The sequence below is a fragment of the Negativicutes bacterium genome (genome assembly GCA_021372785.1).
Lineage (GTDB): Bacteria > Bacillota > JAAYKD01 > JAAYKD01 > JAAYKD01 > JAJFTT01.
The window spans coordinates 1-57,671 of the sequence record JAJFTT010000032.1 but is presented as its reverse complement, the minus strand read 5'-3'; the positions used below and the strand labels follow the sequence as shown (position 1 = coordinate 57,671).

Below are 57,671 nucleotides of genomic sequence, written 5' to 3'. Positions count from 1 at the left end.
GTGCTGCGGGATGAATAAAGCCAATCGGAATCGCGCGGCAGCCTTAGTGAAATTGGCAGGCAAGAATATGCAGCGCTGGTGGGGCAGACTCGCTGTCATCGCGGTTTTAGTCTTGTTGACTACCACTCTGAACGTCTTATATCACAGTATGTTGATCAGCCAGCAGGCAAAATCCGGCGCGGAAGCAGAAAGACTGGAGTTGCCCTATGATTTACTGATTAAACTGCCAGAAAATATGGAACCGCTCGATCTGGCAGAATTACCGAATCCCCTGGATTCCAAGTTAATCGTCAAAACGTCTTATTCTTGGGAGCAAAACCGTTGGAAAGAATTTACTTATGAAATCCCCAGTGTACCAACCGCATTCCAGTACGCCGAATCGGCAGCCGGAGGGCTTGCCGATACCGCCTACAACCGTTGGGACATCCTGGGGGTGCGGCAGGATACGGCGATCTTTCAATTTTCTGCAGAGCAATTAACCGGCGCTTGGCTCAAGCAAACAGGAGATTTGTTGATACCCGCTCGGGAAGCAGCCGCGTATCAGCTTAGCGTTGGCGATCCGGTTCTGATGCGCGTGATCAATCCGTCCGGGATCCAAGTCGACAGCGAATTCCATATCTGTGGGATCTTTGATACGGAAGATGATTTAGCCCAGCCGTTGATGCTCTTTGAGGATGCTATGCGCCTTTTCTCACTCTCAGTGCCCAATCGGCAATTGTTATTTTGCAATGAATTGCTAACCCATGCCACCGGGTTGGAAGAAAATATGCAGCAGGTCTATCCCGGAGCGGTTTTTCTTTATGAATGGATCGCTCAAAATCGAACGCAGCAGTTAACAACAAAGGTGCAGGCGCCTTCAGTTTGGATTTTATTACTGATTTATTTGTTTATGGGCTTTGGTGTCTTGACGCTTTCCTTAATTACCTTTCTGGAGCGGCGCAAAGAGTTGGCTGTCCTAAAATCCATCGGCTTCAGCAATCGGCAGATCGTCCTTTTGCTGACAGCGGAGTATGGCTGTGCCGCGGCTGTGGGCTTGTTTGGCAGTTTGCTTGTCTTGCGGGTCGTGATCCCGCGTTTTAGCTGGTATCAGAGCCTGCCGCCGGGGACTCTGGAGAATTTAAGTATCCAGAATCTCTTCGTTACAGCCTTGGTCTTAACGCTCAGCTTATTGTATCCAATCTTACTGGCCAAACTAGCCTCAGTCAATCAATTGATTTATAAGCGAAAAATCCCGCTGATTGTGGAACGCTTGGATCATTTGGTCAAACCAACCGCCCAGCAACTGCGTTTGGAAAGAGAGCGCAAGGTGCGGCTGCTGCAGTTGGAAGTCGAAGAAGGCAAGTTATTCGGCAGCTTCTTAAGGCAACCGGGAGAACATGTCAAGCAGGGGGAGGTTCTCGTGATCCAGGAGAGTTTCTCCGGCTTCGTTTATAAAGAATGGATCGCGCCGTGTGATGGTTTTTTGGAGTTTGATCCTTTTTCCGGCATGCTGCTCGTTCTGCCGGATGCAGCGGATATTGCCAGACAGAGTGATCCGGCACACGGACTCTTTGAATAGGGATGTTGTCAGCAGTAGAGAGCGAAGAAAAAGTCGCAAAACTGCAGCCGAAACCGGAAATCGCTTGAAACAAATGAGAGGGATGAGCGTATGTTTCTCAAACTGGGTGTTACCAATGCCTGGAGGAATCTGGCCCGCAGCCTGTTGGCGATTTTGTCCATGGCGCTGGCAGCTTCCTTCCTGAGCTATTCGGTTAGCTTAGGAAAAGGCTATGCCGGCGGGGCAGGCCAGTTTGTCCGTCGGATGGATGGCGGAGAGATCATCGCTTATGCAGAGCGATTATCGCTCGAGATGCCAAAAGAAGGGGAAAGGTGGACCTTCACCGATCAGCCGCTGAGTGATTTCACGGATTACGGCTTGTATTACCCTGAATATACCAAGGCCGGTTACTTACGGCTTGCAGAACAGGCGAATTACTTTTCGGAAAACGACTTAGCCGCCATCAGTGCCGTCGCGGGTGTTGATGGAGTCAATCCAATCTATCAAATGCCCGCCTGGATCACCGACGCCGCCATAGCTTCTGCGCAGGAGGTCGAAAAAACAGCGGTTTTTCTGCAGGGAAAATCAGCAAGCGGCGCAGAATCGGCGGATCATTCCCTGGAAGAATATATCATTGACGGGCATTGGTTTACCGAAGCAGAAATGGACTCCAATTGTATCGTGGTACCGCAGTCGATCCCCGGTATCGAAAATCCGATCAAAGTCGGCGATTGGCTCCGCCTGGAGCTTCCCGCCGTCATACGAAGCGAGGATCGCTTGCTGACCCGCTGGTTTCTGCGGCAAACGATTGACCTGCAAGTGATTGGTATTGTCGCGATCCCCACACGCTATGTAACCTATCTGAATTCTGCCACCGGTTTGCCGGATGGCGCACAGATTTATGCCTACAGCAGCGAACTTTATTTGCCCCAAGGTTACTGGTGGAAGCTCTGGAATCAGGCCAGTCAATCGCTGCCTTATTATCCCGAACAAATCAGTATCCAGATCAACAGCTTAACTTACTTGGAAGATACGGTCTATGATCTCAGCAATCAGATGCCGCATTTTCAGTTTATCAGCGCGCCCAAAGCGGAAGAGCGATTGCTGCGCAATTTTTCTCTGGAACCGGCAGCGGCTTTTCAGGTCCTGCCCGCTAGTGTGAGCACAGAGCTGCGCAACCAGGCCATGCGAGAACAGCAAGCTGTGATCTCCGCGGATCTGCGTCTGCCGATTTTGCTGCTCATTCTGTTGAATGCGGCGCTTTTGGTGGCAGCCAATATTCTGATTATGGTGACCGAGCGCAAACGAGAGATGGCGATTCTGAAAGCAATTGGTTCTATGCGGAAAAATATTGTAGTGATGGTTTTAACAGAGGCTGTGATGGTCACCATTTTAGGAGGAAGCCTGGGGTTCCTCCTGGTCGAGATCCAATCGATATTGAATCAAATCACCAATCAGAATCCGTTTTTATCAATTCTTAGCAGCGTTTTGCAGAACTACGGTTTGGTCATTGGTTCTACTACCCTGATTGCTCTATTTTTCGGTTTGTTCCCGGCACTGAAATCCGCTTCCATGTCGGTCATGGGGGTATTGCGCGATGAATAAACTTAAATCAATGCTGGCAGTCTGGCCATTGGCTGGCAAGAATATCGTACGCTGGCGTTTTCGCTTATTAACAATTGGCGTTTTGGTGATGCTGACTGCCAATTTGAGCGTTCTCTACCAGAGTATGTTAATCAGTGAACGAAATACGGGCAGTTCACAGGCGGTGAAACTGCAATTGCCGTATGATTTGCTGGTCCGTCTACCGCAAGGGATGCTGCCAAAACCGCTGGAAGAACTGCCTGCTCCGCTCAATCCATATGATTATGGCAAAGGGAAAGCCAATATTACCAACATCCTCAGTGTACCCAGACCGTTCAGCCAAGCGGAGAACGTGAGTATGCATCTTTGTTACAGCCCATTTGCTGCCTGGGAAGTCTGGGGAATCAATAAAGAATCTTACTTCTTCCATTGGGATAACACGAATGGGGTTGAGGACAATCATTTGCAGTCCGCTCAGATCGTGCTGCCGGCGGCCTTAGCAGCACAGTGCGGTTACAGAATCGGTGATACCATACAATTGGCTTATTTTACCGATCAGGTCCCCTTTCGGAGCGCTGAATTTCGCTTAGTCGGTATTGTCAATGACGCCTATGATCTGCAGAAACCTCTGATTCTGGAAGACGATCTCTGGCGCTTAACCGGCAATTCGCAAGCGAATGGTCAAATTTTAGCCTGTTCGGAGATCCAGCTGCATACCAGCGGTCTGGAGCGAAATATGCAGCGGGTTTATCCAGGCTCGGAACTCATTTACCCCTCCATGCCAAGCGAGAGAGCGACAACAGTGATCGCCGATATTCAGGCGCCGGCCGGCTGGGTGCTCCGTCTGATTTATCTGTTTCTTGGGCTGGGGATCATGACCATTGCGCTGATGACTTTTTTGGAACGCCGTAAGGAACTAGCCATTCTCAAATCAATCGGGCTGCGTTTTTCCCAGATCGTCAGCCTTTATGCCGTTGAATATGGCTTGGTTTTTCTGGCGGGAATTTCTTTGGGTTACGGCATCCTCCGGCTGCTCTTGCCGCAATTCCAATGGTCGGCAGAATTGTCGCATAGCCAGCTCTTTGCTTTGATGGGACAGAATGCCGCCATCACCCTGCTGATTTTTCTATTGGCAGTGCTTTATCCCATTTTATTGAGCAAGGCCGCCAGCGTCAATCAATTGGTATTTGCCAGGCAGATTCCGCTGGTCAGCACAAAAATCAATCATCTTCTGCGTCCCAAGGCGGAGTTGCTTTACCGGGAACGGCAGGAAAATGTCCGACTGCTGCAGGCCGATGTGGTTGATCAGAAATTGGATGGGGCCTTTCTGCGCCATCCGGGGGAGCATGTTCGGCAAGGGGAAGGCGTGATCATCCAGGCCAGCTGGTTTGGCTTCCGCTACCGGGAATGGATCGCGCCTTGCGACGGCATCTTCACAGAATACGATCCTTTCACCGGGGTGCTGGTTTTCCGGCCGGATGATCCCGAGGCTGCCAGGTATGCTTATCCCACAGAAATTCTGGCAACCTACGACCGCAGGCGTCTCGCTTTTCAGAGCGGGCAAAACGAAAATACCGATTTGTCAGGAGGAAAACAATGAAGGAAGAGAGTCAAAACAGTCCGCAGATTATTCTGGAAACGATCAATCTCAACAAAGCGTTTTATTTAGGAGAAGCAGTTTATGCCGTCAACAATGTCAATCTGCAGGTGATGTCCGGTGAAATTGCCATGATTGTCGGTCCTTCCGGCAGTGGCAAGAGTACGTTATTAAGCTTAATCGGAGGACTCGATCGGCCAATCAGCGGAGATATCCGCATCAATGGACAATCCATCGTGTCGCTGTCCGAAGATCGTTTGGCCTTGATGCGCAGAAAAAGTATCGGCTATGTCTTTCAGTTTTTCAATCTAATTCCGCATCTTTCGGCTTTGGAAAACGTGGAGCTGCCGCTGAAAATCATGGGCGGCAGTAAAAAAGAGGCAAGAGAACGAGCTGCCTTCCTGTTGAATGAAGTTGGCTTAACGCCAAGAGCGCATCATCGACCGGATCAGCTCTCCGGCGGCGAGCAGCAACGAGTAGCCATCGCCAGATCTCTGATCAATAGACCGGCAGTTGTGCTTGCTGATGAACCAACCGGCAATCTCGACAGCCGAACCAGGGATATTGTGATTAGCTTGTTCCAAAAATTCCGGGAAATCGAAAAACAGACCTTTGTGATTATCACGCACGATACAGGCTTGACGCAGTACGCGCAGAGAGTAATCCGTTTAAGAGACGGTAAGATTGAAGCGGTGGAATTACAGCCGGATGCGCTGCCGGCTTCGTAAAAAACGTGTCCGCGACGAAACGGCAGTAATCCGAATCGCCGTCAAGAGTCTGGTTCGTGAAGAAACGATGCAGCTTCAGGGGTTTGCTGTCTGTTTAGAATAGACAACAAACCCTTTTAGTTACCTCTTGTGGCTCATGTTTTGAGCAAATCGTGAGCGGTTGCATAAAAAAGTAGCTACCTTTGCAAGACGGGCAGGTATTTTGCAGCCGGCAGCGAATTTCTTGTTGAATATGGTTTTTTCGTGAGGCTGTTGCCTCACACCGGCAGAAGGAGCTGCGGCTCTCCGGAGAATAACTGGGAGGAATTGCGATGAAAATGAAGTTATACATTGAAAAGAAACTGGATCAACCATACCTGGACCAACTGGAACCCTATTATGATATTGTTTGTCATGAAGTGCAGGAGACCGAAACGCCGCCGCAGGGAGATGCTTTTGTCGAATTGCTGGCGGGGATCGATGTTGTGATCAGCGGCACCGGCCGCTTTACGCGCACCGTCCTGGATCAACTGCCGATGCTGAAATATATTTCCAGCACCTCAGCCGGCTTCGATGGTTTTGATGTTGCCTATGCCAGAGAGCGCGGTGTCCGTTTTTCCAATAATGGCTGGGCAAAACGGGATGTCTGTGCCGAGCATGCCATTGCCCTGATACTGGCTGTGGCGAAGATGATTCCCGCGCGCAACAAGCGCGCCAAAAGCGGGCAATGGCAGCATGGAGACGGCGGCAGACTGGGGCTGGATTTGACCGGAAAAACTTTAGGGATCATTGGCGCAGGCAACATCGGTCAGGAGATTGCCCGCAAATTAAGCGGTTTTCAAATGACTGTTCTTTATCATAACCGGAAAAGAAATCCGGCGTTTGAAACGGAATGCGGCGCCGTCTATACCGATCTGGAAACCTTATTGCGGATGTCCGATGTGGTCACCACCAATATGCCACTGTCGGCGGAGACAACCGCTTATATGGATCTGGCTAAATTCAAAATGATGAAGCCAACTGCCATTTATATCAATATTTCCAGAGGGAAAGTGGCCCTGGATCAGGATTTGCTCACGGCTCTGAAAGAGGGGATGATTTGGGGTGCCGGCATTGATGTCCTGGAACATGAACTGGAAGTCAGGGCGACCGGCGGCCTGGATCAGGCGCTGCTCAAAGAATTGTTTGCCCTGGAAAATATTGTGATCACGCCGCACGCTGCCGATATGAGTGTGGAAGGGAAAAGAAAAGAACTGGTTGAAGTGGTGGAAAACGCCGTTCGCTTTGCCAAAGGAGAACCGCTTGTCGATGAGGTAGTCCCGGCTTAATCTGTTCGGTAGGTGCAATATTGAACTTTCAAAAGGAGCGGTGCGGCTTTGAAAACTCGTTTCGCCCTTGCTCCTTATGCTGAGCAAACAGAATGACCGCTTGACGCGCTGACCAAAGCGGAGATGCAGGAAACCACAAGTAAAAAAATAAGCGATTCTCCGTTCCATTCTGTTTGAGTCAATAAAACCAATTCTCTGCCGATGTTAGTTTATCCGGTACTTTTGAGGGAGACGGGCAAAGCGACCTTGAATGGAAGGCCGGGCAGCAGTTCATAGTTCATTGGAATTGTCTGAATAAGCCTGAATCAACAGAAAAAATTTGACAATCACATGGCATATGTTATAATTAAACAGTAAAAAGGAAGGGTCAGAAAAATTTTTGACAGTGAAAGCCGATTTTGCAGAGAAAGGAGTTTTTTCAATGCCGATCGCTATGCGCATGGATGCCTGTATTTCCGGGATTCCGGCTATCGTCGAATTTTTTACGAACTATCAGCAAACTGAGAAAGCAATGTATCTCAGAGTAGCCGCCGAATTGCATCAGCTGGAACTCGATTTGGTCAGCGGACAGAATGACTTCATGGGTGAAAACGATTTAAACCACCGGGACGCGGTCTATGCAGCTTATTGTCAAAAATACGCGAAAGACGAATTTGTGCTGGAATTGATCCAGACTCCCAATGCGGAGATTCCGGCTTTGATCGAAACGTACACCATGAAACGGTATCATGAACGCTACAACCAACTGCTGCAATACATCGAAGAAGCCGTTGGAACAGTCGACGGACTGCAAGGCTTGCAGTTATGCAAGGACGGCCTCCTAACGGGTATTGTGGAGGGCAGCAAAGGACGCTGCCTGATTACCACCAGTTTCAATCGCGATCAGCCGCATCCTTATAAAGTGGAGATCACTAAAATCTGAATCAAGAAAAAAAGCGAGGCTGACAGAGTCATTCTGCCAACCTCGCTTTTCCCATTTTGTTGAATCTTTTTTAGAGGGTTACGATGAATTCAACCCATTCGCCTGTTTTACCGTTGATCCGGATTCGGCCTTTGTGTCCGTCCGCAATGCTTTTTGCGATGGCCAAACCCAAGAGACTCTAACTGCCGGTGCCTCTGGCGCGGGACGTATCGGCTTGGTAAAAGCGTAGGAAAAAGGTGGTTCATCTTCCGCAATTAAAATTCTCATTTGCATCAGCTCTGTATTGATTGTACAATAAAAGCTTGAATAAGATTGAAAAAAATTCATCCGCAAGAGAGTATTTTTTTAAAAACAGACAGCGTTTTTCACTGCGGCGGCGGCAGGGCAGGAATACGATCAACCGAAATAGAATGGAATAGCAGAAAAAGCCGGAGTCTGGAAAGGGTGGTGAGCCGATTGTTATCCAGTGAACAGATCGATGCCATGACACCTGATTTAATTTGCGCTGAGATCGAGGGGATTGCCGTAATGGGCAGTTATGCCAGAGGAGATGCCACGCCATACAGCGATTTGGACGTGATCTGCCTGACAAAAGAACAAGCCGCAGCGATACCGGAGCCGCAAATTGATTTGTATCACGGTGTTTATCGGGTGATTCAGCACAGCGCTGAAAGAGATTTACGCCTCTGCTTTGCTGATCCGGTGCGAGCTGTCTATGATATGATCGGCTTACGGCAAATGCGGATTCTTTATGATCCAAGAGGAATCTTACGGCGGCTGCAGCAGGATGCGTATGCTTTTGTCTGGGATGAAACTATGCGGCAAAAAGCCGATGCGTACCTGAATCGTGAAATGCTGGTCTGGCAGGAAGAATGTTATAAAGCAATGGCGGGAGTGCGGGATAAACAGGATGGTAAAATGCTGCTGGGTCTCTATGGCTTGACTTACGGTCTGGTTAAATTGATGCTGGTAGCCAAAGGGGTTTTATTGCAAAGCGAAAATGATTTTTACGAGCAGTTGTGTCTGGCGTATTCGGCGGAAGCCAAAGGGAGAGACTTGGTGGAGATGATGGGGCTGGCCTTCGGTTTGGCCGATGGTTTTCCTTTGCTGCAGCGTGTGGAGACAGGTCTCTTGCTCTATCTGCAATTGGCTGAGTATCTGGCTGCCCGTCTGACACCAAATGTGCAGGCGCAATGCGAGAGGATCCAAATGAAGCTGCAGGAAATCATGCTGAATGAGAAAAAATCGATGAGAGTTCAATCAAAAATGGAAGCGGAGGGCAAGCTGAATGATGAAGCTCTATTATAACGGAAATATCATTACACTGAATGAGAAACGGGAAATCGTGCAGGCAATGCTGGTTGACGGCAATATAATCAGCATGACCGGCAGCAATCAGGAGTTGTTGGAAAATCTGGACGGTTCCATGGAAATCATCGATTTGCAGGGTCAAACGGTTATTCCCGGCATTATCGATTCCCATAACCATGTCGTGGAAGCCGGAATCAGCATGGCCGGCGTGTTGTTGTTCGATTGTAAAACGATTGCCGATCTGCTGGGGTTGGTCGCCGCTAAAGCGGCGGTCCTGCCTGCCGGCAGCTGGATCGAAGGCGCCGGTTGGATTGAGTCACAGTTTGAGGAAGATCGGCCGCCCACGTGCTGGGAATTGGATCAGGCGGCTCCGCATCATCCGGTCCTGCTGCATCGCCTTTTTGCCGGCAGCGTCGCCAATTCTTTGGCCCTTCAGGCGGCAGGGATAGAAAAAGGCAGCCCCCAACCCGAAAGAGGAACCATTGTCTGCCGGGAAGACGGTGAACCGAACGGTTATCTGATCAATGGCGCGCAAAACGCGGTGCGGGCCTGTATTCCCCGCAATGCCGGCACTGCCGACCAAGAAAGCGAGCTGATGGCGGCCATCGAGCGGGCCGGCCGGGAGTATCTGAAATACGGCATCACCTCCTTGCTGGATCCGGGTGTCGGTCCGCAGGAAATGAAGGCCTATCAAAAAACGCGCAATGCCGGAAAATTGGCGCAGCGTGTCGCCATGATGCCGGCCTGGTATGGATTGTATGCCGCTCAAGGTAAAGATCTGCAGAATCTGGTGCCGACCCTGGGCATATTTGAGGGATTTGGTGATGATTATCTGCGCCTGGCTGGCTTGAAAATGGCGATTGACGGTGGTGTCGGCTCCAAGACTGCTCTGATGAACGAGCCTTGGCTCGACGGCAGCGAGACAAAAATTCCGCTGCGCCTGGATATCAGCCGTTTAGAGGAATATTTCCGCATCGGTCACCGGGCAGGTTGGTCGATCGGCATTCATTGCTGCGGCGATTTGGCCCAGGACATTGCCTGCCGCAGTTTTGATCGCATCATGGCCGAGGATAGCAGAGTAGAAACTCGCCGCCACCATATCATTCATGGTTATCTGCCAACGCAAGAAGCCCTGGAAATCATGCGGCGCCGTGACATCGGCGTTTCTGTGCAGCCCGGCTTTATCTTTGCAGAGGGGGATATTTATTTTCATAATTTGGAAGTGGAGCGGGTCAATCGCTTTATTCCGCTGCGCACCTATCTGGCTAACGGCATTCGCGTTTTCGCTAATTCCGATATGACGTCCGCTCATTATAACCCGTTTCTGGGCATGCGGGCAGCAGTGACGCGCCGCACCTCCCGCGGGGTGCAGCTGGGCAGCGAAGAATGTATTGGTGTGATGGAAATGCTGGAACTGTTCATCAAGAATGGTGCTTACTATCTGGGCCTGGAGCACCAAATCGGCAGTTTGGAACCCGGTAAACTGGCGGATTTTGCAGTTTTGAGTGATGATATTTTGCGGATTGATCCGGAGAAAATTGCTGATTTAAAAGTCCTGCAGACGGTGATCGACGGGAAAGTGGTTTATAAATCGCCGTAGTTTTCCTGGGGTAAGGCTGAAAAATAGAAATCCTTCTTTGCGTATCAGGCCGGGATGGGTTCGATTCCGGCCTGATCTTCAGCTACCATAATCCAGACGGGGAGGCCTTTTTCATGAACAACTTAATCAAACCGCTGAATGAGCAATATGCGGAATATCTGCGGGACGAATCGCGGACAGTCGGTCAGGCGGACAGTATTTCTTTTCCGGTCAGCGAAGCGGAAATCCTTTCTATACTTGCGTACCTATATCAAAGCGCGACACCGCTGACCATTCAGGGAGCCCGTACGGGTCTGGCTGCCGCCGCTGTGCCCTTGCGGGGGCATGTGATGAATCTGAGCCGGATGAATCGGGTGATCGGCTGCCGCCGGGATGAATCGGGACGGTTTTATTTTACCGTCCAACCGGGTTTGGTTTTATCGGAGTTCAAAAAAATGATTAAAAAAAAGCAATTTGCCAGCTCCGGCTGGGATACGGCTGCTTTGCAGGCTTATGAGGACTTTGGCAAAGCCCCGCGGCAATTTTTTGCGCCGGATCCAACCGAAGCATCGGCTACGATTGGCGGTATGACAGCCTGCAATGCCTCCGGCGCTCGCACTTTCCTCTACGGTCCGATCCGTCATCACATCAGCGCGCTGCGCATGCTGCTGAGCGACGGCCGTATGATTGCCTTACGCCGCGGCGAGGTGTTTGCCCGTGGCCGCCGTTTATCTCTGCCGCTGACGAATCAGGAGACTCTGGAACTGAATCTGCCTACATACCGGATGCCGCAAACCAAGAGCGCCTCCGGTTATTATATTGAAGATAATATGGATGCGATCGATCTCCTGATTGGCTCAGACGGTACCCTGGGTGTGATCACGGCAATTGAGCTGGCGCTGATGGAACATCCCAGGCTGATTTGGGGGGTCAGCTGCTTTTTTGCCGATGAGGATCAGGCTGTTCAGTTTACCATGCGGCTGCGCAGCCAAGTACAGCATCTGGCAGCCCTGGAAGCCTTTGATGCGGATGCGCTGGAGCTGCTGCGCCAGCAAAAACGCCTGAGCAGCGCCTTCGCCCGCCTGCCGGAGGTGCCGGAATCCTATCGCTACTGTATTTACACCGAACTGCATTGTCAGGATGCAGCCGAAGCCTTAGCGCAGTTGCGGCAGATCGGGGCTGTTCTGCAGCAATCTGGCGGCAATAAAGCGGATACCTGGGTTGCCAGAACAGAAGCGGATCTGACCCAATTACAGTTCTTCCGCCATGCCGTTCCGGAAAGCGCCAATCTGCTGATTGATCGCCGCAAACAAAATTATCCGATGATCACAAAATTAGGCACGGATATGTCGGTACCGGATGATCAATTGGCTCAAGTTGTGGCGCTCTATCGCCGGGGTTTACGGGAAAATCAGCTGCAGTCGGCCATATGGGGTCATATCGGCAACAATCACCTGCATGTGAATATTCTGCCTCGCAATGAAGCGGATTTTTGGAAAGGCAAAGCCTTATATCAGCAATGGGCAGCCCAAATCTGCCAAATGGGCGGCGCGGTGGCGGCGGAGCACGGCGTAGGCAAACTGAAAACCAAGATGCTGCTGACCATGTACGGAGCAGAGCATATTGCCGAGATGGCAGCTTTAAAAAAGGTCTTTGACCCGCGGAATCTGTTGGGCAACGGTAATTTATTCGAGGCGGATGGAGGCGAAAAGGTATGAAAATCATCGTTTGTATCAAACAAGTGCCTTCTTCCAATGAAGTGCGACTCGATCCGGTCACGAAAACAATTTTGCGCGACGGCAATCAGTCGGTGATCAATCCCTTCGATACCTATGCGCTGGAACAGGCCATTGAAATCAAAGAACAACTGGGCGGCGAAATCAGCGTGATCAGCATGGGCATTCCGGCCACGGAACGCTTACTGCGGGATGCGCTGAGTCGCGGCGCCGATCGGGCCCTGCTGTTATCCGACCGTGCTTTTGCCGGTGCCGACACCTTGGCCACTTCTTATGTCTTGAGCCTGGGCGTCAGGCAATTGGGTGATTTTGATTTGATCCTCTGCGGACGCATGGCCATTGACGGCGATACGGCGCAGATCGGGCCGGAATTGGCGGAGCACCTGGAAATACCGCATCTGACCAATGTGGAGAAGATCCTCGAGATTAAGCCGCGGGAAATGACGGTGCGCCGCAGTCTGGACGGTCAGCGCCAATTGCTGCAGATCAGGCTGCCGGCTTTGCTGACCATTGCCAAAGATATCAATCAGCCGCGGCTGCCCAGTATCAGCGGGGTGGAGTTTGGCGAAACTGCGCCGTTCCAATTGCTGGATGCGGTGGCTCTGCAGGCGGATGTCAGCCGCTGCGGCTTAAGCGGCTCACCCACCCAGGTGGTGCGCACCGGCGTACCGCAGCGGAGCCATGCGTGCGTCTTCTTTGCGGGCAGCTTAACAGAACAGGTGCAGGCTTTGGCTGCGCGGATCAGGGAGGAACTGAAATAGATGACTGGATTGAGGATTGATCGGGATCTCTGTATTGGCTGTGGTTTCTGCTGCAAAAGTTGCCCAGCCGCGGCGCTGACACTGCAGAACCGCAAAGCTGTGTTGGGGGAAGGTTGTACTTTGTGCGGTATCTGTTTGCAGAGCTGCCCCCAAAACGCGCTCAGCATCGCAAAAGAAGACAGTCCTGCGCTTGATTTAACGGCATATCAAGATATCTGGGTAGTCTGCGAGCGCAGCCAATCAGGCGAATTGCTGCCGGTCAGTTTCGAATTGCTGGGCAAAGCCAGCGAACTTGCCAAACTGCGCGGCTGCCGTCTGGCAGCGGTTCTGCTGAGCCCGGCTGAGACAGCATTCCAGGCCAGGCAATTGATCGCGGCAGGCGCCGATCTGGTTTATGTCTGCCAGGATCCGCGATTCGCCGCACAATTGGAGCCTGCTTTTTATACGATGATTTGTCACTTGATAAAAGGATACCGTCCGGAAGTGGTCCTCTTTGGGGCAACTGATTTTGGCCGTTCGGTAGCTCCGCGCGTCGCCGCCAGGCAACGCACCGGTTTGACGGCCGACTGCACCGTCTTGGAAATCGACCCGCTCAGCGGCCTTCTGCAGCAAACCAGACCGGCCTTTGGCGGCAATTTACTGGCGACGATTATCTGTCCGAACCACAGACCGCAGATGGCAACGGTGCGTCCCGGTATTTTAGCGTTACCGGGTTTGGATTTTCAGCGCTCGGGAGAAGTGATTGTCTGTTCTGCCCCGCAAGCTTTGCCGCAAACGCTGCGGCTGCTGCAAACGGAGCCGGCCGCAGCGGCTGCTTCCATTGCCGAAGCGGAAATTTTGGTGGTGGCCGGCCGCGGAATCGGTAATGCGAAAAATATGAAATGGATCTACGAACTGGCAGAACTGCTGGGTGCGGCGGTCGGTGTTTCCCGTCCGCTGGTTGATGCGGGCTGGGCGGAGTATGCGCACCAGGTTGGGCAAACAGGTTTTACCGTGGCGCCCAGGCTGCTGCTGAGTTTTGGTGTTTCCGGTGCGATTCAGCATTTGGCTGGGATCAGTCGCAGCGAGTGCATCATTGCTGTGAACAACGATCCGCAGGCGCCGATTTTTGAAATCAGTCATTATGGTTTGATCGCGGACTGCACCGAAGTACTGCAGGAATTACTGACTGCTTTCAAAGGATGAAAGTTCAGTTTTGCCGATGACAATTTGATTTTTGCATGTTATCTTGGGCGTGCGACAGCAGAAAGCATCAAGGATTGATGGCAATCCGGCACACCTGATATTACAGAATCGGTAAGATGGGTGCGAACGTGGAACAGAGAATGAAAATCATAACTGCAGAAAGAGCATCGGCTGTTGCACGAAACGGTCTGCTTTTCTTCTGCTTAGTTTGGTTTTGATTTTGTTTTCCACAGGTAATCTTGGTAAATCAACGCAAGCTGTGGGAATTTTCTCACGGCTTTTTTATATTGTCACCCCGGAGCGGCTCATCGCGCTGAACAAGCAAAGAAAATCATCAAAATGCAGATCGTGTAATAAAGGAAAGGATTGTGTCAAAATAGAACTGAAATAAGGAATTGAAACGCGCAGACCGGCGCGTAAGTTTAAGGCGATATCGGTGGCAAATGGTTTATCCGCCTGATTGATCGGTTATTTGAAACAAAAAGCAGTGAAGCGCATCTTCAGTCTGCCAGCTGCGCTCAGCGGTTTGTTCCTGCTGCCGTTTGGTTATGCGGGTGAGCCGCCCAAAGCAAAACAGACCAAAGCACGCGCGGGAATTGGTTTTATGATCGCTGGAGAAAGTGCGGCGAAAACCTGACGGCGTCAGAAATAACAAACTACTGCCCTGGCAATTTGTCTGGACAAAGGGAGAGAGGAAGGAACGGGATGGAATTTAAAATCACTTTACTGGCTGTCCGGGATGTGGAAGTATCCAAGAGATTTTACGGCGAACTGTTTGAGCAGAAAGTGGTGCTGGACTTAGGGAAATACGTGACCTTCAGCGGCGGTTTTGGCATTCAGCAGGATTTTGCGGAATTGACCAATATTGCGGCGAGCTCTGTCATTCGGAAAAGTCATAACATGGAGCTCTGTTTTGAAGTGACCGATTTTGATGCTTTTCTGCGGCGCTTAAAATCATACGGAGAAATTGTTTCTGTGCATCCGGAAAAGAAATATCCCTGGCAGCAGCGCGTGGTGCGCATCTATGATCCCGATTTTCATATGATCGAAATCGGTGAATCCATGATGGTGATTGCCCAGCGTTATTTGGGGGAAGGTTTGAGCATCGAAAAAACAGCCGCCGCCATTCAGCATCCCATCGCTTTGGTCAAGCTTTGGGCTGACGCGATGCCGAAAAATAGCGGCGGCGGTGAGGCATCGCGGCCGCTATGCTGACGGTCCGCTGCGGAGCTGCGCGAACAGGCTTTGACGGTTTTCGCTTTTATGCTGACGCGGCGGGTGCTCCCTTTACAGGCAGCAGCCGAACACTCTGTGTGATTGCGGTAAAACCAGATTCAGCATCCATTGAAATACCGAATGCACTCAGGCGCATGGCGAGGTGAAAAGATGTTATATGATGCGATCGATTTGCAAGATCAGGAAATCTATTTGCAGCTGCAGGCAGCTGTCGAGGCAGAGGAATTAACCGGGAATCTGCCGACGTATTATTTTAAGATACGGCGACGCAGCGATGATGTGGAACTGGGACGCTGCGATCTGCGGATTGGTACAAACTGCAAGACCGCAATCGATGGAAACTTGAGTTTTACCATCTATCCGGCCTGGCGGGGACATCATTATGCCGCAAAAGCCTGTCGGCTGCTGCTGCAGTTGGCGCGCCGGCATCAGATGGAAAGCCTGATCATCACCTGTCGGCCGGAAAATACCGCCTCGCGGAAAACCTGCCTGCTGCTCGGCGCCCAATTGCAGGAGATTTTTACTTTGCCTGCCGGACACGATCTGTGCTGCAACGGCAGCCGGATGTGCCGTTATAAACTTTTGTTGTAGAGATGCAAGAGATCAGATCATCAGACGAAAGGGGATAGAGCAATGAGCGATATCGTGAAAAAAGTCCAACAATACTATGATGAACATGTTGAAGCGGAGTGGAACCGTCTGGAGAGGCATCCGTTCGAATTTGCGCTGACTATCCGAATGTTGGATCAATACATCAAGCCGGGTGAGCGTGTGCTGGATATCGGCGGCGGTCCCGGCCGTTATGCGCTTTACTATGCCAAAAAAGGCTGTCAGGTGACGCTGGTTGATCTTTCAGCGGAAAATGTGAAGTTCGCACAGCAAATGGCGGCGGCCCAAGACGTGAATCTTACTGCGCTGGCCGGTGATGCCAGATATGCCGACCGCTTGCTTCAGAGCAGTTTCGATCATGTCTTATTGATGGGGCCGCTTTATCACTTGACTCAGGAAGAGGATCGCAACCAGGCTATCGAGGCAGCGCTGCGCTGCCTGAAGCCTGGCGGCCTGCTCTATGTATCGTTTATCCAGCTTTATAGCGGAATCATCGATTTTCTGAAGTCTATGCCGGAGTCTGTCGTCAAAGCGGAAGAAGAGTATTATCTCGATTGTGTCAGACAAAATATTCCCTTTACAGGAAATGCCTTTACCGAAGCTTATTTTTACACGATTGCCGAAATTGCACCTTTTATGGCGCAGTTTCCGTTGCAGCAATTGCGCTTTTTTGCGCAGGAAGGGATTCTTGCCGCCAATGAGCTCACGTTAAAGGATTTACCGGAAGCAGTCATCCGCAAATGGCTGGAGCTGGCGCATCAGTTATGCGAGCGTGAGGAATTCCTGGGTATGGCGGAGCATCTGATGTATATCGGACGCAAGACAGAGTAAAGCGCTGCTGCCGAAAAAAGTCATGCCGCAACAAAAAAAGTCGAATCTACTTGACAAGATTCGGCTTACTTGTTAGAATAGTTTAACCGGACGGTTAACTAAATTGTCGTCTTCTTCGGTTCTCAGAAGAACGTGAAGCAAGAGGGGAAATGGCATGAACAGTAACAGTACAGCGAACCATCTTACATTCTATGAGGCAAAAGATCGTATTCTCCAGGCGACTCAGACACTTTTTGCGGAAAAAGGTTTTGATGCTACCAGCATCAGTGAAATCTCCAAAAAAGCGAGCGTCAATAAAGCTTTGATCTACTACTATTTTGCAAACAAAGAGGCAATTCTGGATATAATGCTGGAGCAGTTGTTTGAAGAATCGAAATCCCTGTCGATGAATTTCATCCAGGACCATATTCTCAGCATGATTTCCAATAACCTGCTCGACATCCTGCCGGATCGGTTTCATTTTGTCAACGAAGAAGCGGCGAAATACTTTCTGCAGCAGATGCTGCAGTTTTATGGGCGCACAATCGATTTTATCCTCGAGCGCAAGCAGTTAGTAAAAATTCTTTTTTTAGAATCGTTGAAAAGCGGCAAACACCACAATGATTTGTTCCGTTTTACGGAACTCATCAAAGGGAATGAAAGCAATCCGCTGTATCAAGAAATCAAAGCTGTGGATGCGGAATTTGCTTTTCCCGTGGAAATTACAGTTTTCAATTTCTTTTTCTTCTTACAGCCGCTGATCAGTTACGCTGTTTATGCGGATGATTTCTATAATGTTTTTGGTATCCCGGAAGAAGGCATCCGTGATCATTTTATGCGCTCAATACAGACGCTTCTGCCGTCGTTTATTGCCGGTCCGGATATTCTGTTATCCTTTACAGCCAAATTGGTCTAAAGAATCGTTTGCTTCCAGAAATAGGGAACGCCCGGAAGAGAAGTCATCGATGCAATTAACCGGACGTTTAATCAAGACAATGCTTGTCTTCGAGCCAAAGGGAAGGTCAGAAAGAGTCCTGGCTGACAGTTCAGGGAAGATTGCTTTATTCTAAAAAAATCGGGGGACGGAAAGCGCCGTTGCATCGGTTGACTGAGACAAGAGAAAGGTGATGTGCAGTGAAAGAATACCGTATTATCATCCATGTGAGGTCTGATTTGCCGTCGCATGGTTGGGAGAAGGGAAATATTCTTGTTCCTCTCATGCAATACAGGCTCGATGAGGTTCCTTATACCTGGGGTGCAAAGGATTTACAGCCGGCACCAGGTTGACTTTGCCCATCGCTGCAACAGGGGATCGGCCGGATAGCAAGCCGCGCTGAAAGTTGATTTGCAGGGAGAGCGTGTCTCCAATCGAAAGATACGGAGCGGTTAACCGGATTCCGGGGCTCTATTTCACTTGATACAGCTACCAGTGGCAGTTGATCAGCTCAAAACAGTGTTGATTTATCAGGCAGCGGTGCCGGGAAAGCGGATTATTTGAAAAAACGTTGAAATCTGTTTATCCCGCCGAGGTTAGGTTCAGGGAGATTGGTTCGATGATTGGCAGCCATATCAGTTCCGGCAGCGTTTCTTTGCTTTTTGGGAGGTGATCTGAGCAGACGTATTCGATCGGCCAGTCTAAAATAAATAGAGAAGGAGAGAGTAGTATGAACGAAAAAACAGTGAAAGAAAATATAGAAGGAATCGCTTTGAAGACAGCATTCAAATATCTGAATGAAGATCCGGATCAGGCATTTCCTAAGTTGTTGCACTGGGTTGATCTGTTTGACCATAACGATACGATGCTTGGTCAAAGGAAAGCGATGCACAGTGTGTTGGAACATCCCGATGGCAATTGGTACCGCTTGATGAAGAGCCTATGGACCGATATCGACGATGGGGTTAGAAAGACAATGTTCGAAAATTTCGTTATCAATGCCACAGTTCTTGGCGGTCAGCGTCAGCAGAAAAACAGGGAGAAATATCAATGTAATATTCCTTGGGCAATTTTAATGGACCCCACCTCTGCCTGTAATCTGCATTGTATTGGTTGTTGGGCAGCGGAATACGGTGACAGGCTGCAGATGGATTATGCGACACTGGATGACATCATCCGGCAGGGAAAAGCTCTGGGGACCTATATGTATATCTATTCCGGCGGAGAGCCTTTGGTGCGCAAGCAGGATATCATACGCCTCTGTGAAGCGCATCCGGATTGTCAATTCCTGGCTTTCACGAATGCAACTCTGATCGACGAAGCCTTTGCAGACGAAATGCTGCGCGTCAAAAACTTTATTCCGGCGATCAGCATCGAAGGCTTTGAAGCCGAAACGGATGCACGCCGCGGCGCGGGAACTTTTCAAAAGGTCTTGCATGCAATGCAGCTTCTCAAAGCAAAAAAACTTCCCTTCGGCGCATCCTGCTGTTATACCAGCCAGAATACAAATATCGTCGGCAGCGAAGCGTATTTTGATTTCCTGATCGAGCAGGGTGCCAAGTTTGCCTGGTTCTTTACCTTTATGCCGGTTGGCGTCGGCTCACCGGTAGAACTGATGGTCAGTGCCGAGCAACGCGCGTTTATGTATCAGCAAATACGGGAATTCCGCAGCAGCAAAGCGATTTTTACAATTGATTTTTGGAATGACGGCGAATATGTGAATGGCTGTATTGCGGGAGGTCGCTCTTATTTGCATATCAGCGCAAACGGGGATATTGAGCCTTGTGCATTTATTCATTACAGCGATGCCAATATTCACGAAAAAACTCTTCTGCAGGCTTATCAATCGCCGCTGTTTATGCAATATAGAACGCATCAGCCTTTCAACAAGAATATGCTGCGGCCTTGCCCGCTGCTTGACAATTACGGCGCTTTGGCAGAAATGGTGCACGCGTCGAATGCGGTTTCCACCGATTCAGCAGAGAAAGAAAATGTGGATGAGCTTTGCGCAAAATGTCAAACAGCTGCTACCAACTGGCAGCTGGTAGCCGATCGCCTCTGGCAGGAAAAACATTGACTTGACTCTTGCAGAATCGGGCGCGTATCATAAAGATCGGGAGTCATATCAATTAAGAAAAGGGGATCGCAGCATGCAGTATAATTTCGATGAAGTGGTTGAGCGGCGCGGGACTTATTCGATGAAGTGGGACATGATGCCAATGATGTCCGCGATGATGAATGGTAAATTTAGGTTTGACGAACAGACCATCCCTCTGCAGGTTGCGGATATGGATTTTCCGGCTGCCCAACCGATTGTGGACGCCATGCATCGTGTGGCCGATTTCCGTATTTACGGTTATACTTCCGATCTGGCTGCTCCTGCCTATCGCGCGGCGATTGTGCATTGGTTTAAAACCAGACACAACTGGGAGATCAATCCGGAACATATCCTCTATGCCAACGGTACGGTGGAAGCACTCAACGGCGCAATCAGAGCATTCAGCAAGGAAGGCGAAGGCATTATTCTTTGCCGCCCGGTTTACGGTCATTTTACCAGTGCCATTGAAGAGGACTGTCGGCGCAAGGTGGTCAGCAGCCAACTGATCAATCAGGAGGGCTATTACAGTATGAATTTTGCGGATATTGAAGCAAAATGCGCTGACCCCAGGAATAAATGTTTTGTGCTTTGCTCGCCGCATAACCCGGTCGGGCGTGTTTGGCAGCCGGAAGAATTGCGCACGCTGGCGGCGATCTGCAAAAAACATCAGGTGATTCTCATCTCCGATGAGGTGCATTGCGATATCCTGCGCAAGGGCGTCCGGCATTACCCTTTGGCTGCCGTTGTTGATGATTTAAGCAATATCGTTGTGCTCAACGCCGTAAATAAGACCTTCAATCTGGCTGGCTTATCCTGTTCCAACGCCATCATCGCCGATGATACTCTGCGGGCAGCCTATCATAAAGCGATGGGCATGCGCATGCCTACTCCCTTTGCGGTGGCGGCTTTGATTGCGGCCTACACCGAAGGCGAAGAATGGCTGGATCAGGTTAATGCGTATATCGACGGCAATATCGACGCCGTGCAGGCTTTTTTGCAGGAAAGGATGCCAAAAGTCAAACTGTGGCGCCCGGAGGGGACCTATTGCTTGTGGCTGGATTTCAGCGGTTATGGTCTCAGTCATGCAGAAATTGAGGACCGGATTTACGGCAAAGCCAATGTCATGCTGCAAAGCGGTCTGGTGCACGATCCGCAGTTTGGCGCCGGCTTTGAGCGGGTCTGTCTGCCGGCGGCACGCAGCGTCATCATGACAGCCTTTGAGCGGATCGCCCAACAATTCGCAGACGACTAAGCGGCAGCAACTGTCCGGCGCGCTGCGATCCAAAAAGAGAAGAGCAGACGATAAGAGACAAAAGCCTCTTGTCTGCAACCGTCAAAAACAGATCGGCTGTGGCAAGAGGCTGTCTTTTTGTCGGAAAAACAGCAAAGCGGAGAAAGGGAAGAGCATACCGGCAGCGCATGCGGTATTTTTTGGTTGACAAATCTTAACATCTTTGCTATACTAAAAAATAACAAAAGAGCGTTTTGCGGATTATAGTGTAATTTGCGAAACGCTTTTTTTGTGTAAGGGAGGAGGATCATCATGAAAAAGAAACTGAAAAAGATCGCGCTGGATACAGTGGTGGAGCTGGCAGGGGGATTTCTGATTGCGATCGGTTTGTATAATTTCGCACTGTATGCGGAATTCCCAATGACCGGCATTTCCGGTATTGCCTTAATCCTGCATCGCCTCTTTGGCTATAACATTGGTGCGACGGTGATTTTATTAAATATACCGGTTGCCCTGCTCTGCTTTCGTCGCCTCGGCAAGGGTTTTTTCTTTCGCTCTCTGCGCTGTACGCTGACCTCCTCCCTGATCATCGATTATGTTGCCCCTTTGCTGCCGGTTTATTCCGGAGACCGCCTGTTGGCTGCCGTTTGCACCGGCGTCCTGGCAGGAGTGGGTTATGCCTTGATCTATATGCGCAATTCTTCCACCGGCGGCACGGATTTTATTTCAATGGCTGTGAAATCAGCCAATCCGCATATTCCGCTGGGCAGGATTATCTTTATTTCCGATACTGCGATCGTCTTGGTTGCCGGCTTGATTTTTCGTGATATCGACGGTATCATTTATGGCATGATGATCACTTATCTCTATTCTCTGGTCGTGGATAAATTCATGTATGGTGTGAATGCCGGTAAAATGGCTTTGATCGTCACTGAGAAAGGCGAACAAATCTGTGATGGAATTGACGAATACAGCGGGCGCGGCTCCACCTTGCTGCAAGCCAAAGGCGGCTATAAAAGGACAGATAAGCAGGTCGTGATGTGCGCTTGCAATAATAAGGAAATGTTCACTGTGGAAAAGGTAGTCAAGCAGATCGATCCGAAAGCCTTTACCATCATTCTGGAGTCCAACGAGGTTTTGGGTGAAGGATTCCAAAATCTGCGCGTAGCGGAACTGGAAAAAAATAGAAATTCCTGAGTGAGACAGCCAGAGAATCAGGGGCTGCAGCAAAACGAAAAATTGCTGCAGCACTTTTTTGTGCGCCACGCATGGTGCGTAACTAGGCGGTGAAAGTCCGCTATGGGGGTAGGTAGCAGCCAACCATTAGCCAAGCGCAAGGGTGTCCATCGCGAGATGGAATCTGAAGGAAGCGTGATGAGCAAACTCCCGGTCCAGGGAACACGAACCGTATCAGGCACTAAAAAATAGGCTGAGTCTGCCAAACAAGAAGAGATCCAAATCACTACCCGGATACCAGGGTGTAATCGTTGGTTGAAATCGGTCAAAATATCTTTCATTTTAAAATCCATTCCTTTCGCAGTGCTCAAGGCACAAATAGAGATGAAAAGGGTGCAAATAGTTCCTTTTCACGCTATAGAGATGAAAAGGGTGCAAATAGTTCCTTTTCACGCTATACTCAAATGTTTTTGTATATTTGTATCAAGGTAAACAATAGGGAACGATCAGCTGGCCCCATTCACTCCTGCGGCAGGAATTTGGAAAAGAAAATGACGATCAATGGTTTCAAGGCGCTGATCCGGGCAAAGCGATCAAATAGAGGTCCAAGAATATTGACAATAGCAAGCATAAAATGTTTTTATCTGTACCCTAGATGAAATACTTGCGCAGGCGGCCTTTTGCTCATAGCAGCGCAGCGCAAAAAAAAGCAAAGTAAAACAAACGGTAAAGGTATGGTAATTGTGCATCGCAAGCAGGAATTTGCGATCAACTGACGAAAAGAGAAGCAAAGATGAGTGAAAGAAGGGTTCTCGCAAATGAAAATCATTGATATGCATTGTGACACTTTAGGCGGCGCTTACCGCAAACCGGATGAATTCAATCTTTTTGCCAACGACTTGAATATTGATTTTCAAAAAATGCAGAAAGGCGATTATATGGCGCAGTTTTTCGCCATGTTCCTGCCGCCTCGCGCGCAGGCAAAAGAGAGAGGTCACGAGCTGCCGCCGGATGATGTGATGATCGATACGATGCAGGCTGCCTTGCTGCGGGAAATCGGCAAACACAGCGATCTGATCGGCTTCGCCCGCAATGCGGCCGACTTGCAGGCCAACAACAAAGCAGGCAAAATGTCAGCCTTTTTAACCATCGAAGACGGCCGGCCGGTAGAAGGAAGCTTTGAACGGCTGCAGCATTATTATGATTTGGGCGTCCGGCTGATTTCCTTCACCTGGAATTACGCCAACTGTTTTGGCTTTCCCAATTCTTTGGATGCTGCTGTGATGAACAAAGGCTTAACAGCCTTTGGCTGCGAAGCTGTGGAGTGGATGAATGACAAAGGCATGCTGGTCGATGTCTCTCACCTTTCTGACGGTGGGTTTTTTGATGTTGCCCGTCTCAGCAAGAAGCCATTTGTGGCGTCACATTCCAATTGCCGCGCCTTATCCGGCCATCAGCGCAACCTAACGGATGAAATGATCCCCCTGCTTGCGAAGAGCGGCGGCGTTGCCGGGATCAACTTCTGTTCCAATTTTCTGAGTGCGGATATCAGCAGCAAAGACAGCCTGGTATCGGATATGGTACGTCATATCCGGCATTTTGTGCAGCTGGGCGGCATTGAATGTGTGGGTTTGGGTTCCGATTTTGACGGTATCACCAGCAACCTGGAAGTGAAGGATGCTTCCCGGATGCAGATAATTTTTGACGCGCTCAGCAAAGCAGGCTTCAGCGAAGCGCAGATTGAAAAGATCGCCTATGGCAATGTGCTGCGCGTCATCAAAGAAGTTGTAAGATAGTCATGCTATGATGCCGAATCTTCGTATTGCCGATCTGGTTTTCAGTTTCACTCCGCGTTTTAACGAACTTAACAACCTGTGCCGTGCGTATCTGTGCGATGCTCCGGCAGAGGTGATTATCACTGTGAGCGATGCCATGCTGGCGGCAGAACAACAAAAAGATCCGCATTTACCGCCGGCGCTGCATGAGAGCAATTGTCTGCAGCGTCAAATTTGCCGCGCATTGCTTGATTATGAAGGCTTTTTGCTGCATGCCTCGGCGCTGGCTCTGGACGGGGAAGCTTATTTATTCACCGCTCCGAGCGGTACAGGGAAATCGACGCATGCCGCGCTCTGGCGTCAGCGCTTTGCGGAACGTGTGAGCATGCTCAACGATGATAAACCCGTTTTACGGCTGCAAAACGGGCATTTTGTTGTGTACGGTACACCCTGGGGCGGAAAACACCAATTGCAAACCAATAGCAAGGCGCCGCTACGGGCTGTCAGCCTGCTGCGGCAGAGCTCTCAAAACAGTATCCGAAGGCTTGAGCAGAACCGCTTGCTGCCGCTGCTGCTCAACCAGACACTGCGGCCGACCGAAGCGCAGCCAATGCAGCACCTGCTGGATTTACTGCAGTATTTCGCGGATACGGTACCTATTTACGAATTGAACTGTACCATCTCAGCAGAGGCAGTTGAACTTGCCTATGGGGCCATGAAAGAAGGGTCAGCATGAAAATCAAAAAAGGATTCCTGTTAAGGCCTTATGCCGGACAGTCCGTCGTCGTCGCCGTCGAAGAGGCAGCGGAGCAATTCAACGGTTTGATCCAGTTAAATGAAAGCGCAGCTTTTCTCTGGCGTTATTTGGAGCGGGGCAGCAGCCAAGCTCAGCTGCTGGAAGCGCTGCTGGCGGAATACGAAGTGGATGCAAACACGGCACGGCAGAGCATAGCTGATCTGCTATGCACATTAAGAGCGGCGGATTTGCTGGAAGGAGAATAGAAGATGCAAATTGCGAATAACCCGTTGCTGCGGCGTTTGGCTGCGGCAGAGGAGGTTTTTTGGTTGAATCCGAATTTGCAGGAAACAGAATCCCCTCTGGCCAGCGCAGACGGGGTGGAAGACGCCAGGCAGCGTTTGCAGCGTTTTGCCGCTTATTTTATAAAGGCCTTTCCGGAAACGGCAGCCGGCGGAGGGTTGATCGAATCCGAATTGCTGCCACTGCCCCGCTTGACGGATTCTCTGCGCAGCGAATCTCCTATTGTACTGAGCGGCCGTTTTTTTCTGAAAGGCGATCATACATTGCCTATTTCCGGCTCCGTGAAGGCACGCGGTGGAATTTACGAAATATTAGTCCTGGCTGAGAGGATAGCCATGGAAAAAGGCATGCTGCAGGCGGATCAAGACTACAGTATTTTGGCAGAACCACAATTTCAGCGGCTGTTTTCGCAATATGCGGTGGCCGTAGGTTCGACCGGTAACTTAGGCTTAGCGATTGGCATCATCAGTGCGAAGCTTGGTTTTCAAGTGACAGTGCATATGTCTGCCGATGCGCGTCAGTGGAAAAAGGATTTGCTGCGCGCCAAAGGTGCGCGTGTGGTGGAGTATGACGGTGATTTTATGCTGGCGGTGCGGGAAGGGCGCCGGCAGGCAGCCCTGGACCCTTCCTGCCATTTCGTTGATGATGAAAATTCCTTTACGCTTTTTTATGGTTACAGCGTGGCGGGAAAGCGAACGGCAGCCCAGTTGCTGGCGGCGGGAGTCTGTGTGGATGCGGAACATCCTCTCTTTGTTTACTTGCCCTGCGGCGTCGGCGGCAGTCCCGGTGGGATTGCCTACGGTCTGAAGCAAGAATTTGGCAGTCATGTGCATTGCATTTTTGCCGAGCCGGTGCAGTCACCTTGCATGCTTTTGGGCGTGGCGACCGGGCTGCATGATGAAATCTGCGTGCAGGACATCGGTTTGTCCGGCAAAACGGCGATGGACGGTCTGGCGGTTGGACGGCCGTCCAAATTGATCGGCCGCATCATCGGTCACCGTCTGGACGGTATTTATACCCTGCAGGATGCCAAAGCATATCCCATGCTGACCCGGCTGTATGATACGGAAGGGATCGCTTTGGAACCTTCCGCCTGCGCCGGTTTGTTCGGCTATCAACTGACGCAAAGCGATGCGGCTTATCGGAAGCGGTTCAGCGAACAGCAATGGCGCAATGCGACTCATCTTGCTTGGGCAACCGGCGGCGGCATGGTCCCAGCGGCAGAAATGGCGGCTTACATCGCAAAAGGACGTCTGTGATAAGTTAATAGACCTAAAAACAATCGGGACGGTGCATTGCACAGTCCCGATTGTTTTTAAGGTTGCAGGATAAAAATGAGCGTCGTTATTCGGTAACGAGACAGGATTGATCGCGCAATCCGTTTTGAACTGCATTGTTTCTGCCGCCAAAGCCGGTGCCGTCCTGTAAGCGGCTGCCATTCATTTGCCCACTGCCGGCGCCGATTTGCTGTTGGTTGCCGGACATGCGGCCCATTCCCAAAGCTGCTTTTATGCCGCTGCCTTCACCAGTGCAGCTTGCCTGTTGTTCCTGCATCGTAACCAGCAGAGAATCAGCTTCACTCTGAGTGAGACTGCCAGCGGCAACCTTTGCTGCCAATTGATCTTTTTGCATTTCCAGCAATTCGAATTTGAATTCCGTCAGCACTCCTGCAGCAGAGGCAATTCCGCCGTAGGTGGTACCGGTATTTGATCTCTCTGCGGTAACACTTTCGTAGGTCCTGCCGGTCAAGCCAGCTAAGGCTTCAGCAGGGGTATTGTAATTGGAGGCAGCGTAAACGCTGAGGGAACCTGCACTGATGGTGAATACCATAGCGGTAAGTGCGAAGACTTTTTTAAGATTTGTCATTTGTAATGACCTCCTTCTTTTTTTGTGAATCAACTTCTTGACTACAAACAGATCATACCGAAATGCTATGGCGAAATTATGTTTTTTATATATAGAATTTACGGCAATTCAAATAAAGGGGTTGTCTCTTCCTGACTTTGCTTAAGCCGGAGCAGACAACCCCTGTTTTTTTTTTTAGAATCTAGATTTTCATTTTCGGATCCAAAGCATCACGTAGCCCGTCTCCCATCAGATTGAAAGACAGCACCGTAATCATAATGGCAATGCCGGGATAAGTGCAGATATGCGGCGCATTGAGAATGTAGGCTCTGCCTTCATTCAGAATGGAACCCCAAGTGGACTGCGGCGGCTGAGCGCCAAAACCCAGAAAAGTCAGACTGGATTCCAGGAGAATGACGCTGGCGATATTCAAGGTGGCCGTAACGATGATCGGTACGACAGCATTGGGCAGGATATGCTTGAAGATGATCCGTTGATCGTCACACCCCAAAGCCCGGGCGGCCTCGGTATAATCCAGTTGCTTGATTTGCATGACTTTCGCCCGTACCTGGCGGGCATAACTGTTCCAGGAAGTCAGTCCAATGACGATCAAGAGATTATTCATGCTCGGACCCAAAGCGGCTACCACTGCGATGACCAGTAAAAACTGCGGAATCGTCACAAAAATCTCAGCGATCCGCATGATTACATTATCAACCCAACCGCCATAGAAGCCCGCCAAGGCACCCAGAACAACCCCGACTACCAGCGAAATCGAACCGGCAAGGAAACCGATGCTTAAGGATACGCGCGAACCCCAGATAATTCGGCTCAGGATATCGCGCCCCAACTGATCCTGACCTAAAAGATGCGCCGCACCTGGTCCAGCCAGGCGGTTGATTGGATCTACCGCATTCGGATCATAAGGAGATAAAATCGGAGCAAACAACGCAATCAGCAGCAGGGTGGCGATCATAAATAAGCTGACCACAGCCAGTTTATGCTTACGGAATCGCGTCCAGACCCCTTTTAATCCGCTGCCGGCATCGGCATCCGTGATCAGCTCCATTTCCAGTTTTTCCGGATTCTGCTCCAATGGTATGGTTTGTTTTTTCATCATCATAGCTCTTCTCCTTTAGTCGTAACGAATACGCGGATCAATAACACAATAGAGAATGTCCACTGCCAGGTTGGCGATCAAGACAGCGCTCGACGTGAGCAGAATCACCGCTTGCACGACAAAATAGTCGCGATTGGAGAGAGAGCTGATCATCAGACGGCCAATGCCGGGCAGAGCAAAGATGACCTCTACGATGACGGAACCGGTGACAAGGTAAGCGATCCAATAAGCGAGAGAAGTCGCAATCGGAATCATGGCGTTACGCAGGGCATGGCGATAAACGACGACTCTTTCTTTTAAACCTTTGGCCCGGGCAGTTCGCACATAATCTTCTCCCAGAACTTCCAGCATGGAACTGCGGATAATTCTGGTTAAGCCGGCAGCCCAGGTGGTGCCCAGAACAAAGGCGGGCATGATATAATTCAGCCATGAATCGCTGCCGGAGGAAGGCAGCCAGCCGAGTTTTGCGGTAAAAACGGAAATCATCATCAGCGATAACCAAAATGACGGCATACTCTGATTAAGCAAAGCGAAAAAGGTCGCAATATAATCAAAGACAGAGTATTTTCTGACCGCGGAGAGTATACCAACCGGAAAGGCAATACACAAACCCAAGACAGAAGCAATCAGATTCAATTTCAACGTATACGGCAGCCGTGAAGCAATTAAGTCGGTGACGTCCATACGATTGACAAACGACATACCAAAATCACCCTGCAGGGCTTTCCCCAGCCAGGTAAAATATTGGAGGTAGATTGGTTGATCAAACCCCCATTCTTTCCGAATTGCGGCGACAATTTTAGCATCCGTTTCGCGGCCGGCGATCACAGAAACCGGATCCCCCGGCGCCAGATGCATCAAAGAGAAGACGATCACAGTGATGCCGAACAAAGTAAGAAGAGCCAATAATGTACGCTGCAAGATAAATTTCTTCATTGAGCGAACCCCTTTTCTCATGCGCACTGTCACGGCTGCCGACCCGTCAGGCGGATATTTTAGCATCTCAACTTAAAAAAAGACTAAGGTGGGAAACAGCTGGTACTGTGGTTCAGTGTCTTCCGCATAATATACTATCAAACGAATAAGTATGCAAGTCTGAAAGGACGTGTTATTTTAAAGATTTCAGTCTGATTGTTCAAATGCCGCAAAACCGCTGTGGTTCTCCGCAAAAGAAGCGGTGAAAAACGGCAGTGAGCAACAGCGGGAGCATTAGAAGGGGCCGTTATGAAACGGCCCCTGTCTCTGTGCTTGCTGCACAATGGAAAGCAAAGATTTATTTCACGGGTGCAACAATTTTTAAATTGGTCAGTAAACCATAGGGTGAAGCATTCATACCGGTGAAGGAATTGCTGAGTGCATTATTGGCATAGGGGAAGTATAAGAAGAGCATCGGCAGATCTTCGGCAAGATAGGCTTGCAGTTGATCATAGATGACCGCACGTTTCGCAGGGTCGGTTTCCACTTTGCCGGCGTCCAGCATAGCATCAACCTCTGCATTTTTGTAACGATAATCGTTGAGACCGCCTTCGGAATGCAGATAACGCGATTGATCGGGATCCGCTTCCGGACCCATAGAGCCTACCATCGATTGGTAGGTGGCGTTATCGGCGCCGTTTAAAATCACATCGTCCATAATCGCATACATGGCGCTTTTTTCCATGGTCTTGATCGTCATTTCTACGCCGATCGCTTTAAAGCTTTGCTGCAATAAGAGAGCGATTTGAGTGAAGGTTTCGTCGCTGGCATTGACTAAGGTTTCAAAAGAAGCTTTGATACCGGTGGGGCTGACATAAATACCATCGGTACCTTTGGTGTAGCCGGCATCTTCCAGGGTTTGAATGGCTTTGGCCGGATCATACGGATAGAGTTCTTTGATTTCTTTGTAGTAGCTGTGATTGGGAGCAAAGGTGGTGTTGGCTTTTACACCATAACCGTTCAGCACGCTGGATATGATGGTGTCTTTATCGGTAGCATAAGTGAGTGCCTGACGGAGTGCTTTATCCTGGAAGACTTGATATTGGTTGTTCCAGGCAAGATAGGCAAAACGTAATTGAGGATAGGAGAAAACCGTGTATTTATTGGTTTCCGCCGCAACCGCTGCCACATCATCCGGAGAAATTCCGGCGATGTAGTCAATTTCGCCGTTTTTAAAGGCGATCAGACGGACAGAAGCTTCCGGTATCGGTTTGAAGATGACAGTTTTCAAAATCGGTTTCGTACCCCAGTAGGTATCATTGGCTTCCAGTGTCAGAGTTGTTTCAGGAACCCATTCTTTCATCTTCCAGGCGCCGGTGCCAATGGGTGCCTGGTTGTAGCCATTGTAGTTGTTGGTGTTGTATTTGTTATCGGTAATGTATTTCTTGTCCAGAATCCCCATGCTCATCCGACCCAGAAAAGGTCCGAAAGCATTGGAGAGTGTGAAAACGACCGTCGAATCATCGGGAGTATCAATTTTTTCGATGATGGAGTAATTCTTATAGGCATTGGACTTGGTATTCGGATCAAGTATTTGTTCGTAAGTGAATTTGACATCAGCGGAAGTGAAAGGATCGCCATTGTGGAACACGACGCCTTTCCTTAAATGGAAAGTCCAGACCTTGCCGTCGGTTGAGGTTTCCCAGGTTTCAGCCAGGGCGGGGATGATTTCATAATTGTCTTTGAAAGCAATTAAACCATCATGAATCAACTGATGCACGTCGCTGGAATTGGCGTCGGTAGAAAGGAAAGGAACCAGTTGAATGACATCAGACGAGGTGCCGATGCGAATCGAAGTGGGAACCTCTTTTTTCGGAGTGGTGTTACAGCCGAACAGTATGGCAGCAACCAGCAATAGACAAACAATAGATGCAAACCGTTTTTTCATTGTGTGATTTCCTCCTGTTTTATTTGATATCGTTTTACAGCGGCCCTGAGTCGGTGCGTCGCCGGAAACAATAAGCTTGTGCAATAATATACCAAACATAGAATAAATATGCAATAGCATTCCGGTAGATTTCAGAAGTTTTTTTTGTAGATATTTAATTTATTTTTCCCCGCGGCGCGCATATGCAGCGCATATGGTCAGGATGAGAGAAGAGTAGGGATACGACGGAACGGATCTGCAGGGGAAAGCAAGCGGTCAGAGCAGAAAAATTGCGTGTCCGGCAGGATAAACGCTGCGCTGATCGAAATGAACAAAGTAAGCCGGGAAAAGAATGACTTGTTTTTTACCTTGAGAGGACCAGGACAGATGGGATTTAAATGGGATTTTAAAAAAAACAGAGGAGTGCCGTCCAATGAAAAATGAGACAATGGCCATGCGCCGCAGTGACAGAGCACTGTCACAGGATCAGGCGATCGGGATTCTCGAACAGGGTGAGTTTGGCAATCTTGCCATGGCTTGGCAGAATGAGCCCTATACGATTCCGGTCAATTACCTTTTCGCTGATGGTAAAATCTATATTCATTCTGCCAAAGAAGGCAAGAAACTGCTCTGGTTAAAGCAAAATCCGCTGGTTTGTTTTTCCGTCAGCCGTATGCTGCAATTAAAGAAAGCCGATACTTTCTGCGCTTACGGTGCTTTTTTTGAGAGCGTGATAGTCATGGGTCATTGCAGCTTGCTGGAAGAGCATCCGCAGAAAGAAGATCGCCTGATGCAACTTGTCCTCAAGCATGATCCAGCGGTTAAATTGCCTGCGATCGACGAAAAAGCTGCCGATCAGGTTGCGCTCCTGGAAATTACGATCAGCAGCATCAGCGGCAAAGCGAGCTATCCGGAAAAATAGCGGTATTTCTCTGACGGATGTTTTTTGGTATGCGGTGAACCAAAGCGTTCCGGCAGTTCGCTGCTTTTTCTTCGCTGCAGGAAAAGCGAAATAAAAGCTTGACAACAGACGCAAAGCTTCTTCGCAAAGCAGAAGAGATCGATCCGGATGATAGGATAGAAGGGAGTTGCAGCGGATGCTGACTTTGGAAATGTCGTATGAAAGCGGCGAAGCCCAACTGGTCCTGCGTGCACTGAGTCAGACAGCCACCGTAGCGGATCTACTGCGGGCGATGCAGCTGGCCACGGATGACGCCGATCTGCTCAAACCAAGGCTGCAGACACGTTATGGTGTTTGCGCCGGCTGCCGGGCGAATTGCTGCCATCATTATGATGTTACGCCGGACTATTTATCCGTCCGGCGTCTGGCTGACCGGCAGCAGCTCGACGTGACAGCTTTTGCGCGCAAATGGCTGGACCTGTCAGAAAATTTAGCTTTCCCGCAGTGGAAAAAGCATCCCTGTCCTTTTCTCAAAGACGAGCTCTGCACGATTTATCAGGAACGCGCCTTGATCTGCCGGCTCTATCTCTGCACTCCTATGGGAGACAGTTTGGAGAAACTCCGCTGCGCTGTTTCTCTGATGGGGGAAGGAGCCTTGCGCCTGATGTTGGTCCGCGCGGAAATAGCGCCGAAAGCCTGGGGTTATCGGGCTTTGGCGGACGACCTGAAACTGCGGCTGCGTCAGGGCAACCTGACCAGGGCGCATTATGAAGACGAAATGGAACAGCTCCATCTTATGACGGAGCGCAATCCCTTTTTGTGGGCGGCGGATTACAGTGAAATTCGCCTGGCCGATTGCTGCACGGATGACTTCTGGGCTCTACTGCCGGTGCAGGCATCCGATGCAGAGAGCGGTTTTGATGATTGAGAAGAAGAAAGTAAGAAGTGATATTGTTTTGAATTATTACGCGGATTTTCACCTGCATTCCAGCGTTTCCCTGGACAGCAAAGCAAGTATGGCGGAGCAGATCGAGAAAGCAATTGAGCTGGGTTTGGAGGAAATCTGCTTTACCGAACATTTGGATTTTGATGAAAGAGAACGCAGCCGGACCAAAAATCTGAACAACGGACCGCGCTCCGGATTTATCGATGAGACGGATTATCAGCAACAAATTGCCGCAGCACGCCGGCAATTTGACCGGCGAATCAAAATCGGTTATGGTGTGGAGGCGGGGCAAGGCCATCATGCGCCGCAGCAAGCCCAGGCGCTGATCGAGGCACGGCCCTATGATTTTGTGCTGGCTTCCATTCATTTGATGCATGAGAGCGGTATGATTATCAGTGTGCCGTGGCAGGCCGGTTTGAGCGAAGCGGAAACCTACCCGGCTTATTTCGATGATTTGATTCTGCTCTCCGGTATGGATTTTTTTGATGTTGTGGCGCATTGTGACATCATTAAACGGTTTGGCACGGAGAAATTCGGTTCCTTTCAGGCGCAAAAATACGAAGAACAAATCAGATCTGCCCTGGCAAATCTGATTCGCCAGGGCAAAGGGATTGAGATTAATACCTCCGGTCTGCGGCAGCCCTGCCGGGAAACGATGCCGAATCTCATGTTATTGCAATGGTACCGCGAAATGGGAGGTGAAATTTTGACAGTGGGCTCGGATGCGCATGCCCCGGCTAGTTTAGCTTTTGGTTTAGAGCAAGGCTACGCCCTGGCGCGCGCGGCGGGTTTCCGATACTTCACTACCTTTCATCAGCGTCAACCGTATTTTCACCTGCTTTAATAGCCATGATTTGCTCCATCAACCGTTTGATCAGCAGATTATTGACTGTCTTTGGTTATTTTCTGTAGATCGGAAGGGTTTGATCCGTCATTCTAGAATGGAAAAAGAGTTGCAAAGCAGGTAAGGACATTTCTTTGCAGAACTGTTCTGCAAAACCTGATCATGAAACGGAGGAAATAGAAAAATGAAAGCAATTTCCAAACGCGCTCGTCAAATCAGTCCCTCTCCCACTCTCGCTTTGGATGCCAAAGCCAAAGCCATGATGGCACAAGGCTTAGATGTCATTAGTTTTGCGGTTGGAGAACCGGATTTTAACACGCCGGATCACATCGGGCAAGCCGGTATTGAGGCGATTAATCAGCATTTTACCCGATATACCGACGCATCCGGTTTGCCGGATCTGAAAAAAGCGGTCTGCAACCGCCTGAAGATCAATTTTAATCAGGATTATCAGCCCAATCAGATTGTAGTATCCAATGGCGCCAAGCATTCACTATACAATGCGTTCGCTGCTTTATTGGATGACGGCGACGAAGTGATTCTGCCTACTCCCTGCTGGGTCAGCTATACCGAACAAATTCGTTTGCTTGGCGGCGTTCCCGTTTTTGTGGAAACCAGGGAAGAAAATGATTTTGTCATGGTGGCTTCTGAATTAAAAGCGGCGATCACGCCAAAGACCAAGGTTTTGCTGCTCAATTCCCCCTCCAATCCCACCGGCGGTGTTTACAGCAAAGAGAACCTGCAGGCAATTGCCGATCTTTGCGTTGAAAACGATATTTATGTGATTGCCGATGAAATTTACGCGCAGTTGTTATACGATGGACGTGTATACACCTCCATTGTCAATTTAGGCGAAGAGATCAAAAAACGGACGATTGTGATCAACGGTGTTTCCAAAAGCTACGCTATGACCGGCTGGCGGATCGGTTATACCGCTTGTGACGCCGGCATTGCCAAAGTGATGGGCAGCATGCAAAGCCATATCACCGCCAATCCCTGCAATATTGCCCAAAAAGCCGCTGTCACCGCTCTGAACGGCCCGCAGGAATCGATTGAAGCGATGCGGGTGGAATTTGAAAAGCGGCGCAACTACCTGGTAGAGCGGGTCAATGCTATCCCCGGCTTGTCCTGCCGTACTCCGGGCGGCGCTTTCTATGTCTTTGCCAATGTCAAAGGCGTTTTTGGCAAAACCATCCGGGGTGTCAAAATCGCAACTTCCACCGAATTATGCGACCTGATTCTCAACGAGGCAAAAGTAGCCATTGTGCCCGGGGTGGCATTTGAAGCCGAAGGCTATATGCGTTTTTCCTATGCCAACAGCATGGACAATATCAAAGAAGGTCTGGACAGAGTAGAGGCCTTGCTGAAAGAAGCGAAATAACCCGATCAGATCAGAATAGAATGCCACCTGAAAATAACCGCTCGCCAAATGATATGCTCCCCTTAAAGTAGACAGTGGAAATAAAAAAACACTGCTACAGAAAGGGGAGTATATTTGTACCACGAAGAAGTCAGATTTTATCTGAAACAATAATTGTAATGGTTGAGAGCTATCTCCGTGGTGAAATGGGAGCCGCGGAGATAGTGCAAGAACTTGGAATTACAGAATCTAAGCTGCGCAGATTCTGTAATTCTGTATAAAGTTTACAGGCCGGAGGGAGTGGTTTTGCAGGTGAAAAGTAGGAAGTACAGTACTGAATTGAAACGCAAAGTGGCTCAGAGATATTTATCCGGCAGTTCATCCATGAAAGGTCTTTGCTTGAAATATGCCCTAAGTGATGAACATATAGTTCGGCGATGGATAAAGAAGTATAATAGTCAGGAAGATTTCAGCCGGCTCAACAATGGAGGTGCAATCTACATGACGAAAAGGCGTGAGACAACGCCGGATGAGCGCATAGCTATAGTCAACCATTGCATAGCCAACAACAACGACTATGGTAAAGCAATTGAAAAGTACGGGATATCATACCAGCAGATTTACGGATGGATTAAAAAGTACGAAAAGACCGGAGCCGGCGGTTTTATCGACCACAGGGGCAAGCGAAAATAAGAAGCTTCTATGAACGAATTAGAGAAACTACGCGCTCAGCTGAAATTGAAGGAAGCCGAAAACCTGCGGCTTCAGATGAGAATGAACTGCTAAAAAAATTGGAGGCGCTCGAAAGGGGGTGGGATGTGGATTCAGTCGGGTGCGCCTTGAAAGTAAATACCTAGCGGTAGAAAATCTGAACGAAGAGAGAAATATCCCATCCGCGCGCTTTGCGACATACTCAAGCTCAAGCGTTCGTCCTACTACAAATGGTTGCGGCGCAACTAATCCAAACAAGAAGCTAAGGATACCGAATTGATTAACCTCATATGTCAGCTTTTCAGGTAGCCAGCGGTATATTCGGATATCGCCGGATGCGGCTCAATCCGGAGCGCCGTTGCGGACTGCACTGCAATCTAAAACGCATATACAAAGTAATGAGAACAATCAGGTTGAAATCAGTCATCCGCAGAGAAAGACCAAACTACATAAAATCTACGCCAGAACCGCGGCGGAGAATCTTTTGTACCGTAATTTCGTGGCAGAGAATCTCAATGAGAAATGGCTGACGGATGTTACGGAGTTCAAGTATGAAAATGGCGATAAAATGTATCTCAGTGCAATTCTTGACCTGAAAGACAAGAGCGTCATTTCCTATGTCATTGGGCATCGGAATGATAATCAACTTGCATTTGCCACCTTTGATACGGCGATTCAAAAATACCCTGATGCAAAGCCATTGTTTCACAGTGACCATGGGTATCAATATACAAGTAAGGTCTTTAGAGCCAAATTGGACGTTGCGGGTATGACACAGAGCATGTCCCGTGCTGATTGTTGCATCGACAACGGTCCGATGGAGGCGTTTTAGGGTACGCTAAAAGCGGAAATGTATTACCTTCACAGATTTCATGAATATGACAGTTTAAAACCGCCGGTGAACGTTAGGTTCATTTTTACAACAACGGAAGATTTCAAGCACATTAGTATCCGCGCTGCCAGGGCTCCAGCCAGGTGGCTTTATCCCAAACTTTTTCTCCGTTGACCCAGGTCTCGATACAGCTGCTGCGAATGGAAAGGGGATGGCCGTTGTAAACTGCAAAATCGGCATCCTTACCAACCGCCAGCGATCCGACCCGATCGGCCACACCGGTAATTTTTGCGCCGTTCAGGGTCAGCGCTTTCAGGGTTGTAGCTTCCGAGCAGCCTTCTTTCCAGGCCAATGAACCGCTCAAACGCAGCAGTTCAATCGCCATCACCGAAGCATCGGTGGTGAAGGAAAAGAGAATGCCGGCTTGCTCCAGCAAAGCGGCGGTCTGATACTGTTTGGCATGGACTTCCTGTTTGCCGCGGGAACCCAAAGTCGGTCCCAGCGTACACATGATCTGGCGCTTTTTGATCTCATCCGTCAGTAAATGGCCGCTGGTGGTATGCTCGAGGGTGATGATCAGCTGAAATTCATCGGCGATCCGCATGGCGGTCATCATATCGTCCGCCCGGTGCGCGTGAATTTTGCCGGGCACTTGCCGTTTCAGTAAGGGAATCAGCGGCTCCAACTGGGTATTGATGGCGAATTCTTTGCCTTCCGCCAGCGCAGCTTCTTTTTTTAGCATATACTCCTGCGCTTTGCAGAGAGCTTCACGCAGCACGGCAGCAGAGCCCATCCGGGTTGTTGGGATCACGCCTTTAGAACCGACAGCCCGCTTCGGGTTTTCGCCCAAGGCGATCTTTACGCCGGTATTGCGCTTGAGCAGCAAATCTTCTCTGGTCTTACCGGCCATTTTGGCGGCAAAACCGACGCCGGTAATGACCTTGCCGCTGCCGGGTAAAATATTGGCGGTGGTAACGCCTCCCGCCAGAGCATCGCTGAGATGACGGTGACGCGGGTTAAAGTGATAAAAATAATCGACATCCGGCGAACAGGCAATGCCAAGCGAGGTGCCGTTCAACTCGCTTTCAGCATACTCGTTTTGATTCCAGTCGTGCGCCACCAAATGGCTGTGCGCTTCTACCATGCCGGGCAGGATTTGCTGACGGCCGAAATCAACCAGTTCGAAGTCGGAAGGAATGCTGAGATGGTCCGCTACGGCGATGATTTTACTGCCATCCACCAGGAGAATACCGTTATCCAGTACACCGGCAGTATCAACCGTATAGATCCGCGCGGCTGTGATTGCGTATTTTGCCATTTCATTTCCCCCTTTCGTAAACCGGCTGACCATTGATCCACACTTGTTCGACGTAACTCTTGGTTTCAAAGGGATGGTCGGTCCATAAGACCAGATCTGCTTTTTTACCCGTATCCAGAGAACCGAGCTGACTGTCGAGCCCAAGCAATTGGGCGGGGTAGAGGGTGATGGCTTTCAGCGCTTCCTCTTCATCCATGCCTTCCCGATTGGCGATGGCGGCGGTTGTCACCAGGTATTCAATCCCGGTTTGCGGGTGTTCGGTGGAAATGGCGAATTTCAAACCGGCTTGCTGCAGAATTCCCGGTGTTTTATGTGAAGTGGTGTTAAACAAACCGCGGCGATTCATCAGAATCGGTCCGACGATCATCGGCACCTGCGCCTGCAGCAAATCTTCCACGCAATAATAGGCTTCGCTGACGCGCTGCAAAATCAACCGAAAACCCCATTGCTCCGCCAATTCCAGGGCATTAAGAATATCGTGCAGATAGACTGCCTGCATGATCAGCGGCATTTCGCCCTGCAGGACAGAAACCATTGGCGCCAGGCGGAAGCCTGCCTCCGGCGCCGCTTTGCCTTCCGCAAGCGCTTGATTGCATTTGGCCAGCCATTCTTTGGCTTTCTGCAGCTCGCCGACCAGTTTTGCCACCATTTCGCTGCGGTCACGCAAGCCTGTCATGGGGTTGCCGCCGCCTACCAGGTTGACGAACAAAGCAAAAGGCTGCTTGAGGATGCGGCGATCGATGATCGGACTGCCGGCGGTATGCACGATAACACTCTGACCGGCTACGATGGCAGAGTTGCCGGGACAGATATTGACAGTGGTTACCCCACCGCGCAAAGCATCGTCAAAAGAGGGATCATTGGGTAAAATTCCGTCCAGAGCGCGTAAATAGGCGCCCATTTTTTCTTGGGTTTCATCTTCATCGGCACCAATGGCACCAACAACTTCTTCGTGTAAGCCGGGGCGGCCGCAGGCCTCGATCAAGCCGGGTGTCAGAACTTTGCCGCAGGCGTCCAGCACGGCACAATCAGCCGGAATCTCAATCTCTGCGCCGACCGCTGCGATTATACCGTCCCGGATCAGCAGACTGCCGTTTTCCACTCTGCCGTGCGACATGGTAAAAAGGCGGGCATTCTTGATTGCGAACATCATAATCACTCCTTAAGCCATCTCCCAAGCTTCTTTATCCCGATCAATGTCAAAAGCGAGTCTGCCATTGACATAAACCTGTTCAACCTGCGACATCAATTCCAGAGGATGGCCGTTCAGCACCAAAACGTCGGCGTCTTTACCGACATCCAGAGAACCGAGACGGTCGGCTACACCAATGATTTCGGCGGAGGTCAGTGTCATGGCACGCAGTGCACCCGCTTCGCTCATGCCGGCACGGTGGCAGAGGCAGACGCAGGTGCGTAAATATTCCTGCGGCACCACACCGGCATCGGTGGTAATGCAGACTTTGATCCCGGCTCGTTCCAAAATGCCGGCAGAAGCAAAATCCTTGCGGGCGGTTTCGACTTTCGTGCGAGCCATGGAGGGACCGAGGATGCAGGGGACGTTGCGCTTTTTCAGTTCATCCAGCAGCAGATGTGCCTCGGAAGCATGTTCAATGGTTAATTTGAAACCGAACTCATCGGAAGCGCGCAGGGCCATCATGATATCATCGGCGCGATGAGCATGCACATGCGCCACCAATTCGCCTTTCAGCAATTTGACCAGAGGTTCCATTTGGAAATTGAGCGGAGTTTCGGGATCTTTTTCCCGTTTGGCCATATACGCTTTCGCTTTGATGAACGCATCACGCAGCAGGGCGCCGCTGCCCATACGGGTGGAAGGAGACTGATTGCGGGAGCCAAAGTTATGCTTGGGATTTTCACCCAACGCCATCTTGACCTCTGCCGGATTGAGCAGAACCATTTCTTTGCGGTTTTTGCCGTAGGTTTTTACCACCATACCCATGCCGGAGATGATCTTACCGGAACCCGGACGGGTCAGCATGGTTGTGACACCGGCTGCCAGAGACTGCTTCACCTGTACATGACGCGGGTTGAAGCTATAATAACTCATTAATTCCGGTGTAACGGCCGGACCGAAACCGGCGCTGCCATTGGGCGCACCGTCCGCATCAAACTGATTGTCATCGTCATTGCGATCGAAATCCATCACACCGATATGGCAGTGCGCTTCCACAAGACCCGGCATGACATATTTGCCTTCCGCGTCGATGACTTCTGCTTCAGACGGAATCGTCAGGTCTTTTCCCACTGCGACGATTTTACCGCCGTCGAGGATGATCGTTCCCTTTTTTATGATCGGACCGGAAATCGTAACCAGAGTCGCATTGGTAATTGCTAGCATGAACATGCACCGCCTTTTTCTGCCTGGTAAACAAATTCACCGTTGATCAGCGTAGCCAGACACTGCGTTGCGGTTTTGAAAGGATGTCCGCTGAAAATGGCGAGATCGGCATCTTTACCGACTGCCAGAGAGCCGATTCGCTCGGCTACGCCTAAGATTTCGGCAGCCACCGAGGTGATGGCTTGCAGCGCCAATTCTTCCGGCATGCCATCCCGGCAGCAAAGCGCCGCCTGTGTGGCCAAATTTTCACTGGGCAGGGTGGGATGATCACTGCAGAGAGCGACTTTGACACCGGCTTTGGCCAGAACGCCCGGCATCTTGAGGGACAAGTTCTTTGCGCTGCCCACCCGGTTGATGAATGTGGGGCCGGCAATCACACTGCAGCCGGAGGCGACGATTTCTTCCAGTGCAAGATGACCTTCGTAGCAGCGTTCTAAAACCAGAGGGAAACCCCAGACCTTGGCCAGTTCGAGCGCGTTGAAAATGTCGTGGTTGGCAAATACATTGATGCGGGCAAAGTTGCTGCCATTGAGCAAGGCAATCAGAGGATCCAGTTTCAAATTTTCTTCCGGAGCCTCTCCCTTTTCGATTTGCTTTTGATTCTTGGCGGCCAATTCTTTGGCTTTTTGCAATTGAGCCTGCAGAGAGGCGATATCCATGGTGCGGTCATGCTGATTACTTTTGGTGCCGCAGATATTGATTTTTAAACCGGCAAAGGCGCGCACAATCTGATGATCGATCACACCCGGCGCTGTCTTGGTGACAAAGCTCTGACCGTTGATCAGGTTAGCGCTGCCGGGACCGATGGACAAAGCGGTAATTCCGGCTTTGCGGCAATCATCAAAAGCCACATCTTCCCACCAGGTAGCATCGGAAGCACGGAATTCGGCTCCCAAGGAAACAGGTTCGTTGGTATCATTTCCAATGGGGCCCTGACCTTCTTCAAAAATACCCACTTTGCAGTCGGCATCGATCAGGCCAGGCAGAACCGTGCAACCTTTGGCTGAGATGATTTCGCTACCTTCCGGCAGGGTAATGTTTTTACCAATGGCGATAATTTTGCCTGCGTCGATCAGAATCGTACCGTTTTCGATGATACCGTTGACCATAGTATAGAGTGTTCCGTTGACAATCGCTTTCAAAAAGCAGACCTCCTTCTTCGGATTGGCATGATCTTATAATAAGAGCAGTGCCGTTTTCGGATTGACCGGGCAGAATGCATGAAACCGTCATCCTGCGATCTCAGGGGCACAATTCGCGAAAGGGGAGCGAAGTTCCTTCGCCCCCCAAAATGCATGATCCGGAAATGAGAACCGAATGTGCTGATTGAATTGATGTACTATTTTGCTGTGATGGTCAAGGTGATTAAGGCAATTTCGCTGACGCTTCCCAGGCGAAACGCCGGTCCCCAAGTGCCGATGCCGCTTGTGACAATAAATTGCGTTGCGGCGATCTGCCGGTAACCGTAATTCAGTTCATAAATGTGGTCGGTAACCCAGGTTACCGGCCAGAATTGACCTGCATGGGTGTGGCCGCTGAGCTGCAGATCAACTTCTTGGTCCGCGGCAATTGCCTGCAGATCGCGCGGCTGATGATCCATCAGAACGACGGGTAAATCGACGGGCAGGTCCTGCAGCAGTTCCGGTAAGGCGGCGCGTGCACTGGTTGTTCTGCTGCGCATGCCGGCGCGATCCTTGCGTCCGGCCAAAACAAAATGATCGTCAATCACCAGCGCTTGATCCTGCAGCATCGTGATACCGGCCGCTGTCAATTCGGCCATTAATTCTGTCTCGCGATTGGCGTAGGCGTCGTGATTACCGAGAACAGCGTACACACCATAAGGAGCGGTTAAATTCCGAAACTCTTCTGCCATTTGGTGATCCCGAAAGGGAGCGTAATCATCGTGCAGAATATCCCCCAGAATTAAAACGAGGTCGGCATCCAGCGCATTGACGGCAGCAATCATCTTTTTTAAATCGGCTCGTTGATGGACGCTGCCCAGATGCAGATCGGAGATGGCGGCGATTTTATACTCAGCCGCCGCCGTGCCTGTTAAGCTGATCTGATAGGGTGTGACTGCATAGGTTCTGGCTGTGTTGTAGCCAAAGAAGCAGACAGCCAGAGAGAGCGCAATGACCAAAAATGGCCAGAAGGGTAAGAAAGTAGCGTGGGCAAGCCCGCTCAAACCAAGTCCATTGACAAGAATGAGACGCAGTAACTTCAACAATAAGCTGAAGCAAAACAGGGCAGCATAGAAAATCAGCTGAGTGAAAGCGAGACGGCTGCCGTATTCGGCGAGCTCGCTGGAGACCGTGCCGCCAAAAGTTTGCAGCAGCCAGGGCAACAGTGTCAGAGACCAGTAAATCAGCCAGTAAATGATTCTGGTGTTGCCGGGCAGGAGCCCTTTCCAACAAGACAAAGCCTGTAAACCGAGATAATATCCCAAAGCCAGCGGAGCTAAAATTGACATGAATGACTGCATTTTCGTTCTCTTTCTTTTCATTTTTATGAAGCGGCTTAGAGGGTGAGCACAGCATGGCCGGCCAGGACTTCATAGATGCTGTACATATTGGAGATCTGCCCGACAGCAAGCTGATCTTTGAGTCCGTAAAAATCAAGACAGGTACCGCAGGCCAACACTTCCACACCGGCTGCCGCCAAGGCTTGCAGATCTTGCAATACGGGTGAATCTGTGACCGCTAGTTTTACGCCGCTGTTGATCAGAACGATTTTTGCCGGCAAGTAGTCCGCTGTTTGACTGACCGCATAGAAAAAAGATTTGATCAAGAGGCTGCCAAGCTCATCGCTGCCCGTTCCCAGCCGATTGCTGCGCACAAAAATCACTTTGCCGCCGGTACTGGGGATTTCTGCCGGAGGGGCTGCTGCAGCCGGCATGCTTTTGCTCTTGGTCAGAGTCAGAGAATAGATGCCGTTTTTTTCTTCCACATTGACTGTACAGCCGTTGTTTATAGCAAACCGGGTGACATTTTCTTTGGCAGCAGCATTGTCAACAATGCTGATCAAACTTTGTCCGGCTGAGAGGCTGTCCAATGCTTTTTTTGTGTTGATCACCGGTTGCGGGCAAGCGAGACCGCAATTGTCGATGGTAATCAGGTTCATGTTCCGTCACCTCATTTTTTATTTGCGCAATGAGCAAGGCGTGCTTTGCTCATTGCTATCAGACAGATTCGGTTTTTTTACGGTATTGTCCTGCCTGCATAATCAAATATAAATAACCTTATAGAAAGCGATCGGGCTAAAATAAGCGGATTCATATTATCTGTAACAGAAGGACAAATGTATTTGCTGCTCGAATAACATACCAATACGAGTAAAAGTGCCGTATATCAGAGACAAGATCCGTAAAGCAAGCGAGGAGGAACATGCGTGAAAAATTATTCTGCAGACAAAATTCGTAACATAGGACTTTTTTCCCATGGTGGTGCAGGCAAGACAACTTTAGCGGAGGCAATGCTCTATACAGCAGGTGTGACAGATCGGATGGGGAAAACCACCGATGGTTCCAGCTTTATGGACTTTGAAGCGGAAGAAATCAAGCGTCAAATGACCATCAATACTTCCATTGTTCCCATTGAATGGAAGAATTATAAAATCAATTTGCTGGATACGCCTGGATATTTAGACTTTATCGGCGAGGTCGTTGCCGCCATGCATGTGGTGGATACCGCCGTTATTTTAGTAGATGCAGTTTCCGGTGTTGAAGTGGGCACAGAGATTGTATGGGAACATGCCGAGGATCGCCATCTACCGCGGATGGTTGTGGTCAATCGTATGGACAGAGAAAATGCGAACTATGAAAAAGCATTTGAAAGTCTGCGCAGCGCATTTGGCACCAGAGTGGCTCCTGTATTAATCCCGATTGGTTCCCAGGCGAACTTCAGCGGCATCGTCAACCTGATCACCAAAAAAGCCTATCGTTATACCGATGCCGGCGGGAAAAATTGCAAAGAAGAAGAAATCCCTGCCGGTATGGCGGACGAAGTGGAACGCTATCGCGACCTGTTAATCGAATCAGCGGTGGAAGCTGACGATGAATTAATGATGATGTATTTGGACGGTGCGGAAATTGCGGAGGAGCAACTCAAGAACGCAATCAAAACAGGTATCATTACAGATAAATTTATACCGGTCGCTTGCTCTTCCGGCGCGAAAAACATCGGCGCCGCACCCATCATGGACTTTATTGTGGAGTATTTGCCGGCTCCGACCGATATGCCGAAGGTCATAGCGCATCATGCCGAAACCAAACAGGAAGTGGAATTGACTGCGGATCCCGCCGGCCATTTGGCGGTGCATGTTTTTAAGACGATGGCTGATCCCTTTGTTGGCAAACTGACAATTTTCAAGGTTCTTTCCGGTACGATCAGAACGGATTCCAATGTTTGGAATGTCAATAAAGGGCGCAATGAGCGGATCAGCAACCTCTTTGTTCCCAAAGGCAAACGCCAGGAAAATGTCATGGAGTTGGTCGCCGGTGATATCGGCTCCATCGCAAAATTGCAGGATACCACAACCAATGAAACGCTGGGAGATAAAGAATTCCCTCTGCTTATCGATCCCATTCATTTTCCGGAACCCTGTCTCAGCGTGGCTGTGGAACCGAAAACCAAGGGTGACGAAGATAAGATCGGCATTGGCCTTGCCCGTCTGGCGGAAGAAGATCCCACCTTCAGCATGCATAAAGATACCGAAACCAAACAGATTGTCATTTCAGGTCTGGGCGAGTTGCATCTTGATGTGATGATCGGCCGCCTGGCCAAAAAATTCGGCGCTGAAGTGCAAATCGTAGAATTCAAACTGCCTTATCGTGAGACGATTCGCAGCAAGGTGCGCGTAGAAGGACGACATAAGAAGCAGTCTGGCGGCAAAGGCCAGTTCGGTCATGTTTGGCTGGAAATGGAGCCAAAAGAAGACGGTTACGAATTTGTTGATAAGATCTTCGGCGGTTCTGTTCCGCGTCAGTACATCCCGGCTGTTGAAAAAGGTTTAACCGAAATCATGGCCAAAGGCGTTTTAGCTGGTTATCCTGTGGTCAATATTCGGGTTGCCTTGGTCGATGGTTCTTATCATGCTGTTGACTCTTCGGAAATGGCTTTTAAGCTGGCTACGCATATCGGCTTTAAAAAAGGTTTCGCGTTGGCAAAACCGGTTCTTTTGGAACCGATTATGAACATTGAAGTGACCGTGCCGGATGATTACATGGGAGACATCATCGGCGATATGAATAAAAAACGGGGCCGGGTGCTCGGCATGGAACCGATCGGCCGCGGCCGCCAATTGGTTCGCGCGCAAGCGCCGCAAGCAGAGTTGTTCCGCTATGCCACCGATTTACGCTCCATGACGCAAGGACGGGGATCCTTCAAAATGAGTTTTGATCATTATGAGGAAATCCCTGCCATGATCGCTGAAGGCATCATCGCTGCCTTTAAGAGTGAGGATGAAGAGCAGTAAACTAAAATCAGACCGTAAGAATACAGACCGGAGCTGCTTAACGGTAGCCCCGGTCTGCTTTTTTTAGTATGGTTCTATCTTTTTTTGTAACCACGTTGTCATTTGACTCTTACTACGATTACACTAAAAGAACCTCAATCATCCGATACTAAAAGACAGAATGAGGTTCATTGGGCGTATTTTTACTATTTCACTTCAATGATGTTGAGAACGGTTTCTCCTTTCTCTCCAAATCCCAAAGCATAAATTCTTTTACCGGTATCGCTGATCGTATAGGTTGCATCGGGACGTGTACTATCGCGGCCGCGCGCACCCATGAAAATTGCGGTATCCTTGATGACCCAAATATCTTTGTCCCAGCTGTCTTTCGGGTAATCATACCATGCGATGTAGAAATTGGTCACATGGGATAATTTTTCGCCAAACAATTGAAAGGCCATATATTGCTCATGATATCCGGGAACAAATTGCCGATTCTCACTGCTGAACTCGAAATGTCCAAAGGCCCGGATGTTTTCCTCAGTAATATAGTGATTGATTCCTTCATAGTGTTCCGGTAAGGGCGGACCACCGTAGTCGGGACCAGAAAACCGATTGCCATACTGAACATCTCCCCCGCCAAGTAATACCCCATGTTTTGTGGGGGTTAAATTCACTCCCGCATTACCTTGCGTGTGCACCACTTGACCATTGAGCAGATTGACGACACCAAAGCCGGAGAGCTGCTCATTGTCTGTGCCCGGTATGGCGCCTCCCCAGGTATAGGTGAGGGTATGTTTGGCTGAAATCTGAAGCTGCTCCAAGTGTCCCAAGGCATCGATAGCCAATTCTTCGCTGCCCAAACTGCCTTGTTCAACAAAATCTTGACCCGGAGACCAATCCCCCCAGACGATCCGGTTTTCTGCTGCGTCGATATACGCCATTTCACTGAGTGTTTCATTAATCGCTATCCCTTTTCTTGTCCATTGTCCCGCCACTGGTAAGACACCGGCGACAGTGACTTTGATTTCGTTCTGCTCTATGCTGAGCAGCGAAAGGATTTCGGCGCCTTCCTCCTCCGCCATCGCCGCCGCATAAGCGAATGTATTTTCGTTCAGCCGTTCTACATGATAATCAGCGATGAATCCGCCCTGTAAATCCAAAATGACGGTTTGCACTTCTGTCCGGCTTTTCCAGTTGTAGATCGTGGCTTGCAACTGTCGGTCTTTTTCATAAAGGATCAGCAAATGTTCGCCATCCATTTCGTAAAGATAATCTGCCGGATGGTTTCTTACAGTGCTAACAGTGTCTTCCCAAGTTTTTTTATCATGATACAAGAAGGGTAATTCGGATATTGGCTCTATGCCCGGTTCAATCAACTCATATCCTTTTTTTTGTAAGGATTCCACAGAATACGTTAAGGTGGTGAACCCATCGCCAACCTTAATATCAACATGAGGCCGCGAAGCCAACCAATGTTCACTCAGATAACCTTCCTGATCTGAGGCGTATCGTTCCTCAACGGCATAGGTGAAAAAACGGACGAACTTCATATTCTCCGGTGGATATTCACTGCCATGTCCCGGCTGGTCAGCCAGTGACATTTTATAAACATGAATCTCTACTTGCTTTTGATCGGCAATGACCTGATACACAGAATATTGATCGATGAATGCTTTGATTTTTTCCGCATCCGTTAGTTCTGTCAGCTCTTTCAAATCTGCCTTGCCGGGGATTCCTTTATCATAGAAATAGGACCATTTACCCGGAGGTTGGTTGTAACTGAGCATCAGCGTTGATTGGCTGTCGGGGATATTCTCCAAAATCAGCTGGGCAAACTCATCAAACGCGTTTTTGTTTCCTTCCCATAATTTGACCATATCCGCAATCGTATCCGGATATTTGATCGTTTGACAACCGGACAACAAGATAGCAATAAAAAGCAGCAGAGCAGCCCAAACCTTTGAGTGATGTCCTTTCATGTAGTGCCCCTCCTAATCGTTTCGCACAACCACAGCTTTCTCTTTCAGTTGACTCACAAGTTCTTTGTATTCACTTGAATTCTGCAGATAAAGATTGTCAACTGCTTCCTTGGGGTATTTCGCTTTCAACTCTTCCAACAGCCCGCTAAACAGCTTGCCGATGGTCAGTTTTACCTGATAGCGTGGCAGAATATATTCCTGGGCATATTCCTCGAACGTCAGCCCCAAACCCTTGGCATACTGGCTTAGAATCTCGACTTGCTCCGCTGGCAGCTTGGAAGAAACATTTTCATAGTAGGCTTTTGCATCGGCTTCGCTGGCTGAGAATCCCCGTTCGACTGCCGCCTGATAAAAGATCTCGTCTTCAATCATTTCTGCGAGCAGTTTCTCTTTCACATCGGTTTCATTCTTCTGCCTGGTTAGCGCATCTGCTTTTTGCTGATAATCTGCCTGCGTGATTTGACCGGCTGCCAGCAATTTGCGATATTTTTGTAGCTCTACTTTGTAGAGTACTTCGATATTGAAGACGGCTCTTGATAATTCGCGTTCCGGTAACCCAACTCCGTTGACGGTGGCGATGGTTTTTTGATTGGTAAGTAAATCACTGCGAACCATCGCGGTTTCTGCTGCAATCCAGTCATATTCAGTATTTTCGTTTGCATTTAGAAAAACAAACGCCGATGCCAAGACGAGCATAACGGTTGTAGCTATGATAAGCGTTCTCTTCTTCATGATGATCACTCCTTTTTAGATTAAATCTCCTGAGTATTTACTCAGAAGCTTACAGTCCTGAAACTGTAACCGGTATCGAATGCCTAGCCAAGCTGTCCTGTGATTGGAAAATACGCACCGATCCAATGACCTGTAGAAACAGCAATAGGATTATTTCTGTTCTCAGCTGCAACAGCAGAAATTCCGGAAAAAGAGGTTTCAGTTTCATTTTGATTATAATCGGCGCCAGATATTCTCAATAGATGCTGAGAAACGTCAATATCCGAAATAACTTGAGTGACGGGTATTGATGGATCACTACTGACTTCCTGAAAGACGATTTGACTTTGCTGGGTTTTCATGGTGTTATTATCAAAGGCATAACCTGAAGTAACGTTAAACTCAGCGGTATCCGATGAAAAAAAGGATCGATAAAACTAACAGACACACTCGTGTTTGTTACAGCATTATTACTCCAAGCCAGCACCGAACCCGACAACTCCCTTAGGCACTGTTGTTTACAAGTTTGTTAAGCATCAATTGAATTTAATCAGAAATAGTGCATACCATTTTGCTTCCAAATAAATTCATTTCCTCTTTCTCTTGCGGCTTCTGCTATATAGACGATACAGATAAATAAAAATTTCCATAAAAGCTGTAATCTACATAAAGTTTCATAAATATTTAATAATATATTTTTTTATAGTTATATTCCAGCAATATCATCCCTGTGAATGAAGTGATATATGTACCGATAGTAACCGGATAGGATTCCTCTATTGATCATTCATATGAAATTTTAATTGATTCGGCAAAAGCGATCAGGGTTTCTTTCTCTAAATTCGTTGCTACTAACACATACATTTTCTGATCGAACAGCCACAATAAACTGACACTGTCGCCTTTACAAATCAACTGAGCGCGACTTTCACTAAGCTCTATATCACTGACTTCTGCATCTTCCGTATCCAGCACAACGCCGGCTGATGTTGGCAATAGTTGGAAACTGATCTTATCGCTACTATTCCGAAAGATGATAGAAACAGAAGCGACGGTATCGGTGATTGTATCCAACTTATACCCTGCCGGAAGCTCGCCCCAGCTCAGCACGCCGCCCGATTTTAACTCCAGTCGCCGATCCCTGGCTATCTGTGAGGCAGGATTCGTCGAGTTGTCATTTGCGTTTTGCAAGGCTTCGTCTTCATTTTGAAAATGATACTCCGTATATTGCGGAAATACTTGATAATAAACATCATTGACGATCAGACGGAATGCTTCTACTTGCTGATAACCGCCGACCCCCAGCAGGATGACGAAAAGCAGACCGGCTGTCACCATTGCCGTCCGTTTGCCTAAAGCAAGCAGGCTTTGCTGTAATTGCGCGGTATGGATTTTTCGTTGCATTTGCTGCAACTCTGCCGGCGAGAGTTCTGCTTGCATGGCAGTGTCAAAAGCAGCGGCGCGGCGTTGCACAATCACTTTGGCTGCCTCGTTGAGCAGGAGCGCATCGCGAATCGTTAGTTCCGGTATATCCGGAACCGGTTTATATTCATTCATTCCTTTCACCTGCCATTTCTTTTTTTTATTTGTTTGGCTTTGCATTTTTCTTTCTATTAATAAGACGGAAGTTTTCGGAATTAATTTCCAATGAATTATGTAGATTCGTGTCGTAATATGAATCATTTATCCGATGCAAATACGGTTGAGCAGAACGAATCCATTTAAGTTTATTGAACCTAAAATAAACAGTATTATATTGATATTTTTAGTCAGACAGGAGATTAATTTTTGAAACTTCCGTCTTATTCTGAGAAAGCAATTTTATTCTGATCATTCACTCATTGATGAAAGAGGTGTATCTGGTATGAAGATTTACCAACTGTGCAAGGTAATTGAAGGTCTTGAGGAATAGCAAAGAAATGATCAGCGTTCTCTTGGATATTATCTGACCAAGCAAAAAGCAGAGTCCCACCACGAATATCGGAAGTACTTAAAAGAAGAAACAAGCGTGCAGAAGAAAAAAGCTGATAATACCGCGCACTGGAAAGTGTTCAGCGGAAAAGAAAAAATCGCTTATAATAGCAATTTGAGCCTGGAGGATGCAAAGTGCGCCCTTTATTGGTATATTCGGGAAATTGATGTCAATGAATGAGAGGGATCTTCTTTGAGTCTGAATACCCTGCCAGGGGGGAAAGCAGACTCAAAGGAAATTGTGTCGTAAGCAAGACCGTATCAGAGAACCATAGACATCTTTTACCGTCTTGTAAATATTTAGAGAACAGACTCTTTCCCTTATGCTTATAATAGGGTATACTGGAAACAAGCTGAAAACAGCAATTCCAAAAAAATGAGTAAACACTCTTAAGGAGCGAATCACTTTGGCAAAAGTATATTTAAAGCGTGATCGGAGAAAACGCCTGGAACAGGGTCATCCCTGGGTTTATGGCAATGAAATTTTAAAAACAGAAGGCGAATTGACACCGGGCTGCGACGTGGAGATCGTCAACCACAACGGTTATTTTTTGGCGATGGGATATTTCAATGACAATTCTCTGATCACCGTCCGCGTGACCGGTTACACGCAAGGTGAACTGTTTGATGAAGCCAGTATTCTGGAGCGCCTCAAGACCGCAAAACACTGGCGCGATCAGTTCCTTCCCGGTGTGAACGACTGCCGTCTGGTCTTTGCCGAGGCGGATGATCTGCCCGGGCTGGTGGTAGACCGCTTTGGCACTACCTTGGTGGTGGAGTGTCTGACGCTTGGCATCGAGGTCCGCTTGGATGCGGTGATCAAGGGTTTGCAGCAGGTGTTTCAGCCGCAGTTTATTTTTCTGCGCAATGATGCGCGCGTCCGGTTATTGGAAGGCTGCGAACTCTATCAGAAATGGGTCGGCGAGCCGGGTCCGGCGCAAATCATGATCACCGAAAATCAGCTGAAGTTTATGGTGGATATTGCGGAAGGTCAGAAAACAGGTTATTTTTATGATCAGCGTGCCAACCGCGCCGCTTTGGCGCCTTTCGTAAAAGATGCGATCGTCCTGGATTGCTTTTGTCATACTGGTGCGTTTGCCATTCATGCGGCGGCCTACGGCGCCGCGACGGTGGATGCTTTGGATATTTCCGAAGCCGCGGTAGAGCAAGCGAGGCTGAATGCAAAATTGAATCGGGTGGAAAACAAAATCAACTTCTCCGTTGCGAATGTTTTTGATGCCTTAAAGCAGTACAGCAACGAGAAACGCCTCTATGATGTGATTATTCTCGACCCTCCTGCCTTTGCCAAAAGCAAAAGCAGTTTGAAAAGCGCCTATCGCGGTTACAAGGAAATCAATTTAAGGGCGATGAAACTCCTGAAACCGGGGGGCTTTTTGGTGACCAATTCCTGTTCTTTCCATATGAGCAGTGAGATGTTTCAGGAGATGTTGGTCGAGGCTTCGGTCGACGCGCATTGCCGCCTGCGTTTGGTTGAATGGCGGTCGCAGGGAGCGGATCATCCGCAGCAATTGGGTTATCCTGAAAGCCATTATTTAAAGAATGTGATTCTGCAAATTGTCTGAATTGGTTAGGAATGGATTGCGGGGTGAGAGTGGATGATTCCGGTTCGGGACAGTATCCGTGCCAAACATTGGCCGGTTATGACTTTAATTTTAATTGCCGTGAATACCCTGATTTTTATTTGGTCAACTACCTTAAGTGCACGCGATCTGATCTTGCTCGATCGTGTTTACGGCATGACGCCGGCTTATTTCAGTGGAGCTTCCGACTGGCCATTTGCCGGAATTCCGTTTTGGCTTACTCTGGTTACCGCACAATTTATTCATGGTGGTTGGGGGCATTTGTTAGGCAATGTTTTATATCTCTGGATTTTCGGGGATAATGTAGAAGATAAACTGGGATGCTGGCGGTTTTTGCTGATGTATCTGTGCAGCGGTTTGATCGGCAATTTACTGCAAATTGCTACCGAACCTGCTTCGATGACGCCGGTTATCGGAGCCAGCGGAGCCATTGCCGGTGTCTTGGGAGCTTATTTCATGATGTTTCCCAGGGCGAAGATCCGTACGATCATTCCGTTTTTTGTGCTGTTTTTGGTCCCTTTCAATGTTCCAGCAGTTGTTTACCTGGGCATCTGGTTTTTGCTGCAGGTGAGCAGCGGACGTCAGGTCATGGCCGGTGCCGGGCAAAATGTGGCTTACTGGGTTCATGTGGGAGGTTTCCTATTTGGCGCGGCGGTCGGTTACTGGTATAACCAGACGAAAAAGCGCAATCCGGAACCCTTGGACTTTTGGCAAGATGATGCCGACTCAGACGAAACATTCCATTGAGCAAAAGGTTCTATAAAAACTGTTTTACCAACAGGATCCCCATCCTTTTGTTAATACAGTTTTTTGTTTTCTGCTCTTGACAAACCGGTTGAAATTGTTTATACTGGAGTCAAAGGTCAAAGATAGTCAAAGTCAGAAACAAAAAGGAATCCGGATTTTAACCGTTTCCTGCTTCGGTATACTGCTTTTGAAAGGGGAGAATTCTTGTGACACTTGCAGATCTTATTGAGCAATACTTACGTGCCCTGGTGGAGGAATCCGATTCCACTACTGTGGAAATTGTCCGCAGCAATCTGGCAGAGCAATTTTCTTGCGTGCCCTCGCAAATCAATTATGTACTGACAACACGCTTCACACCGGAACGGGGATTCTTAGTGGAAAGCAGACGAGGCGGCGGCGGACATGTCAGTATTACCCGTATACAGTATTCCGATCAAAACAGCCATTGGTCGCGGCAGCTGCTCAATCAGCTGCCCTCGATGATCGATTCGGGAAGCGCCTATCATATTTGTGACCGTCTCGCCGATGAAGAGATTATTTCCGAACGGGAAAAAGCAATTATGCAGTCTGCCATGAGTCAATCAAGTCTGACCATTCCGCTGCCGCTGCGCGATCAGGTGAGGGCTGCCATTTTACGCAATATGATTCTGGCCTTGTTAACTACCGAGAATGAATAGGAGGAATGAATGATGCTTTGTCAGGAATGTCAACAAAAAACTGCTAATGTTCACTTAACACAAATGATCAACGGACAAAAAATCGAACTTCATCTTTGTGAAACCTGTGCTGCTAAGCATAGCGCGTTTGGTATCAATCTGGCTTTTCCCATTCAATTTTCTATGCACCATTTACTTTCCGGTTTAATGCAGGAGACTGCCTCAGCAAAACCGGAAGAAGGTGAAAAAGCCGATCCGCTGACCTGCCCGTTTTGCGGTATGACCTTTGATCAATTCAAACGTCAGGGGCGCTTCGGCTGCGCTCAATGCTATGTTACCTTCGGCGAGCATCTGCCGCCGCTCTTCCGACGCATTCACGGCAGCAATCAGCATACAGGTAAAATTCCGCTGCGGGCAGGTCAAGGCTTGCAGCGTCAGTATCGTTTGGCTGAATTGAAGCAGCAGCTGCAGCAGGCGATCAGCGAAGAAGCGTTTGAACGCGCCGCAACCTTACGCGACGAGATCAAGCAATTGTCTCAGTCCGCGCAGAAGGAGGAATAAGCCATGTCTGTAGAGCAGCATTACGCCCAGGCGGCAACTTTCTGGATGCAGAATGGTCCTGATCAGGATGTCATTCTGTCAACCCGGATCCGATTGGCGCGCAATCTCAGTCAGTTTACATTTCCCGGACATCAGACAGCGGAGGACACCGCCAAGTTGTTGGCTCAATTGACGACTCTGCTTCCGCTGCTCAGTGAAAAGACAAAAGCTAATTGGCAGCTGATCCGTTTGCAGGATCTCAATCCCGACCAACAAAGGATTTTAATTGATAAGCACCTGATGAGCCCCGTCATGGCGGAAAAGCCAGAATCCACCGCTCTGATCCTGCGTCAGGATGAAGCGGTCAGTATTATGGTCAATGAAGAAGATCACCTTCGTTTACAGGTATTGCTTAGCGGTCTGCAGTTGGAGCAAGCTTGGCAACTGGCAAACGAAATAGACGATCTGCTGGAAGCACAGTTGGAGATTGCTTTCAGCAAGGAATTCGGCTATATCACAGCTTGTCCCACCAATGTTGGCACCGGTCTGCGCGCTTCGGTAATGGTGCACCTGCCGGCACTGGTAATCAGTAAAAAAATTGGTTCCTTTATCACCGGTATCAATCAATTGGGGATGGTCGTGCGCGGATTTTATGGAGAAGGCACCGAGGCAATCGGTCAGATTTTTCAGATTTCCAACCAAATTTCACTGGGACAATCCGAAGAAGAGATTCTGACGAATTTACAGGCGATTGTCAAGCAAGTGGTGGAAGAAGAGCGCAAAACCCGTTTGCAGCTTTTTGCGCAAATTCCGCTGCAACTGCGCGACCGGATCGGCCGTACTTTGGGAATTTTGAGCAGTGCCTGGCTGCTGAATGGCAAAGAAGCGGCTGAAAAGTTGTCTGACTTAAGGCTGGGTGTGGAACTGAATCTGTTGGAGCATCTGAGCTATCAGGAATTGAACAGCTTGATGGTGCAGCTGCAACCGGCCTGGCTGAATCAAGTGTCGGGAGCAGCGCTCACAGCCGACCAGCGGGATGTTCAGCGCGCCGCAGTGATGCGCCGTCTGCTGGCACAAACAAGAATGAAACAGGAAGAAAAACAGGAGGAGTAGCCATGTATAGTCTACAATTTACCGAACGCGCCAATCAAGCGCTATTGGCTGCACAAAATTTAGCCGAACAAATGAATCATAGCGTAATTGGCACCGAGCATGTGTTGTGGGGTTTGGCCAAAAGCGCAGACAGTATTGCAGCCAGTGCTTTGCAAAGCATGCAAATTACCGCCGAAGTGATTGAAGAAGCCCTGCCGGAATATAGCCCGGCCGGCGAAGAGAAATCCGGCTTTCCCATTCAGCCGTCTCCGCGGGTGAAACGGCTGATCGAGATCGCCTTTCAGGAGGCGGTGAGTCTGAAAAGTAATTATGTGGGTACGGAGCATCTGCTTTTGGCCTTGGCGCGGGAAGGCGAAGGCATCGGCGCCCGGATTCTGATCGATAAGGGTGTATCATTAGAGGAATTGCGTCAAACGATTTTGGCTTTGCTGGACGGCGGTTATGTTCCGCCGGAAAATCAGAAATCCGCTGCCAATCAAAAACAGAGAAAGGCAGCGGCGACTCCGTTATTGGATAAGATGGGGCGCGACCTGAATAAGCTGGCTGCCGATAATAAACTGGATCCGGTCATTGGCCGCGATAAGGAGATTGAGCGGGTGATCCAGATTTTATCCCGCCGTACCAAGAACAATCCGGTGCTGATCGGCGAACCGGGCGTGGGTAAAACAGCTATTGCGGAAGGATTGGCCAGCATGATCGTAGCTGGACAAGTGCCGGAAACGCTGCGCGATAAGAGAGTGGTTGCTCTGGAAATGGGAAATTTAGTATCCGGCACCAAGTACCGCGGTGAATTTGAAGAACGGATGCAAAAGTTGCTGGAGGAAGTAAAAACATCCAAACAAGTGATTTTGTTTATCGACGAATTGCATACCCTGGTAGGGGCAGGCGGAGCAGAGGGAGCAGTCGATGCTTCCAATATCCTGAAGCCGGCATTGGCTCGCGGCGAATTGCAAACCATCGGCGCCACCACTTTGAAAGAATATCGCCGCTATATTGAAAAAGATGCCGCTTTAGAGCGCCGTTTTCAACCGATCATGGTGGAACCGCCTACCATCGAACAATCGATTGAAATTCTCAAAGGCTTGCGTGACCGTTACGAAGCGCATCATGGCGTGATAATAACAGAAGAAGCCATCGAAGCAGCGGTCCGGCTTTCAGATCGCTATATTGCTGATCGCTTCCTGCCGGATAAAGCCATCGACCTGATTGATGAAGCCGGTTCGAGAGTACGTCTGCAAAGTTATACTACGCCGCCTGATGTCAAAGAAAAAGAAGAGAAATTAAATAAATTGCGCAGCGAGAAAGAAGAAGCCATCAATAACCAGGCTTTTGAACAAGCGGCGGCGCTGCGTGATGCGGAAGCACAACTGCGGACTGAACTGGAGAACATTCGGCAAAATTGGAAACAGCGGCAAAGCAGCGGGCGGCCGGAAGTGACAGCGGATGATATTGCTCATATTGTCTCTTCCTGGACGAATGTGCCGGTAGAGCGGCTGACTCAAGAAGACAGTCAGCGCTTGCTGAATCTGGAAAAAGAACTGCATAAGAGAGTAATTGGTCAGGAGGAAGCGGTCAATGCTGTCGCCAGAGCCATCCGGCGCGCCAGAGCGGGATTGAAAGATCCTAAACGCCCGATCGGATCCTTTATCTTCCTGGGTCCCACCGGTGTTGGTAAAACGGAATTGGCAAAAGCCCTGGCCGAAGCCATGTTTGGCAGCGAGGATGCCCTGATTCGCATCGATATGTCGGAGTATATGGAACGCCATAATGTGTCCCGCCTGATCGGAGCGCCTCCCGGTTATGTTGGTTACGAAGAAGGCGGTCAGCTGACGGAAAAAGTCAGGCAGCACCCCTATAGTGTGGTGCTTTTGGATGAAATTGAAAAAGCGCATCCGGAAGTATTCAATGTCTTGCTGCAATTGTTGGACGACGGCATCCTGACAGATTCTCTGGGCCGGACGGTTAATTTCCGCAATACCATTGTGATTATGACCTCCAATGCCGGCGCCGAGACCATCCGCAAACAGTCTTCCCTGGGTTTTGTCGTTTCCTCTCAGGTAGAAAACACCGAATATGAAGCCATGAAAGAACGCCTGAACCAGGAACTGAAACGCGTTTTCCGTCCGGAATTTCTCAACCGGGTGGACGACACCATTGTTTTCCGGCAACTGAGTGAGACAGAGATCGAAGCCATTGTTGATGTCATGCTCAAAGATGTAGCGAAACGCTTGCAGGAATTCAATATTAAAATCGAATTGGAACCGGAAGCTAAGAAGCTGTTAGCCAAAGCGGGATTTGATCCGCTCTTTGGGGCCCGGCCGCTGCGTAGAGCGATTCAGCATCAGATAGAAGATGCCTTAAGCGAAGAGTTGCTGGAAGGCCGCATCCAGCACGGACAAAAAGTATTGGTCAGCTGCAGCGATGGCAAACTGCGTTTTAAAGCAGAATAATCGGATCTTAAGAATCGTACACAAAAAAGGGAGTTGCAGCAAAACGAATTGCTGCAGCTCCCTCGTATTATATAGTACCTAAAATCCCTACTGAAATTTATAACTACACCGGTTCCTCTATCTTGAACACCTTATAAATATTCCGCTGTTCCTTCGTTGCGGGATAGATAATACGTGTTCCGTTTATCTCCTGTATGCGATGTCTGGAAAGCGTAT

53 protein-coding genes (1 of these 53 running past the window's edge) are annotated in these 57,671 nt (G+C 49.3%); 39 read left to right on the top strand and 14 right to left on the bottom strand.

Translation table 11 applies throughout. The features are described 5' to 3' along the window. From LLG09_04110 to LLG09_03995, 24 genes are all read left to right on the top strand, one after another. A protein-coding gene (locus LLG09_04110) for an ABC transporter permease (GenBank protein ID MCE5196297.1) crosses the window boundary here: on the top strand, window positions 1–18 show its end. The gene continues 1,470 nt to the left of window position 1, outside the view; the window shows 18 of its 1,488 coding nt (coding positions 1,471–1,488); its start codon lies off the left edge, out of view; the stop codon is at window positions 16–18. Beyond that, the gene (locus tag LLG09_04105; protein ID MCE5196296.1) at window positions 11–1,558 is read left to right on the top strand and encodes an ABC transporter permease; all 1,548 of its coding nucleotides are present in this window, start codon (window positions 11–13) and stop codon (window positions 1,556–1,558) included. The genes LLG09_04110 and LLG09_04105 overlap by 8 nt, the downstream gene beginning before the upstream one ends. A 90-nt stretch (window positions 1,559–1,648) precedes the next feature. Beyond that, window positions 1,649–3,142: an ABC transporter permease gene (locus LLG09_04100; protein MCE5196295.1), complete on the top strand. Its 1,494-nt coding sequence runs from the start codon at window positions 1,649–1,651 to the stop codon at window positions 3,140–3,142. Next, complete coding sequence (locus LLG09_04095; protein ID MCE5196294.1) at window positions 3,135–4,721, top strand: ABC transporter permease; 1,587 nt, start codon at window positions 3,135–3,137, stop codon at window positions 4,719–4,721. The genes LLG09_04100 and LLG09_04095 overlap by 8 nt, the downstream gene beginning before the upstream one ends. Then, the gene (locus LLG09_04090; GenBank protein ID MCE5196293.1) at window positions 4,718–5,446 is read left to right on the top strand and encodes an ABC transporter ATP-binding protein; all 729 of its coding nucleotides are present in this window, start codon (window positions 4,718–4,720) and stop codon (window positions 5,444–5,446) included. Before LLG09_04095 ends, LLG09_04090 begins: the two co-directional genes overlap by 4 nt. Window positions 5,447–5,757: 311 nt before the next feature. After that, entirely contained in the window at window positions 5,758–6,753 is a 996-nt protein-coding gene (locus tag LLG09_04085; GenBank protein MCE5196292.1) for an NAD(P)-binding domain-containing protein, read from the top strand. 421 nt (window positions 6,754–7,174) lie between these two features. Then, window positions 7,175–7,675, top strand: coding sequence for a hypothetical protein (locus LLG09_04080; protein MCE5196291.1), 501 nt, complete (start codon window positions 7,175–7,177; stop codon window positions 7,673–7,675). A 456-nt stretch (window positions 7,676–8,131) separates the two neighbouring features. After that, window positions 8,132–8,983: a nucleotidyltransferase domain-containing protein gene (locus LLG09_04075; protein ID MCE5196290.1), complete on the top strand. Its 852-nt coding sequence runs from the start codon at window positions 8,132–8,134 to the stop codon at window positions 8,981–8,983. Continuing rightward, window positions 8,964–10,586: an amidohydrolase gene (locus LLG09_04070; GenBank protein ID MCE5196289.1), complete on the top strand. Its 1,623-nt coding sequence runs from the start codon at window positions 8,964–8,966 to the stop codon at window positions 10,584–10,586. Before LLG09_04075 ends, LLG09_04070 begins: the two co-directional genes overlap by 20 nt. Before the next feature lie 113 nt (window positions 10,587–10,699). After that, entirely contained in the window at window positions 10,700–12,283 is a 1,584-nt protein-coding gene (locus LLG09_04065) for an FAD-binding oxidoreductase (GenBank protein ID MCE5196288.1), read from the top strand. Next, entirely contained in the window at window positions 12,280–13,062 is a 783-nt protein-coding gene (locus LLG09_04060) for an electron transfer flavoprotein subunit beta/FixA family protein (GenBank protein MCE5196287.1), read from the top strand. The genes LLG09_04065 and LLG09_04060 overlap by 4 nt, the downstream gene beginning before the upstream one ends. Then, on the top strand, window positions 13,063–14,247 hold the full coding sequence (locus LLG09_04055; protein MCE5196286.1) for an electron transfer flavoprotein subunit alpha: 1,185 nt from the start codon (window positions 13,063–13,065) through the stop codon (window positions 14,245–14,247). 460 nt (window positions 14,248–14,707) lie between these two features. Next, window positions 14,708–14,884 (top strand): hypothetical protein, encoded by a 177-nt coding sequence (locus LLG09_04050; GenBank protein MCE5196285.1) that lies wholly within the window; start codon window positions 14,708–14,710, stop codon window positions 14,882–14,884. Window positions 14,885–14,952: 68 nt separating this feature from the next. Further along, entirely contained in the window at window positions 14,953–15,462 is a 510-nt protein-coding gene (locus LLG09_04045) for a glyoxalase/bleomycin resistance/dioxygenase family protein (protein ID MCE5196284.1), read from the top strand. A gap of 171 nt (window positions 15,463–15,633) precedes the next feature. After that, window positions 15,634–16,074, top strand: coding sequence for a GNAT family N-acetyltransferase (locus LLG09_04040; GenBank protein ID MCE5196283.1), 441 nt, complete (start codon window positions 15,634–15,636; stop codon window positions 16,072–16,074). A gap of 42 nt (window positions 16,075–16,116) precedes the next feature. Further along, entirely contained in the window at window positions 16,117–16,923 is an 807-nt protein-coding gene (locus tag LLG09_04035; GenBank protein MCE5196282.1) for a class I SAM-dependent methyltransferase, read from the top strand. Window positions 16,924–17,077: 154 nt separating this feature from the next. Next, window positions 17,078–17,818, top strand: a complete 741-nt coding sequence (locus LLG09_04030) for a TetR/AcrR family transcriptional regulator (protein ID MCE5196281.1) — start codon at window positions 17,078–17,080, stop codon at window positions 17,816–17,818. 748 nt (window positions 17,819–18,566) lie between these two features. Continuing rightward, window positions 18,567–19,913: a radical SAM protein gene (locus LLG09_04025; GenBank protein MCE5196280.1), complete on the top strand. Its 1,347-nt coding sequence runs from the start codon at window positions 18,567–18,569 to the stop codon at window positions 19,911–19,913. 73 nt (window positions 19,914–19,986) lie between these two features. Next, window positions 19,987–21,186, top strand: a complete 1,200-nt coding sequence (locus tag LLG09_04020) for a PatB family C-S lyase (protein MCE5196279.1) — start codon at window positions 19,987–19,989, stop codon at window positions 21,184–21,186. A gap of 291 nt (window positions 21,187–21,477) precedes the next feature. Continuing rightward, complete coding sequence (locus LLG09_04015) at window positions 21,478–22,362, top strand: YitT family protein (protein ID MCE5196278.1); 885 nt, start codon at window positions 21,478–21,480, stop codon at window positions 22,360–22,362. Window positions 22,363–23,159: 797 nt separating this feature from the next. After that, the gene (locus LLG09_04010; protein ID MCE5196277.1) at window positions 23,160–24,137 is read left to right on the top strand and encodes a dipeptidase; all 978 of its coding nucleotides are present in this window, start codon (window positions 23,160–23,162) and stop codon (window positions 24,135–24,137) included. 10 nt (window positions 24,138–24,147) lie between these two features. Next, entirely contained in the window at window positions 24,148–24,852 is a 705-nt protein-coding gene (locus LLG09_04005) for a hypothetical protein (GenBank protein MCE5196276.1), read from the top strand. Further along, window positions 24,849–25,118, top strand: a complete 270-nt coding sequence (locus tag LLG09_04000; protein MCE5196275.1) for a PqqD family protein — start codon at window positions 24,849–24,851, stop codon at window positions 25,116–25,118. Before LLG09_04005 ends, LLG09_04000 begins: the two co-directional genes overlap by 4 nt. Window positions 25,119–25,121: 3 nt before the next feature. Next, on the top strand, window positions 25,122–26,414 hold the full coding sequence (locus tag LLG09_03995; protein ID MCE5196274.1) for a D-serine ammonia-lyase: 1,293 nt from the start codon (window positions 25,122–25,124) through the stop codon (window positions 26,412–26,414). Window positions 26,415–26,499: 85 nt separating this feature from the next. Here LLG09_03995 and LLG09_03990 read toward each other — a convergent pair whose 3' ends face one another. The 4 genes from LLG09_03990 to LLG09_03975 all read right to left on the bottom strand — a co-directional run bounded on the left by LLG09_03990 (window position 26,500) and on the right by LLG09_03975 (window position 30,983). Continuing rightward, window positions 26,500–27,021, bottom strand: coding sequence for a hypothetical protein (locus LLG09_03990; protein ID MCE5196273.1), 522 nt, complete (start codon window positions 27,019–27,021; stop codon window positions 26,500–26,502). A gap of 181 nt (window positions 27,022–27,202) precedes the next feature. Further along, window positions 27,203–28,120, bottom strand: a complete 918-nt coding sequence (locus LLG09_03985) for an ABC transporter permease (protein ID MCE5196272.1) — start codon at window positions 28,118–28,120, stop codon at window positions 27,203–27,205. 15 nt (window positions 28,121–28,135) lie between these two features. Further along, window positions 28,136–29,056, bottom strand: coding sequence for an ABC transporter permease (locus tag LLG09_03980; GenBank protein ID MCE5196271.1), 921 nt, complete (start codon window positions 29,054–29,056; stop codon window positions 28,136–28,138). A gap of 337 nt (window positions 29,057–29,393) precedes the next feature. Next, entirely contained in the window at window positions 29,394–30,983 is a 1,590-nt protein-coding gene (locus LLG09_03975; GenBank protein ID MCE5196270.1) for an ABC transporter substrate-binding protein, read from the bottom strand. Between the two features lie 412 nt (window positions 30,984–31,395). On the opposite strand from LLG09_03975, the gene LLG09_03970 reads away from it, so the two are divergent. The 7 genes from LLG09_03970 (at window position 31,396) to LLG09_03940 (ending at window position 36,556) form a co-directional block, all read left to right on the top strand. After that, window positions 31,396–31,884 carry a pyridoxamine 5'-phosphate oxidase family protein gene (locus LLG09_03970; GenBank protein MCE5196269.1) on the top strand — a complete coding sequence of 163 codons (489 nt, stop codon included), beginning with the start codon at window positions 31,396–31,398 and terminating at the stop codon, window positions 31,882–31,884. A 175-nt stretch (window positions 31,885–32,059) separates the two neighbouring features. Next, window positions 32,060–32,791, top strand: a complete 732-nt coding sequence (locus LLG09_03965) for a YkgJ family cysteine cluster protein (GenBank protein ID MCE5196268.1) — start codon at window positions 32,060–32,062, stop codon at window positions 32,789–32,791. After that, window positions 32,784–33,653 (top strand): histidinol-phosphatase HisJ family protein, encoded by an 870-nt coding sequence (locus LLG09_03960; protein ID MCE5196267.1) that lies wholly within the window; start codon window positions 32,784–32,786, stop codon window positions 33,651–33,653. Before LLG09_03965 ends, LLG09_03960 begins: the two co-directional genes overlap by 8 nt. A 184-nt stretch (window positions 33,654–33,837) precedes the next feature. Continuing rightward, window positions 33,838–35,034 carry a pyridoxal phosphate-dependent aminotransferase gene (locus LLG09_03955; GenBank protein MCE5196266.1) on the top strand — a complete coding sequence of 399 codons (1,197 nt, stop codon included), beginning with the start codon at window positions 33,838–33,840 and terminating at the stop codon, window positions 35,032–35,034. A 291-nt stretch (window positions 35,035–35,325) separates the two neighbouring features. Continuing rightward, window positions 35,326–35,706 carry a transposase gene (locus LLG09_03950; protein ID MCE5196265.1) on the top strand — a complete coding sequence of 127 codons (381 nt, stop codon included), beginning with the start codon at window positions 35,326–35,328 and terminating at the stop codon, window positions 35,704–35,706. A gap of 308 nt (window positions 35,707–36,014) precedes the next feature. Further along, on the top strand, window positions 36,015–36,254 hold the full coding sequence (locus tag LLG09_03945) for a transposase (protein ID MCE5196264.1): 240 nt from the start codon (window positions 36,015–36,017) through the stop codon (window positions 36,252–36,254). Further along, window positions 36,224–36,556 (top strand): DDE-type integrase/transposase/recombinase, encoded by a 333-nt coding sequence (locus LLG09_03940; GenBank protein MCE5196263.1) that lies wholly within the window; start codon window positions 36,224–36,226, stop codon window positions 36,554–36,556. The genes LLG09_03945 and LLG09_03940 overlap by 31 nt, the downstream gene beginning before the upstream one ends. A 112-nt stretch (window positions 36,557–36,668) precedes the next feature. Here LLG09_03940 and LLG09_03935 read toward each other — a convergent pair whose 3' ends face one another. The 6 genes from LLG09_03935 to yedF form a co-directional block, all read right to left on the bottom strand. After that, the gene (locus tag LLG09_03935) at window positions 36,669–37,874 is read right to left on the bottom strand and encodes an amidohydrolase family protein (GenBank protein MCE5196262.1); all 1,206 of its coding nucleotides are present in this window, start codon (window positions 37,872–37,874) and stop codon (window positions 36,669–36,671) included. Between the two features lies 1 nt (window position 37,875). Further along, entirely contained in the window at window positions 37,876–39,024 is a 1,149-nt protein-coding gene (locus tag LLG09_03930; protein ID MCE5196261.1) for an amidohydrolase family protein, read from the bottom strand. A 12-nt stretch (window positions 39,025–39,036) separates the two neighbouring features. Then, window positions 39,037–40,239 carry an amidohydrolase gene (locus LLG09_03925; GenBank protein MCE5196260.1) on the bottom strand — a complete coding sequence of 401 codons (1,203 nt, stop codon included), beginning with the start codon at window positions 40,237–40,239 and terminating at the stop codon, window positions 39,037–39,039. Then, window positions 40,227–41,375: an amidohydrolase family protein gene (locus tag LLG09_03920; GenBank protein ID MCE5196259.1), complete on the bottom strand. Its 1,149-nt coding sequence runs from the start codon at window positions 41,373–41,375 to the stop codon at window positions 40,227–40,229. Before LLG09_03920 ends, LLG09_03925 begins: the two co-directional genes overlap by 13 nt. A 197-nt stretch (window positions 41,376–41,572) precedes the next feature. After that, complete coding sequence (locus LLG09_03915; protein MCE5196258.1) at window positions 41,573–42,703, bottom strand: metallophosphoesterase; 1,131 nt, start codon at window positions 42,701–42,703, stop codon at window positions 41,573–41,575. A 47-nt stretch (window positions 42,704–42,750) separates the two neighbouring features. Beyond that, window positions 42,751–43,353 carry a sulfurtransferase-like selenium metabolism protein YedF gene (gene yedF, locus LLG09_03910; GenBank protein MCE5196257.1) on the bottom strand — a complete coding sequence of 201 codons (603 nt, stop codon included), beginning with the start codon at window positions 43,351–43,353 and terminating at the stop codon, window positions 42,751–42,753. A 267-nt stretch (window positions 43,354–43,620) separates the two neighbouring features. Here yedF and fusA point away from each other — a divergent pair, with 267 nt between their 5' ends. After that, complete coding sequence (fusA, locus tag LLG09_03905) at window positions 43,621–45,705, top strand: elongation factor G (protein ID MCE5196256.1); 2,085 nt, start codon at window positions 43,621–43,623, stop codon at window positions 45,703–45,705. A gap of 185 nt (window positions 45,706–45,890) precedes the next feature. Here fusA and LLG09_03900 read toward each other — a convergent pair whose 3' ends face one another. The 4 genes from LLG09_03900 to LLG09_03885 form a co-directional block, all read right to left on the bottom strand. Further along, entirely contained in the window at window positions 45,891–47,666 is a 1,776-nt protein-coding gene (locus LLG09_03900) for a hypothetical protein (GenBank protein MCE5196255.1), read from the bottom strand. 12 nt (window positions 47,667–47,678) lie between these two features. After that, the gene (locus LLG09_03895; GenBank protein ID MCE5196254.1) at window positions 47,679–48,398 is read right to left on the bottom strand and encodes a hypothetical protein; all 720 of its coding nucleotides are present in this window, start codon (window positions 48,396–48,398) and stop codon (window positions 47,679–47,681) included. 83 nt (window positions 48,399–48,481) lie between these two features. Beyond that, window positions 48,482–48,739, bottom strand: a complete 258-nt coding sequence (locus LLG09_03890) for a hypothetical protein (GenBank protein MCE5196253.1) — start codon at window positions 48,737–48,739, stop codon at window positions 48,482–48,484. Between the two features lie 421 nt (window positions 48,740–49,160). After that, complete coding sequence (locus LLG09_03885) at window positions 49,161–49,934, bottom strand: DUF4367 domain-containing protein (protein ID MCE5196252.1); 774 nt, start codon at window positions 49,932–49,934, stop codon at window positions 49,161–49,163. A gap of 451 nt (window positions 49,935–50,385) precedes the next feature. Here LLG09_03885 and LLG09_03880 point away from each other — a divergent pair, with 451 nt between their 5' ends. The 7 genes from LLG09_03880 (at window position 50,386) to LLG09_03850 (ending at window position 57,455) form a co-directional block, all read left to right on the top strand. Beyond that, entirely contained in the window at window positions 50,386–50,529 is a 144-nt protein-coding gene (locus LLG09_03880) for a hypothetical protein (GenBank protein MCE5196251.1), read from the top strand. A gap of 226 nt (window positions 50,530–50,755) precedes the next feature. Continuing rightward, on the top strand, window positions 50,756–51,931 hold the full coding sequence (locus tag LLG09_03875) for a class I SAM-dependent rRNA methyltransferase (protein ID MCE5196250.1): 1,176 nt from the start codon (window positions 50,756–50,758) through the stop codon (window positions 51,929–51,931). A gap of 33 nt (window positions 51,932–51,964) precedes the next feature. Continuing rightward, window positions 51,965–52,696, top strand: coding sequence for a rhomboid family intramembrane serine protease (locus LLG09_03870; GenBank protein MCE5196249.1), 732 nt, complete (start codon window positions 51,965–51,967; stop codon window positions 52,694–52,696). Between the two features lie 206 nt (window positions 52,697–52,902). Continuing rightward, complete coding sequence (locus LLG09_03865; protein MCE5196248.1) at window positions 52,903–53,373, top strand: CtsR family transcriptional regulator; 471 nt, start codon at window positions 52,903–52,905, stop codon at window positions 53,371–53,373. Between the two features lie 12 nt (window positions 53,374–53,385). Further along, the gene (locus LLG09_03860; GenBank protein ID MCE5196247.1) at window positions 53,386–53,913 is read left to right on the top strand and encodes a UvrB/UvrC motif-containing protein; all 528 of its coding nucleotides are present in this window, start codon (window positions 53,386–53,388) and stop codon (window positions 53,911–53,913) included. Between the two features lie 3 nt (window positions 53,914–53,916). After that, window positions 53,917–55,005, top strand: coding sequence for a protein arginine kinase (locus LLG09_03855; GenBank protein ID MCE5196246.1), 1,089 nt, complete (start codon window positions 53,917–53,919; stop codon window positions 55,003–55,005). Between the two features lie 2 nt (window positions 55,006–55,007). Further along, the gene (locus LLG09_03850; GenBank protein MCE5196245.1) at window positions 55,008–57,455 is read left to right on the top strand and encodes an ATP-dependent Clp protease ATP-binding subunit; all 2,448 of its coding nucleotides are present in this window, start codon (window positions 55,008–55,010) and stop codon (window positions 57,453–57,455) included. Window positions 57,456–57,671: the final 216 nt, after the last annotated feature.

Coding starts and splice junctions, on each gene's coding strand:
- LLG09_04105 (MCE5196296.1), top strand. CDS start 11: ATGAATAAAGCCAATCGGAATCGCGCGGCAGCCTTAGTGAAATTGGCA.
- LLG09_04100 (MCE5196295.1), top strand. CDS start 1,649: ATGTTTCTCAAACTGGGTGTTACCAATGCCTGGAGGAATCTGGCCCGC.
- LLG09_04095 (MCE5196294.1), top strand. CDS start 3,135: ATGAATAAACTTAAATCAATGCTGGCAGTCTGGCCATTGGCTGGCAAG.
- LLG09_04090 (MCE5196293.1), top strand. CDS start 4,718: ATGAAGGAAGAGAGTCAAAACAGTCCGCAGATTATTCTGGAAACGATC.
- LLG09_04085 (MCE5196292.1), top strand. CDS start 5,758: ATGAAAATGAAGTTATACATTGAAAAGAAACTGGATCAACCATACCTG.
- LLG09_04080 (MCE5196291.1), top strand. CDS start 7,175: ATGCCGATCGCTATGCGCATGGATGCCTGTATTTCCGGGATTCCGGCT.
- LLG09_04070 (MCE5196289.1), top strand. CDS start 8,964: ATGATGAAGCTCTATTATAACGGAAATATCATTACACTGAATGAGAAA.
- LLG09_04065 (MCE5196288.1), top strand. CDS start 10,700: ATGAACAACTTAATCAAACCGCTGAATGAGCAATATGCGGAATATCTG.
- LLG09_04060 (MCE5196287.1), top strand. CDS start 12,280: ATGAAAATCATCGTTTGTATCAAACAAGTGCCTTCTTCCAATGAAGTG.
- LLG09_04055 (MCE5196286.1), top strand. CDS start 13,063: ATGACTGGATTGAGGATTGATCGGGATCTCTGTATTGGCTGTGGTTTC.
- LLG09_04045 (MCE5196284.1), top strand. CDS start 14,953: ATGGAATTTAAAATCACTTTACTGGCTGTCCGGGATGTGGAAGTATCC.
- LLG09_04040 (MCE5196283.1), top strand. CDS start 15,634: ATGTTATATGATGCGATCGATTTGCAAGATCAGGAAATCTATTTGCAG.
- LLG09_04035 (MCE5196282.1), top strand. CDS start 16,117: ATGAGCGATATCGTGAAAAAAGTCCAACAATACTATGATGAACATGTT.
- LLG09_04030 (MCE5196281.1), top strand. CDS start 17,078: ATGAACAGTAACAGTACAGCGAACCATCTTACATTCTATGAGGCAAAA.
- LLG09_04025 (MCE5196280.1), top strand. CDS start 18,567: ATGAACGAAAAAACAGTGAAAGAAAATATAGAAGGAATCGCTTTGAAG.
- LLG09_04020 (MCE5196279.1), top strand. CDS start 19,987: ATGCAGTATAATTTCGATGAAGTGGTTGAGCGGCGCGGGACTTATTCG.
- LLG09_04015 (MCE5196278.1), top strand. CDS start 21,478: ATGAAAAAGAAACTGAAAAAGATCGCGCTGGATACAGTGGTGGAGCTG.
- LLG09_04010 (MCE5196277.1), top strand. CDS start 23,160: ATGAAAATCATTGATATGCATTGTGACACTTTAGGCGGCGCTTACCGC.
- LLG09_04005 (MCE5196276.1), top strand. CDS start 24,148: ATGCCGAATCTTCGTATTGCCGATCTGGTTTTCAGTTTCACTCCGCGT.
- LLG09_04000 (MCE5196275.1), top strand. CDS start 24,849: ATGAAAATCAAAAAAGGATTCCTGTTAAGGCCTTATGCCGGACAGTCC.
- LLG09_03995 (MCE5196274.1), top strand. CDS start 25,122: ATGCAAATTGCGAATAACCCGTTGCTGCGGCGTTTGGCTGCGGCAGAG.
- LLG09_03990 (MCE5196273.1), bottom strand. CDS start 27,021: ATGACAAATCTTAAAAAAGTCTTCGCACTTACCGCTATGGTATTCACC.
- LLG09_03985 (MCE5196272.1), bottom strand. CDS start 28,120: ATGATGAAAAAACAAACCATACCATTGGAGCAGAATCCGGAAAAACTG.
- LLG09_03980 (MCE5196271.1), bottom strand. CDS start 29,056: ATGAAGAAATTTATCTTGCAGCGTACATTATTGGCTCTTCTTACTTTG.
- LLG09_03975 (MCE5196270.1), bottom strand. CDS start 30,983: ATGAAAAAACGGTTTGCATCTATTGTTTGTCTATTGCTGGTTGCTGCC.
- LLG09_03970 (MCE5196269.1), top strand. CDS start 31,396: ATGAAAAATGAGACAATGGCCATGCGCCGCAGTGACAGAGCACTGTCA.
- LLG09_03965 (MCE5196268.1), top strand. CDS start 32,060: ATGCTGACTTTGGAAATGTCGTATGAAAGCGGCGAAGCCCAACTGGTC.
- LLG09_03960 (MCE5196267.1), top strand. CDS start 32,784: ATGATTGAGAAGAAGAAAGTAAGAAGTGATATTGTTTTGAATTATTAC.
- LLG09_03955 (MCE5196266.1), top strand. CDS start 33,838: ATGAAAGCAATTTCCAAACGCGCTCGTCAAATCAGTCCCTCTCCCACT.
- LLG09_03945 (MCE5196264.1), top strand. CDS start 36,015: ATGTCAGCTTTTCAGGTAGCCAGCGGTATATTCGGATATCGCCGGATG.
- LLG09_03935 (MCE5196262.1), bottom strand. CDS start 37,874: ATGGCAAAATACGCAATCACAGCCGCGCGGATCTATACGGTTGATACT.
- LLG09_03930 (MCE5196261.1), bottom strand. CDS start 39,024: ATGTTCGCAATCAAGAATGCCCGCCTTTTTACCATGTCGCACGGCAGA.
- LLG09_03925 (MCE5196260.1), bottom strand. CDS start 40,239: ATGTTCATGCTAGCAATTACCAATGCGACTCTGGTTACGATTTCCGGT.
- LLG09_03915 (MCE5196258.1), bottom strand. CDS start 42,703: ATGTCAATTTTAGCTCCGCTGGCTTTGGGATATTATCTCGGTTTACAG.
- yedF (MCE5196257.1), bottom strand. CDS start 43,353: ATGAACCTGATTACCATCGACAATTGCGGTCTCGCTTGCCCGCAACCG.
- LLG09_03900 (MCE5196255.1), bottom strand. CDS start 47,666: ATGAAAGGACATCACTCAAAGGTTTGGGCTGCTCTGCTGCTTTTTATT.
- LLG09_03895 (MCE5196254.1), bottom strand. CDS start 48,398: ATGAAGAAGAGAACGCTTATCATAGCTACAACCGTTATGCTCGTCTTG.
- LLG09_03890 (MCE5196253.1), bottom strand. CDS start 48,739: ATGAAAACCCAGCAAAGTCAAATCGTCTTTCAGGAAGTCAGTAGTGAT.
- LLG09_03885 (MCE5196252.1), bottom strand. CDS start 49,934: ATGAATGAATATAAACCGGTTCCGGATATACCGGAACTAACGATTCGC.
- LLG09_03870 (MCE5196249.1), top strand. CDS start 51,965: ATGATTCCGGTTCGGGACAGTATCCGTGCCAAACATTGGCCGGTTATG.
- LLG09_03860 (MCE5196247.1), top strand. CDS start 53,386: ATGCTTTGTCAGGAATGTCAACAAAAAACTGCTAATGTTCACTTAACA.
- LLG09_03855 (MCE5196246.1), top strand. CDS start 53,917: ATGTCTGTAGAGCAGCATTACGCCCAGGCGGCAACTTTCTGGATGCAG.
- LLG09_03850 (MCE5196245.1), top strand. CDS start 55,008: ATGTATAGTCTACAATTTACCGAACGCGCCAATCAAGCGCTATTGGCT.